This window comes from Streptomyces sp. NPDC111507, assembly GCF_055638955.1.
Genome location: NZ_JBVKBU010000008.1, coordinates 70,016 through 127,686, shown reverse-complemented (window position 1 = coordinate 127,686; position 57,671 = coordinate 70,016). Strand labels below are relative to the sequence as shown.

Here is a 57,671-nt window from a genome sequence, read left to right as displayed (position 1 = left end):
CATTCCCCGAAATGTTCACCTTCATACGGCAGGGGCGTGGCTCCGTCCCTGCTGATCTTCCTGTGCGGACCCTTTACGTGACTGTCATGTCCCTGTAGCTTCCGCGCTGCAAGAACTTTCAGGAAGTTTCCGGCTGGTTTTGCGGGATCCCACAACCACCCGGGATCCGCCCCGTATTGGAGTCGCCATGAGATCTGCACTCCCGCGCCGGTCGCGACGCTCCCTTGTGGCGTTCGTGGCGGCGACCGGGCTGCTCGGGCTGCTGTCCTCAATACCGGTCGCAGCCCCGGCGGTTCCCGTTCAACCGGTGGCCGACACGGCCAACACGGCGACGGTGTTCTACTACACGAAGACCAAGAACTGGCCGTCGACCTATCTGCACTACGCTCCGGACGGCGGCTCCTGGACGACTGTCCCCGGCACGCAGATGGAGAGCGCCTGCGCGGACTGGGTGAAGAAGACCGTCGACCTCGGCTCGGCCACCGGACTCCAGGCCACCTTCAACAACGGCAGCGGCACCTGGGACAACAACGGCGGCAACAACTACGCGCTGGGCACCGGCACGATCACGGTCAAGGACGGCATGATCGCCCACAGCGACCCGTGCGCCGGGACCGGCACGGGCAGCGGCAACCAGGCCACCGTCTACTACTCGACCGCGACCTCGGGCTGGACCACCGCCAACATCCACTACGCGCCCGTCGGCGGCTCCTGGACGACGGTGCCCGGCATCGGTATGGAGGCTGCCTGTACGGGTTGGTGGAAGAAGACCCTCGACATCGGCTCCGCCACCTCTCTGAAAGCCGCCTTCAACAACGGCAACGGCATCTGGGACAACAACAACAGCGCCGACTACGCGATCCCGACGGGCACCACGACCGTGAAGGACAAGGCGGTCACCGCCGACGCCAAGGACCCGTGCGCCGCCGAAGCCCCCGACACCGAGGCCCCGACCGCCCCGACCAAGGTCACCGCGAGCGCCACCAACACCTCGGTCGTGGTGAGCTGGGAGGCAGCGACCGACAACAAGGGCGTGACAAAATACCAGGTCACCCGCACCGGCGGCACCAAGGGAACCGTCGTCACCGACGTCGGTTCAACCGTGTACTCCGACACGGGACTTGAGGAGAAGACCACCTACACCTACACGGTGAAGGCCGTCGACGCGGCCGGGAACACCTCACCCGCCTCCGCCGAGGCCACCGCCACCACCGGCGAGAAGGCCCCTGCCCCGGCCGCCGGCACCCCGCTCGGCACCGACCCCCGCAAGGACCCGATCTACTTCGTCCTCACCGCCCGCTTCTACGACGGCGACAGCTCCAACAACCGCGGCGGCAGCCAGCACACCAAGTCCGGTAACGCAGCCAACAACGACCCCATGTTCCGGGGCGACTTCAAGGGCCTGGTCGAGAAACTCGACTACATCAAGGCGCTCGGCTTCTCGGCGGTCTGGATCACCCCGGTCGTCCTCAACCGCTCGGACTACGACTACCACGGCTACGACTTCTACAAGGTCGACCCGCGCCTGGAGTCGGCCGGTGCCTCCTACCAGGACCTCATCAACGCGGCACACGCCAAGGGCATGAAGATCTACCAGGACGTCGTCTACAACCACAGCTCCCGCTGGGGCGCCAAGGGCCTGTTCACCCCGACCGTCTACGGCGTCCGCGACTCCGAGTGGAGCTGGTACTACGACGAGAAGAACGAGGGCTTCGAGTACGACGGCCTGACCGTCGAGCCCAAGTCCGGGAAGTCGTACTACAACGGAGACCTCTGGTCCACCGCCGAGCCCAGCGGCAACACCTGCGTCAACTGGGGCAAGCCCACCGGCGGCAAGAGCGCCGAGGGCTACACCCTCTACAACTGCCAGTGGCCGAGCCCCACTTCGGGCATGTTCCCGAAGGCGTACTACCACCAGTGCTGGATCGGCAACTGGGAGGGCGAGGACTCGCGCTCCTGCTGGCTGCACGAGGACCTCGCCGACTTCAACACCGAGTCGACGCCCGTGCAGAACTACCTCATCGGCGCCTATGACAAGTACATCGACATGGGCGTGGACGGCTTCCGCCTCGACACGGCCGTCCACATCCCGCGCGTGACGTGGAACCGCCGCTTCCTGCCCGCCATCTACGACCGCGTCACCCAGAAGTTCGGCACCGACGCCGCGCGGAACTTCTTCGTCTTCGGCGAGGTCGGCGCCTTCGTCAACGACAAGTGGAACCGCGGATCGGTCAACCACTCCGCGCAGTTCTACACCTGGAAGGAACGCAAGGAGTACAGCGCCGACGACGAGACGGCAGCCATCGAGCAGTACAACTACGAGGAGCAGCTGGGCACCGGCAACCAGCCCACCTCCACCAACGCCTTCCTGAACGGGAACGGTTACCACACCCCTGACCACAGTCAGTTCTCCGGCATGAACATCATCGACATGCGCATGCACATGAACTTCGGCGACGCGCAGAACGCCTACAACAACGGCAAGGACTCCGACGACAGCGTCAACGACGCCACGTACAACGTCGTCTACGTCGACAGCCATGACTACGGCCCCAACAAGTCGAGCACCCGTTACAGTGGTGGTACTGACGCCTGGGCCGAGAACATGGCGCTGATGTGGACGTTCCGCGGCATCCCGACCCTGTACTACGGCTCGGAGATCGAGTTCCAGAAGGGCAAGCAGATCGACTGCGGTCCGACCTGCCCGCTGGCCTCCACCGGCCGCGCATACTACGGCGACCATCTTCAAGGCACCGTCACAGCGTCCGAGTTCGGCACCACGGACTCGGCGACCGGCGAGGTCGCCACCACCCTGGCGCAGCCGCTCGTGAAGCACCTCCAGCGCCTGAACCAGATTCGCCGTGCCGTCCCGGCCCTGCAGATGGGCCAGTACTCGACCGACGGCATCAGCGGCTCGATGGCGTTCAAGCGCCGCTACACCAGCGGCAGCACCGACAGCTTCGCGCTCGTCACCGTCACCGGCGGCGCGACCTACACCGGCATCCCGAACGGCACCTACCGGGACGCCGTCACCGGCGACGTGAAGACCGTCTCCAACGGCACGCTCTCCGTGGCGGCGCCGGGGAAGGGCAATCTGAGGGTGTATGTGCTGAACGGCCCCGGGAAGATCGGGACCGACGGCCCCTACCTGAAGTGAGCGGTGCGTGGGCCCGGGGGAGCACGAACCCCCGGGCCCACGCGGAATCGCGAGCAGAACAGCGATGAAGACGTGGGCGATGCCGGCGTAGTAGTCGCAGCCGCTGGGTTCGGTCTACCCTTCGGCATTCGAGCTGAGTGACGGTCAGCTGTTTTTTGCAGAGTCTCTCGCCGTGTGCGGGCACCTCGACAGCACCGCGGTTTCCTGACTTGTTCGCCAGCCCTTGGACCTACGCGCCCCCGCTCGGGATTGCCGGTTGGGTCGCTGAACCGACGGGAAGGAAGTCATGTCCAGCAAAGACGCGATTACCCAGGTCGAGCCCGAGGGCTCATAATGTTCTTACCCCGTGTATGCCCAACTGCGGGAGCGAGGTGTGGTCTTCGTCGAAGAGATCGATGCCTCTATGGTGGCGCGGGCGGAGGACGTCGACACGGCCCTGCGTGATGTCGAGACGTTCTCGGCGGGTTCGACGCCCCCACCGACGGTCGTGTAGTGGGGGGCGCCGCCCGACCATCCTCGGCGCAGGAACACCAGATGGTCGTCGTCGAGCAGAACCGCACGAACATTGTGGCGGACCTTCATATGCCTGACGATAGTGCGGCCGTCCCGGCGACGAGGCCCGAACCGAGCAGACTGGAACGGGGAGAAGGTCACATGTGCTCCCTGCGTGCCCGATTACGCAGCACTCACCGGGGAGTAGCGGGAAGCGGGTCTGTAAGGCGATTGGTGTAGCTGGTTTTGGTGTGGTTAGGGCTGGCGTGTGGTGAGGGGGCCGTCGGAGGCCGGGTGGAAGGTGTTCATGGCCCGCTTCCAGTGTATGGTCCAGCGTTTGCGGCCGGTGCCGGTGGGGTTGAGGCTCATGGCGGCCATGTGGACGTACTTGAGGGTGGCCTGTTCCGTGGGGGGAGTGCCTGTGGGGGCGGACAGCCTTGCGGATGCGGGCGTTGACGCTTTCGGTGCTGTTGGTTGTGCATACGGTGCGGCGTATTTCTGCATCACGCTGGGGGAAGGGCGTGAGGTCGGGCCGGCTGGGCTCCCTGAGGCGGGCGTTCGCCGGGTATTTCTTGCCTCAGGTTTCGGCGAATTCCAGGAACCGTGTTGTGGCCGCGTCCTCGGTCGGCGCGGTGCAGACGGGCTTGAGCGCCTTGGCGATCTTGTCCCAGTCCTGCCGGGCCGCGTAACGGAATGATGCCCGTAGCAGGTGAACCACGCACGTGTGCATCACAGTTCGGGGCCAGACTTCGCCGACTGTGTCGGGCAGCTCCTTCAGCCCGTCGCGGACGAGCATGAGGGCATCCTTGACGCCCTTGCTCTTGAGTTCGGAGAGCATTCGAGGCCAGTGTTTCGCATCTTCGCCGCCGTCGCCGGCCCACAGGCTGAGGATGTCGCGATGTCCCTCGGCGGTGACCGCCAGGGCCACGTGGATCGGCCTGTTCGCTCCTTGGTCATCGCGAATCTTGACGTTGATAGCGTCAGTGAGGACGACCGGGTGGACGCGGTCGAGCGGCCGGTTCTGCTATTCCGCCATGCCATCCATCACCTTGTCGGTGATGGTGCTGATGGTCGTCTTGGGCACGTCCGCGCCGTAGGCCTCGGCCGGGTGCGCGGAGATCTCCCCGTGTGTGAGGCCCTTTGCGGACAGCGAGAGCACCATCTCGTCGACGCCGGTCGGCCGGCGCTGCCGCTTCTTGACGATGGCCGGCTCGAAGGAGCCCTCCGGGTCCCGGGGCACGTCGTTCTCGACCTGCCCGATGTCCGTCAGGACTGTCGTGGGCCGGGTGTCGTTAGGGGAGTTGCCGCCGTCCCTTGCCCGCCGGGTCGTGGTTGTCATGGCCGAGATGGCCGGTGATCTCGCCCTTCAGAGCGGACTCCTGAACCGCCTTGGTCAGCTGCTGCAGCAGCCTGCCCTCCCCGGTCAGCTGCAGCCCCTTGCTGGGGGCCTGCTCGACGAGCTGGTCGATCGGTTTCTGCTCGACCGTCGCAGCGTCCGGAAACGGGTCCGCCTGGTCATCGGGAGCCACGAACTCGGGCACGGTGTCAGTCACTTGATGTCTCTTCCATGATCATCAATTGCACCGGTGAGCGTACAGACCCTTGGGCGGATGAGTTTGTCGGCAGGCGCAAGGCTGCCCTTCGCCGTCATGGTGGTGATGGGTTGTTTGTGGAGGTGCGCTTGGTCCGTCACGTTGTCCTCCCCGAAAGGTCTGCCTTGGCCGCTCGCATCGGCAGGCCTGTCTCAGGTTCCAGCCAGTATCACTGGCCGGAGGGGTTGGACTTGAGGAACCGCCATCGGCCCTTGTCGCCGATGCGGAAGTCGAAAGTGCCGAAGGTGAGCCTGAGGTGGTTGAGGTAGTGGTGTAGTGCCTGTTCGATCCTGGGCGGCGGCTCCACCGGGGTGTAGTTCAGTCGGCTGTAGTCGGTGCGCCAGTCGGGGAGGTCGGAGTCGGTGCGCAGGCAGAACGTGCGGGAGGCGATGGCGGTCACGCGTACGTCGGCTGTTTTGCGGATGCGCTGCTGGAACAGGTGCGCCGTGCCGGCCGCGTTCTCGTTGATCTCGTCGGCGGTCACCTCGGCGATCTTGGCGACGGAGGAGACGCCGTCGACTCGGTACACGGGATTGTGGAGCGGCTTGTAGATGACCGGGTTGTGCGGGGGTGGCGGAACCGGCCGATCTGTCTTTTGTTCTTGGTGTGGTGCTGTGGCCGTGTGGTGGGCGTTGGGGGTGGGGGTTTCGTCTGGCGTGGGGTGGGGTGGTGGGGGTTGAATCGGGTCGTCCGGTTGTTGGTGTGGGGGTGGTGGGGGGTTTTGGTCTTGTGAATATACGGACTAGCTGGTTTGGTTTGGGGTGGTTGCAGGGAGCATGTTGTGGTGGGTTGTGGGTTGGTGGCTGGAGGGTTTGTGGTGCGGCAGGAGCGTGCGGTGCGGACGCGGCGTGTGATTTTGGATGCGGCGGCGTCGGTTTTTGATGAGCGTGGGTATGAGGCGGCGACGATTGGTGAGGTGTTGGCGCGGGCGGGGGTGACGAAGGGGGCTTTGTATTTTCATTTTCCGTCGAAGCGGGCGTTGGCGGAGGGGGTGTTGGGGGAGCAGTTTGCGGGGTTTGTGCTGGCGCCGCGGGTGAGTAAGTTGCAGGAGTTGGTGGATATGGGGTTGGCGTTGGCGTATCGGATGCGGTGTCGTCCGGTGGTGTCTGCGTCGGCGCGGTTGTCGTTGGGGCAGGAGATGGGGGCCATTTTCGGTACGTGGACGATCCGGACGTGGCTGGATGCGACGGAGAAGGTGCTGCGGGAGGCGCAGGAGCAGGGGGAGTTGCTGCCGCAGGTGGATGTGGCTGAGAGTGCGTGGGTGTTCTCGGCGGCGTGGACGGGGGTGCAGGTGTATTCGCACACGCTGGCGGGCCGGGAGGATCTGGAGGAGCGGGTGTGTGCGTTGTTCGAGCATCTGCTGCCGAGTGTGGCGGTGCCGGCGGTGCTGGGCAGGCTGGTGATTGATCCGGCCCGGGCTGCTGAGGTGGCTGCGGAGGGTGAGCGGCTGGCTGCGGAGGCGGGGGAGCCGGCGGGTGTGGACGGGGTCGGCGCCCCGGCCTGACCCCGGCCTTCCTTCCCCGGCCCGGCCCGGCCAGCCCGGCCTGCCCGCCCCGCCCTGCCCGCCGGGCCTGCCTGGCCTGGCGGGCCTGCGGGTTCGTCCGGCCTGTTGGTGTGTGGCCGGTCCTGTCCTGGCCGGTCTGTGTTGCCTCCGTGTTGCCTCTGTGTGCCCGGGCCCCGGCCCCTGGCCTGGCCCTGGCCCCGGCCCCGGTGCGGGGGCGGGCCAGGGTCGGGTGGGTGCGGGGTGGGGGTTCTGGCGGGGTGCGAGTGGGTGTCGAGTGGTGGCGTTGATGGTGGGCGGGCGTGTGGGGGTGCCTTTCTTGTGGTGTCGGGTGTCTTTCCCGGCTGTGTCCGGCCTGGTCGGTGTTGTGGTCGGCTGCGTGTAGGGCCGTGGTGTCGGGGTGTGCGGGGTGGCCGGGCGGGGGCGGGTCTCTTCCGGTGGGTGGGGTCCGGTGGTGCGCTCTGGTGGTGTGTCCCGGTAGCGGGGTCCGGTGGCGGGGTGGGGTGGTAGTGGGGTCTGTGGGTGGGGTCCGGTGGTGCGGTGGCCGGGGTGGGGTGTGGGCGGGTTCGTGTGTGTGTTTCTGTGCCGGGTCGGGGGCTGGCCGGGTGGGTGGTCCGGGGTGGGTTGCCGACGGTAAACATACCGCGCGTGCGGTTTGGTAGGGTGGTGTGGTGGTCCCGGTGTGTCCGGGGGTGGTGCTGGTGGTGGTCGGTGGTGGGCCGGGGAGGAGGGGTGGGGGTGGTCAGGCAGGTGCGGGCGGTGCGGACGCGTCGGGCTTTGGTGCGTGCGGCGGCGGAGGTGTTTGCGGAGGACGGGTATGCGCTGGCTTCGCTGCCGGTGATCAGCAGGCGGGCGGGTGTGAGTACGGGGGCGCTGCATTTTCATTTCCCGAGCAAGGATCTGCTGGCGCGTGAGGTGGAGGCGGCGGCGACGGCTGCGGTGCAGCGGCTGGTGGTGCGGGAGGGTGCGGGGGGCGGGGGCGGGCTGCAGTTGCTGGTGGATGTGAGTGGTGATCTGGTGGCGGCTCTGGCGGTGGATCCGGTGCTGCGGGCGGGGTTCGAGCTGGCCGGTGATCCTTCGCGCAAGAGTGCGGAGGGGCCGGGGCGGTGGTGGTGTGAGTGGGTGCATGGGCTGCTGCGTGAGGCGCAGGGGGCGGGGGAGCTGGCGCGGGGGGTGTCCCCGGAGGCGGCCGCGGTGGCGGTGGTCGCCTCGGTCGCCGGGTTCGGCCGGCTCGCCTCCCGTCAGCGGGTGCGCTCCTCTCCTCGTCTGGTGGAGCAGTTCTGGGCCCTGCTGCTGCCCGGCCTCGTGGCTCCCTCGCACCGGCTGCCGGTCCTGCCCGGTCCCCGGGCCGCCGGAACCGACCGCACCCCCAGGTAAACAGACCGCATGGTCCGGCAATGGGGAAGTCAAACCGCTGGCAGAGCGGCCGCAGCAACCGGAATCCCGCCCGATCCAGACACTTATGTGCCAGAAGTCGGATTCTCTCGAGGGGATCTCGAGCATCGGCGGAGAGAAAACAAGACGACCGGTTTGAGATTGACATACCGTCCATGCTGTTTTTTACTCGGTGATGTCGGGTGGATCCCGGCCGGCGGGCGCGGCTCACCCGCCGGCAGTACCGGCAGCCCGGCAGTACTGCCGGTACTGGCAGACAGGGGTCCGGCGGCATCGGGCCTGGCAGCATCGGGGTCCGGCAGTCCGGGGCCCGGCAGTGTTGGGGCCTGGCAGTCCCGGTCCTGGCGGCGTCGGCGCCCTGCGGTCCGGGGCCCTGCGGCATCGGGGCCTGGCGGCGTCGGGGCCCTGCGGTCCGGGGCCTGGTGGTCCGGGGTCTGGTTGTGCTGTTGGTCTGGTGGTCTGGGAGTTCGGGGCCGGGGCTGTGCGGGTTCCGGGTGGGTCCGAGTTCCGGGCTGGGTCCGGGTCTGGGTTTGGGTTTGGGTTTGGGGTTTTGGGGCCTGGGTGTTGGTGGGGTCCGAGGGGTTGGGCAGGGCGCAGTGGACGGACAGGGGAGACGGCGTGGATACCGACATACTCGGCACTCTTGCTGTGCGGGAGAAGGGCGTTTCGATTACTCCGACTGCTCCCAAGCCGCGGCAGGTGCTGGCCCTGCTGGTGCTGCAGGCTGATCAGATGGTGCCGGTGGGCATGCTGAGTGAGGAGTTGTGGGGCAGCAGGCCGCCGCGTAGTGCGCGGCCCACGCTGCAGACGTACATTCTGCAGCTGCGGGAGCTGATCACGGTGGCGCTGGGGCCGGATGCGGCTGATGCCCGTACGGCCAAGGATGTGCTGCTGACCGTGCCGGGCGGTTATCTCCTCAAGAGCGGCGGGGGCGGCAGTGATGTGCGGGAGTTCGAGCGGCTGGCGGGGCTGGGCTACCGGGCGATGGACGCCGCCGACTTCCCCGGGGCCGCCCGGCATCTGCGGGCCGCGCTCGCGCTGTGGTCCGGGCCGCCGCTGGCCGATGTGCATGCCGGGATGCACCTGGTCACCCAGGTCAAACGGCTGGAGGAGAGCCGGCTGTGTGCGCTGGACCAGCGTATCGAGGCCGATCTGCGGCTGGGCCGCCACCGTGAGCTGCTGGCCGAGCTGACCGTGCTGGTCAGCCGCTATCCCACCCACGAGAGCCTGTGCGGGCAGTACATGCTGGCCCTGTACCGTTCCGGGCGCCGGGGCGAGGCCCTGGACGCCTACCAGCGGCTGCGTGCCACCCTGGTGCGCAGTCTGGGCCTGGAACCGTCGGCGGCGCTGAGCAAGCTGCAGCGTTCCATCCTGATGGCCCGTCCGGACGGCTCACCCGCCACCGCCACCGCCACCGCTCCCGGTTCCGCCGGGCCGGGCTCCCCGGGCAGTGGCCCCGCCGGGACCGGCCGCCTCGCCCCGATCGGCTGACCCCCTCTCGCCCCGGCCGGCTCCCCCTCCCCGGCCGGCGGGCCTCCTTCTGGCTCCGCTTCTGTCCCGGTCCCGGTCCCGGTCCGGGTCCCGTCCGCCGGGACCTGGCGCATGCCCCGGTCCCGGTCCCGGTCCGCCCCCGCCCCCTCGCCCCCGGCAGGCTCCCCGCGTACGCCCGGGTCTGCGGTTGCGGCCCGCTGTCCGGCCCCTCACCCCGCCCGCCCGGCCCGTGCCGCCCGTCCGGTTCTCACTCCGCCGCGTCCGGCCTGTGCCGCCCGTCCGGCCCCTCACCCCGCCCGCCCGGCCTGTGTCACCCGGGCTGTACGGGCTGCTGGTGCTGCCCGTTCTGCCCGTTCTGCCTGGGCTGCTCATCTCGCCTGTTCCGTCCGTGCGGTGCGGGCTGTGTGTGGTGTGCGGGCTGCTGGTGCCGGGGGTGTGGGCCGTGGCGGCTGCGGTGGATGGTGTTCGGGTGGTGTGGGCGCTGTCGCCCGGGCGGCGGGGCGGGCGTGCCGGCCGGCCGGCGGGGTGGGGGTCCGGGCGGGCGCGAGGCGGGCTCGAGTGGTCGGGGGCAGGGTGGGGGTGCGCCTGGAGGAGGAGGGGCCGGCATGTCGTCGCGCGTGCACGCCTGTGAGCACACGGTGGGGGTGGCCGCTCCGGCCGGTGTCGTGTACGGGATGCTGGCGGATGCCGCGCGCTGGCCGGTGTTCTTGCCCTCGGTCGTGCATGTCGAGCGTCTCGATTTCGACGGGGTCCAGGAGCGGCTGCGGATGTGGGAGCTGGCCGATGACACCGCCGACGCCGACGCCGACGACACCGGTGCCGACGCCGCCGCCGCCGACGCCGACGGTGCCGGTGCCGGTGCCGGTGCCGGTGCCGCCGGTGCTGCCGGTGCTGCCGGTGCTGCCGGTGCTGCCGGTGCTGCCGGTGTGGGTGGTGTGCTGGGGGGCCGGGTTGGTTCGTGGTATGCCCGGCGGGTGCTGCATCCCGGTGCCCGGGCGGTCGTGTTCGAGCAGGAGGACGCTGCCTGGCCGGGCAGTGGGGTCTCGGGTGTGTGGAGTGTGCGGCCGGCGGGTGAGGCGGAGTGTGTGCTGGGCCTGCGTCAGGAGCGCGGGCTGCCGGTGACGGCTGCGGACGGCGCCCGCCGGGCGGCGGAGGCGGATGTGCACCGCCGGCTCGCGGCGGTACGGCGGGCGGCCGGGCGGTGGGATCAGCTGGACGAGCTGCTGCTGTCGTTCGAGGACCGGGTGCGGATCGCGGGCCCCGCGGAGCTGGTCTACGACTTCCTGTACCGGATCGGCCACTGGCCCGGGCAGCTCCCGCACGTGGAGCGGGCCGGTGTGCGTGAGGACGTGCCGGGGATCCAGGTGGTGTCCCTGGACACCTGCGCTGCGCCGGGCGGGCGGACGGTGAGCACGCGGGCCGTGCGGCTGTGCTTCCCGCATGCCGGGCGGATCGTCTACAAGGAGACGCGCACGCCCGAGCTGATCGCCGCCCACAGCGGTGAGTGGTCGCTGCTGCCGGACGCGTCCGGGGTCACGGCCGTCGCGGCCCATCAGGTGATGCTCCGGCCGGAGGCCGTCGCCCCGGTGCTCGGTGCGGGCACCGGCCTGCTGGAGGCCCGTGACCATGTCCGTGCCTGGCTGTCGCGCGCCAGTACCGAAACGCTGGGCCTGGCCAAGTGGCATGCCGAGAGCACCGTGCGCCGTCTGCGATGAACAGCCGACCAGATGACCAGATGAACAGGAGGCCGGTCATGGCCGTCACCCAGCCCGCCGCGCCCAACACCCCCGCCCCCGCCCCCGCCGCTGCTTCTGCCCTTGCTGTCCCGCCGGCCCGGCCGGCGGCCCCGGCCCCGCCGCCCGGGCCGTCTGGACCGGCGGCGTCGGTGTCCTCGGTGCGGGGGGAGACGGTGCGGGGGGAGACGGGGCGCGGGGGGAGTGGCGGGTGCGGGAGCGCCGTCCGTCCGGCCGGGCCGGTCCCGGGAGCGCTGGCGTACCGGTATGCCGCGCTGGCGCCGCCGCTCGAGGTGGCGCTCGCCGCGCTGCGGCTGGAGGCGCTGCTGGGCGATCCCCGCGATGCGGCCAATCCCTACGGCCTGCCCGCCCTCGCCTCCGCCGCCTCCGCCGGGTCTGCCGGGTCTGCCGGGTCTGCGGGGGCGGGGGAGGGCTGGGCCGGGCGGGCGGTCCCGCTTCTTACGGCGGCCGGTCTGGGGCAGGTACGCGCCGCCGACCAGCGGGTGCGTGCCCTGCGTCCGCTCCTGCGCCGGGATTTGGCGCTGGGACATGCCGCGGGCGCGTTTGGCGGGTCCGGTACGGCGCCTGCCGCGCCTGCCCGGGGACAGGTCGCGGAGTTTTCCCCGGTGCCCGCCGCGCTGCTCGGGCCGGCGGCGCTGGTGGCCGCCGCCGGCAGTGTGCTGCGCCAGGCCGCGCTCACCGTGGCCGGCCGCGGCGGCGGTGAGCCGGCTCTGCGGCAGTGGCAGCCCGTGCTCGCCGCCGCCTTCGCCGACCTGCTGGCCTGCGAGAGCCTGACCTGTGTGGCGCTGCGCCGCCCGGCCGGCCCCACCCCCGGCCCCGGGATGGGGGCGGGGGCGGGGCTGCTGGGTGCGGTGGCCGGCTATGTGGTGCCGACCGTGCTGGCCGACGTACTGGCGCAGCTGGGACTGGTCCTTGCCGAATGCGGCCACGGACCCGCCGGCACCGGGGGCCGGATGCTTGCGAAACTGACCCGCGACCTTCCGCTGGCCGGGGTGGACGCGGCGGGCGCCGCGCACTGGCAGGACCGTCTGGCCGGGGCGTTGCCGGCCCTGGCGGCCGAGGAGCCCCGCGCCGCGTACCGCGGCCCGGTCCCCGCCCCCTTCCGGCTCGCCGACCCGCCCGCCCCCGCCCCCGCCGCCGCTGCCGCTACCGGGGAGCAGGGGGACGGGCACACCCCGGACGGGCACGAGTCCGGCCGCTTTACCCCGGACGGGCACGAGACGGATGGGCATACCCCGGGCGGGCATGAGCCGGGCGGGGCACAGCCGGGCGGGTACGGCCCGGGCGGGGACGGTGTGGTGCTGTCGGGTCTGCTGCGCGCCGGCACCGCCCGCCCGGACGGTGCGGGCGGTGCGGATGCGGGTCGTGCCGCGCTGGGGGCGCTGGCGCGGCGGCTGCTGACCGAGCAGCGCGCGCTGCGCCGGCCGTGCCGTACGGCGGGCGCGGACCCCGGTGCTGTGGCGGCGCGGGCGCTGGCGGACCGGCAGGCCCTGCTGTGGCTGGCCGCCGCCGTGCTCGGGGTCAGGGAGGCCGCCGACGACGGCCGCGGCCTGTTTCTGGGCGGTACGCACTGGGCGCTGCTCGCGTTGTCGGGCATCGCCGGACGGCTGGGCGTGCCGCTGCCCGGACCGGTCCCCGACCCGCGCGCACCCGTCTGGGCGGAACTGGCCGGCCGCGTCCGCCACGGCGTGGACTGCGACGTGTACGCCACCCGGCTGCTGTGGTGAGCGGGCACAGCCCGGCCGACGGCCCGGGCAGCACCACACCCCCCGGGACCACACCCCCCGGGACCACACCCCCCGGGACCACACCCCCCGGGACCACACCCCCCGGGACCACACCCCCCGGGGCCACACTTTCCGGGACCGTGCCTCCCGGGACCGTGCCGGCGGGGGACACATCCCCCGGGGCCGTGCCTCCTGGGACCGTGTCCGCCGGGGCGGGTTCCGGCGGGCCGGGGCGCAACGGGGCGGGGGGCGGCGGGGGAGAACGGGTGCCCGGCCCGCCGCTGCCCGGGCTGCCCTCCAGCCCGCCGTCAGGGGCCTCGGCTGTTGTGCCGCCCGGTCCGTCGGCCGGGCTGCCTTCCGGTCTGCCGTCCGGTGTGCCGCCGGGTCTGGCGGCCGGGCTGCCGGCCGGGTGGGGGGACGGGGGGCTGTCCGGGCTGTCGCCGGGGCGGCCGTTGCACGTGGCGGGGCCGGACGGGCCGTGGGAGCAGGTGCACGACGAGCTCGCCGGGCAGGGTCATGCCCTGGTGCACACCACCTGGGGGCAGTGGCTGACGGCGGCGCTGCTGGATCCCGGGCTGCGGTCGGTGCTCGGCCGTGACTGGCCGCGTTACCGGCAGACGGCCGCCCCGGCGGGCCGGCTGCGGTTCGCCGTCTCCCGGATGGTCCTCAAGCACACCGCGGCCGCCGTGCTCCAGGTCCCCGCGGACGCCCTCGACCTCGCCTACCGGCCGGGCGGCCGCCCGCATCTGCGCGGCCTGGCCGAGGCTGAGGTGAGCCTGGCCCACACCGACGAGCTGATCGTGGTCGGTATCAGCCGCAGCGGGCCGATCGGGGTGGACGCCGAGCCCGTCGCCCGCCGGCCCTCTTTCGAGCTGCTGCACCCCTATGTGTGCACCCCGGAGGAGGCCGCGCAGCTCGCCGCGCTGGGCGAGGACGAGCGGGCGCTGCGGCTGCTGCACCTGTGGACCCTCAAGGAGGCCTACACCAAGGCGCTCGGGCACGGTATGCGGCGCCGTTTCTCGGCGGTCGGGTTTTGCCGCGACGAGCAGGGCCGTACGGTCCTGGCCGGCGAGGGGGACGACGCGGCGCGGTGGATTCTGGCCACCCATCTCGTCCACGGCCGGTATCTGGTCAGCAGTGCCCGCCGTCCGCCGCGGGAAATCGAGAGCGCTTCGCGGCCCGCTCCACACCCGCTTGAGGAAACAGGCCTCCCACCTGCGGCGACGTTAGGCTGGCAGCTGCCGGGCAGCTCCGGCGCACAGCCGACATGACGAGAGGCGGGCGTCGTGAACCACCGTGCAGCCACCCCACCGCACCCGGCCCGGCCCGCCCCCGCCCGGCCCGCCCCCGTGCGGCCTGTCCTCGTGCGGGGCGCCGCCGCCGTAGGACGTCCCGGCGGCAGCTTTCGCCGCCGCCCGGCCCGTCGCGGGCCGGGCGCCGCGGCCCGCGCGCACCGCCCGGCCGGCCCGTCCGCCGTCACCCCGCCCGGTGCCGTCCCGCCCGCACCCGCAGTGGTCGTGCCCGCCGTGCCCGCCGCGCCTGCGGTGCCTGCGGTGCCTGCGGTGCCTGCGGTGCCTGCGGTGCCTGCGGTGCCTGCGGTGCCTGCCGTGCGTGTCCTGCCCACCCCCCTGCCGCCCCTGCCGGTCTTGCCGGCCGGGTAAGGGGTGCGGGGGGCCCCTTAGCCGTGCCGCGGGGGCGGGTCCTGGGGTCCGGGAGGGCGGATGAGCAGCCAGTACGTGCCGCAGGGCGCTGTCCTTGCCGTGGTGTACGAGCCGGTCCCGCTGTCGCCGGGCGGCCCACTGGTCCTGGAACTGCGCGGCCCGCTGGGCCCGGCGGACGCCGAGACGGTCGCCGCCCGGCTCGCGCAGCGCCACCGTGCCTTCGGGGTCGCGCTGGACAGTCACCGGCCCGGCCACCACACGCTGCGCCTGACGTTGCCTGCCGCGGGCGGGTGTGCTGCGCTGCCCGCGGACCTGCTGGCCGACCTGCTGGCCCCGCCCCCGCCGGACGGGGAGATCCTCCCGGTCACCGGACACCAGCAGACCCTGCTGCGCGCCGCCCTCACCCCCGCTCCCGCCGGCACGGGCACCGCCAACGACACCGCCAACGACACCACCAACGACACCACCAACGACAACAACGACGGCGAGGGCGAGGGTGGTGGGGGTGGTCTGGCCGAGCAGCTGTACTGGGACTGGTCCGGGCCTTTTGACGTGGCGCGGTTCGCCGCGGCGTGGCAGTCCGTCGTCGACCGGGAGTGTGTCCTGCGGGCCTGTTTCGACTGGGTCGCCGCGCCGCGTCTGGTGCTGCACGCCCGGGCCGAGGCGGACATCGCCGTGTATTCCCCGGCTGCTGTCACCTGGCCCCAGCTGCTGCGGCGGGACCGGGCGCGGGGGTTCGCGCTGCACCGGCCGGGGCTGCTGCGCCTGACCGTGCTGGAGGCGGGGCCCGGCGGGGGTGCGGGCGCGGCGCCGCGGGTGCTGCTGACCTATCACCCGGCGCTCCTCGACGAGCGGGGTGTGCATCTGCTGCTGCGGGAGTTCTACCGCGCCTACGCCGCCGGCGGTGTCCTGCCCGGCGGGGAACGCCGTCCCGACCTGCGCGACCATGCCCGCTGGCTGGCCGGCCAGGACACCACGGCCGCGCGGCAGTTCTGGGCCCGCGCGGTGCCGCCGCCGCGGGCCGCCACCCGTCCGGGGCGGCCGGGCGGCGCCACCGGGCAGAGCGGGCCCGGTCTGCTGCACACCCGGCTGCGGGCGCCGGAGACCTTCCGGCTGCGTTCCTGGGCCGCGCTGCGCGGCGCCGCCGAGTCCAGCGCGCTGCACCTGGTGTGGGCGCTGCTGCTGTACCGGGCGGCGGGCGCCAAAGGGCCGCTGCCGGTGAGTTTCGGGGTGCAGCTGTCGGGCCGGGACATCGCCCTGCCGGGTGCCGCGGGCATTCCCGGCCTGCTGGACAGCCCGCTGCCGATGACCGTGAGCGTCGATCCGGCCGCCCCGCTGGAGGACCTGCTGCACCAGGTCCGCGACACGCTGCTGGACCTGGCCGCCTATCCGTGGGCCAGCACCGAGACGATCCGCGCGTGGACCCCCTGCCCGCCCGCCGCCCCCGCTGCCGGTCCTGTTGCCGGTCCCGTTGGGGGTCCTGCTGCCGGTTTCGGTCCGCTCTGGGGTGCCGGCGGCACCCTGGTGCGGTTCGACGGCCCGCTCCCGCTGCCGAAGGCCCTGCGCAGCGAACTCGCCGCCCAGGGCGTCCACGCGGACACCCCCCGCAGCGCGGCCGGCAGCGCCGGCGGGCCCGCCACCCTCGCCGCCCGGCACGACAGCGCAGGCGGCCTGGTCCTGGGCCTGCTGTACGACCGGGCGCAGCTGGCGGACGAGGACGCCGCCGCGCTGCACTCCCAGTGCGTACGCCTGCTGCGCGCGCTGCCCGGCTACCGGCAGGCCGGGGCCAGTGCCGGACAGCTGCTGGACCTGCTGGCCCAGAGCGCGGTACCGCGCATGGCCCGCCCGGTGCCGCCCGGGCCGCAGCCCGCCCTGAGCGTGCTGCGGCCCGGGCATCCGCACGCGGACGTGATCTGCCTGGTCGCCGCCCCCGGTGTGCCGGCGGGCAGCTACGACCTGTTCGTCCGCGGCCACCGCGGCCCGGAGAGAATCGTGGCCGTGCACGGTGACGGCGCGCGCGGCGTGCTGCCGGCCGTGCTGCAGCAGGCACCCGGGCCGGGCCGGCGCCTGGTGCTGTGCGGGTGCGGGCCCGGGGGGAGGGCGGCCTACGAACTCGCCCAGCGCACGCCGCATCCTCCCGGCGCCGCGCCGGCCGTGGTCATGACCGGCATCGGCGACGCCGCCGCCTGCGCGTCCGCCCTCGCCCGGGGGGTGAGCTCCGTCCTCACCCCGCCCCCCTGAACCCGCCCCGCCCCGTGGCAGCGCCGGCCCCGCCCAAACCGGACGCACGTCCGCCCGCCGTGTGCACCCGTCACGCCGATGATGACGCTCTCCCGTGCCCCGGCGGGACCGTCCTGCCGTGCCCCGGCGGGCTCTTCGGGTATCCCGCCCGTCCGGCAGGCGGCCCGTCCGGCAGGCGGTCTGCGTGAGGGGTTTTCCGCTCACCCGTACGCCGGCCGGGCGTGCGGCCGGCGCGCAGGGGGCCGTCTTGCGGCCGGTACCGGGAGCCTGGCCGCCCGCGGGGTGCGGAGCGGGCCTGTCTCATCACGGCGTTCGGCTCACCGGGCGTGCCGGCGGTCCTGGCCGCCGGCCGCCCGACGGCGGTGCGCAGGTCCCCGTTCTCGTACCGGTGGAAGAAGCCGGGGCAGCCCGGGCATCGGTTCGCCGGCGGTCGCGGCGGGGCCTGGTCGCGCCGGCCGGAGACGTTCTGTGCCGTCTGCGGCTTTGCGCCGCCCGCGGTGTTCCCGGGCACGCCGGCACACCGTGCTGACGAGCGGGGAGCCCTGGTGGCTGTGTACGCGGGTTGTGCCGTCGTTTCGACATGAGATGGGGAGCCGCGCGTCTGCTCGAACAGGTGCTGTTCGCGAGAAGGGGAGGCACCTGTGCTTCAGCCGGCGGCGTGCGGCTCGTAGCCCTTCTTCCGCAGCTCCGGCCCTCGCCGTCCACGAAGCAGCTGGAGGGGTGCCGGGCGACGCCAGGAGCCCGTGCCCGCTGCGTGGAGTGCGGCAGCGGGCACGGGCACGGGCACGACGGGCTTACCCGGGGGCGAGATGTCTGGCCGGGTGGGTTACAGGGTTGTGCACTGGCCTGTGCGGGTGCCGGTGACGGTGTTGGGGTGTCCGTTGTTGGTGGGGGGCGGGGTGTTGCCCGAGCAGACCAGGGAGCCGCCGATGGTGTTGCCTTCGATCCCGGGGCGGTTGTCTTCGGGGAAGGGGCCGGTGCCGGTGTTGCCGGAGACCAGCAGGTTTGCGCCGATGTGGTTGCCGATGGCCTCCAGGCCGCCGGTGTTGTTGCTCAGCGCTGACGACTGGTTGATCTGGTTGGCGGCGCAGTGGTCGTCGCCGGGATCGCCGATGACGACGAACTTGCTTGCCCCGTCGACGGCGAGAGAACCGGTGACGGTGGTGCCGCACACCCCGACCAGGGTGGAGCCACTGGAGGCGACGCTGCCCTGGACGGTGGAGCCGCCGATGAACAGGGCGGTGCCCGGGCCGGCCGAGACGCGGCCGTGGACGGTGGCGTTGACGATGCAGGTGCTCTCGCCGGTGGCGACGACCGAGGGGAGGGACCCGGTGACGGTGCGCGTGCAGTTGACCGTCTGGGCGGCGCTTTCTGCGGCGGGGGCTGGGTAGGTGGCGTCGCCGCTGTACTGGGCGATCAGGGTGTGGCCGCCGGGCAGCAGGTTCGACCAGGTCAGCTGGGCCTGGGCGCAGTGGTCGCCTCCGCCGGGGGACAGGGGGGCGGTGCCGAGGGTGGCGCCGCCGTCGGTGAAGGTGACGGTGCCGGTCGGGGTCGGGGCGGAGCCGCCGGCAGGGCAGACGGTGTCGGTGAGCGTGACCGGGTGCCCGAAAAGCGACGGGTTCGGCGAGGTCGTGAGCGTGGTCGTCACCGTGGGGCTGGTGTAGCTGATGGTGATACTCGCATCAGCGCTGGTCGGCGTGGGGCCGGTGCCGCCGGCCGGTACGAGGGACGAGCCACCGCCCCCACCGCCTCCACTCCCCGCCGGGGTGACCAGAGGGTTGATGTTGCCTCCGCCGCCTCCGCCGTAGAAGCCGGCGCCGCCTCCGCCGCCCGTGTCCAGGCCGCCGTTGCCGCCGGTGCCGAGCGTCCCGGGCGCACCGGATGGTGTCCCGCCGCCCCCGGCGCCGCCGGCCCCGCCCTGGGTGGCGGTACCCGCCCCGCCGCCCATTCCTCCGCTGCAGGCCCCGTCCGCGCCCGGCTGACCGGCATCCCCGCCCGGGCTTCCCGGGCAGGGGTTTTGAGCGGCTTCACCGGCTCCACCGCCGCCCGCGGCCACGATGAGACGGGAGTCGGCGGTGGTCAGGGGGACGGTGCGGGATTGGGTGCGGATGTCCGAAGCTCCGCCTCCGCCGCCGCCGAAGTGGGTGTTGCCGCCGCCGTTGAAGCCGCCGATGCACAGCGACGACGGGAAACAGGGTCCGTTGCTGGTGGCGTTGCCGCCGACCTCGACGTAGAGCGTCTGTCCGCTGGACAGCCCGGTAAGAGTGCCCGACACCTGAGCGCCACGGCCGCCGCTCACGCCACCGAGCCCCTCCAGGCCGCCGTGGCCGCCGATGGCCGTGACGTCGGCTTGCGTGACGCCGTTGGGGACGGTGAACGTCTGCTCGGCGCCGGTGAAGGCGAACGTGCAGGTGGTGGTGTTACCGGAGGTCGTGCATGTGCCCTGGGCATGAGCGGTCCCGGACAGTGCCACCGGGGTGATGCCGACGGCACAGAGCATGCCGGCCGCAACGGCCAGCGCACGTCCACGGCGGCCCGCCGAACCGGCACGGTACCCGCGCAGGTCTGAGCCTGGCTGACCACCGGCAACCGACAGTGAGAAAGTCACGATCTACTCCCAGAAAGCGGAAAGGGGAATCTCCCGGCAGGGGATTGCCTTCCGCCACCCTGGATCAGGCAGCCCGACCCCCGACCGGCAACCGATCCGACACACCGCCGAATCACCCCGGCGGTCCCCCGCCCACCCGGCATGCGCGCAAGACCGGAGCGCGCCCCCGACCTCTGTCGCCCAGGACCTCACCAGGCCGGGCCCCGCAGGCGGGCGGTGCTGTCGAAACTCGTGAACATCCCGCCGCAGTCTCGGAAGCCTGGTGCCTCCCGAATCGGTGCCGAAGTGCTGCCAAAACTCGTGGACGAAGCCACCCCGGCGCTGAAACCCGTGGCGCCGCGCCCGTACAGGCCCGTGGCGCCGCGCCCGTACAGACCCGTGGCGCCGCGCCCGTGCAGAAGAAGGGGTCCGGCCGGGCCGTTGAGGGTGGGACGGCCGACGCCGCCGGGCAGCCCGGGCGGACCCCGCCCGCCTGCGCGCATCCCCGGCGCCCGCCGCCCGTCCCGCTGTGCCCGCCGTACGCCCTGCCGTACGTCCCCGCTGTGCCTGCGGGGTGTGCCCGTCCGCCGCCGGCCCGTACCCGCCCCGGCCCCGTATGCCGCCGGCCCGCAGCACCCCTTTCGCGCCTGCCCGTTGCCCGCCGCGCCCCGCGGCGGGCAACGGGCAGGGAAAAAGGGGGCTGGGGCGGGGCTGTCAGGCCGTGAACAGGTCGTAGGTGGAGCTGTGGCGTGGGCCTGCGAGAACGTCCAGCTGGGGGTCGACGGTCAGGACGGCCTGGTGGAGGCGTTGCAGCTGGGGGGAGGGTTCCACGCCCAGGTCCTCGATCAGCCGTACCCGCAGCCGGCGGTAGACCTCCAGCGCGGAGGCCTGCCGGCCCGAGCGGTAGAGCGCCACCATGGCCTGGGAGTGCAGTCCCTCGTGCTGGGGGTGACGGGCGGTCAGTTCGATGAGCTCGGCGATGAGTTCGGCGTGCCGGCCCAGCCGCAGGTCGGCGTCGATGCGCCGTTCCACGGTGACCAGCCGGCTCTCCTCCAGCCGCACCACCTCGATCTCCAGGACCGGCCCCAGCCGTACGTCGACCAGGGCGGGGCCCTGCCACAGGCCCAGGGCCGCCTTGAAACGGGCGGCGGAGACCTCGTCGTCGCCGCTCTCGAAGGCGGTCTGGCCCTCCCTGGTCAGCCGGTCGTACTGGTGCACGTCGACGCAGTCGGGCGGGATCTGCAGCAGATAGCCGCCGTGCCGGGTGGCCAGCACCTCCTTGGCGCCGCCCGGCGCACCGGGCCCCATCGCGGTGCCCAGCCGCCGGCGCAGCTGCAGGATGTAGGTCTGCAGCGTGGTCAGCGCGCTCTGCGGCGGCTGTGTCGCCCAGATCTCCTCCATGAGGGTCGGGACGGGCATCACCCGCCCGGGATACAACGCCAGCAGCGACAGGATCTGCCGCGGCTTGCCCGCGCTCGGAACGATGGATCCCCCGTTGACCTCGGCACTCAACGGACCCAGAACCTGAATCCTCACGGTCTCCTCCGTATTCCGCATTCCGTATGTCGTCGAGCTCCTTGTCCCGTTCCACTTTGTTGGCCGGAAATCCGCGCCGCCGCTCACGCTAGCCGCGGCCGTCCCCGTCCAGCGTTTTCCTGGATCCGTTCTCGAGCGGACTTCCAAGTCCGGTGCCGCGTACGGTGTCCGGCGCGCTGGAGAACGTGTGTACGGCCGCTCGAGGAGAACTCCTGATTCCGTTGTCGCCGCACTCCACACGGCTACCGTCGTCCCCTTTTCCGCGCGCCGGCGCGGCCGCCGGCCGGATCCGTAATCACCGCCACCGGCGCAGTCAAGACACCATTTGCCCGGCCCCGCCGGGTACGCGCCGCACCGCGCGCCGCCCGCGCCGCCGCCGCCCCGCCGACCGCCCGCCCGCACGGGCAGCGGCTGGCCGAAGCGTTCCCCCCGCCCCCGGCCCCCCCGTCCTGTGACGCCTCGCGGCACCCCCCCCCGCGCCGCCCCGGCCCGCCGCCCCCGGGTGCGGCGTCCTTCGAGCGCAGTGAGAGCGGTTCTTGAGCCGGGTGGCCGACGGTGTCCCCACGACCGAAGGAGGGGGTATGGGCACGCCGGAGCACCACGAGCCCGTCCTGCGCGTGGAGCGCGGGCAGGCCAGCGACGAGGAACTGGCCGCACTGACCGTGGTGCTGCTCGCGCTGCGCGCGGGCGGCGCGTTCCCCCGCCGGGGCAGGCCGGTCAACGGCTCCCGCTGGTGGCGGCCCCGCACCCAGCGGGCCCCGCGCAGCTGGCAGTGACACCGGCCCCCCCCGCACCCGCCGGGGTCCGGCGCGGCCGGCCGTGCTGCGGAACGCCCCGCCCCAGAAAGGGACCTGACATGGCATTGACATCTCCCCCTGCTGAAGCAGGGGGATTCTTCCCTTGCGGGTTGAGCTTTCTGCTTCTCAGACGGCAGCTGCCCCGAATCAACGGCGGGGGACGTTGGTACGCCCAGCAGTCTTACGCCGGCTCCACAGACCTGACATCCCGCCAGCCCGGCGGTAGGCCCGGCCGGCTTGGTTATCACCGGCCAGGCCTGACAACTCTATTACATCCGCGGGCAGTTGCTGGTGAACGACGGTCCGCCCTGGCGGCGCATCGTCTTGCCTTGCCCTGCTCCGCAGGAGTCCGTTTCCTCCCCAGCCTGAAGGCTGGGGTATCCACGGAGGAATCCAGATGACCACCGCCCCCGCTCCCGTTTCCGTCCAGGGCCCGGCTCCCGCCCAGGACCCGGCCCCCGCCGCGGGCCCCGCCCCGGCCGAGCCGGGGCCGGCCGGCATCCGCGGACGCGTGGCCGAACTGCACGCGATCCGCGAGGCGGCCCGGCTGGGCCCGGGGGAGAAGGCGACCGCCGCCCAGCACGCCAAGGGCAAGCTGACCGCCCGGGAACGCATCGCCCTGCTGCTGGACGACGGCAGCTTCCAGGAGGTCGAGCAGCTGCGCCGGCACCGGGCGACCGGGTTCGGCCTGGAGGCCAAGAAGCCGTACACCGACGGTGTCGTCACCGGCTGGGGCACGGTGGAGGGCCGTACGGTCTTCGTCTACGCGCACGACTTCCGTATCTTCGGCGGCGCGCTGGGCGAGGCGCACGCCACGAAGATCCACAAGATCATGGACATGGCCATCGCGGCCGGCGCGCCGCTGGTCTCCCTCAACGACGGCGCGGGCGCCCGCATCCAGGAGGGTGTGAGCGCGCTCGCCGGCTACGGCGGCATCTTCCAGCGCAACACCAAGGCGTCCGGCGTCATCCCGCAGATCTCGGTGATGCTCGGCCCGTGCGCGGGCGGCGCCGCCTACAGCCCCGCCCTGACGGATTTCGTGTTCATGGTCCGAGAGACCTCGCAGATGTTCATCACCGGCCCCGACGTCGTCAAGACGGTCACCGGCGAGGAGATCACCCAGAACGGGCTCGGCGGCGCCGACGTCCACGCGGAGACCTCCGGCGTGGCGCACTTCGCCTACGACGACGAGGAGACCTGCCTCGCCGAGGTCCGCTACCTCCTGTCGATGCTCCCGCAGAACAACCGCGAGAACCCCCCGCACACCACCCCCCACGACCCGCCCGGACGGCGCGGCGAGAGTCTCCTGGACCTGGTCCCCGCGGACGGCAACCGCCCCTACGACATGGCGAAGGTCATCGAGGAGATCGTCGACGACGGCGACTGCCTGGAGGTCCACGAACGCTGGGCCCGCAACATCATCTGCGCGCTGGCCCGCCTGGACGGCCAGGTGGTGGGCATCGTCGCCAACCAGCCGCAGACCCTGGCCGGCGTGCTGGACATCGAGGCCTCCGAGAAGGCCGCCCGGTTCGTGCAGATGTGCGACGCCTTCAACATCCCGATCGTCACCCTGCTGGACGTGCCCGGATTCCTGCCCGGGGTTGACCAGGAGCACGGCGGGATCATCCGCCACGGCGCCAAGCTGCTGTACGCGTACTGCAACGCGACCGTGCCGCGGATCTCGCTCATCCTGCGCAAGGCCTACGGCGGCGCCTACATCGTCATGGACTCCCAGTCCATCGGCGCCGACCTCACCTACGCCTGGCCCACCAACGAGATCGCCGTGATGGGCGCGGCAGGCGCGGCAGGCGTCATCTTCCGCCGGCAGATCGCCCAGGCCGCCGACCCCGAGGCCATGCGCGCCCGCATGGTCAAGGAGTACAAGGCCGAACTCATGCACCCCTACTACGCCGCCGAACGCGGCCTGGTCGACGACGTCATCGACCCCGCCGCCACCCGCGAGGTCCTCATCCGCTCCCTGGCCATGCTGCACGCCAAACACGCCGACCTGCCCTCCCGCAAACACGGCAACCCCCCGCAGTAACGCCCGCCCCCCGTCCCGCAACACCCCCCGTCCCTTCCCGGACTTCTCCCTCCCGCCCCTTTCCGCCCCTTTTCCGTCCCTTCCCGTGCCGGGAGCAGACCCGGCGGTCTGCTTTGCGGGCCGCCGGCCGCGGCGGGCAGGGCCGGGGCCCGGCCCCGGCCCGGAAGGTGCGGACCGGGGGATTCCGGCACCCTGGCGGCCTGTTCCACGTCTGCCGCCGGTCCGCTGCCGGCCCGTCACCCGATAGAAACAGCATGAACGGTCTAGTATTGACAGACCGGACGTGCTGTTTTGTAATCGTGGGTGCGGCACGGCACACCGACCAGGGGAGACGGCGTGGACATCGACGTACTGGGCGCACTGGCGGTGCGGGAGAACGGGGTGTCCATCACCCCGACCGCGCCGAAACCGCGGCAGGTCCTGGCTCTGCTGGCGCTCCACGCCGACCAGGTGGTGCCGGTCGCGGCCCTCACCGAGGAGCTGTGGGGCGCGGCCCCGCCGCGCAGTGCCCGCACCACGCTGCAGACGTACGTGCTGCAGCTGCGCGAACTCATCGCGCAGGCGCTGGGGGACGACCGGGCCGCCGCCAAGGACGTCCTGATGACCCTGCCGGGCGGCTATCTGCTGGCCTCCGGCGGCGGCAGCAGCGACGTGCGCGACTTCGAGCGGCTCGCGGGGGAGGGCTACCGGGCCATGGACCAGGGCGCCTTCGCCGAGGCGGCCCGCACCCTGGGCCGGGCGCTGGCGCTGTGGACGGGGACCGCGTTCGCCGACGTCCAGGCGGGGGCGCAGCTGGCGATGGAGACCCGGCGGCTGGAGGAGAGCCGGCTGTGCGCGCTGGACCAGCGCATCGAGGCCGATCTGCGGCTGGGCCGCCACCGCGAACTGCTGCCCGAACTGACCGTGCTGACCAGCCGTTACCGCACCCACGAGAATCTGCACGCGCAGTTCATGCTGGCCCTGCACCGCTCGGGGCGGCGCAGCGAGTCGCTCAGCGTCTACCACCAGCTGCGCGCCACCCTCGACACGGACCTGGGCCTGGAGCCCTCGCCGCGGCTGCGGCGGCTGCAGCACTCGATCCAGACCGCGGCGCCGGAGGCGGCACCGGCGCCCGCCCCCGCCGACGGCGCGGGCCCGCCCGCACCCGCGCGGGTCCGCTGACACGGCGCGGACCCGCGCGGGCCGGCACGGCAGAGCAGTGCAGCAGGGCAGTGCGGCAGAGCAGTGCAGCAGGGCAGTGCGGCAGAGCAGTACGGCGGGGCGGTGCGGCAGGGCAGCTTTCGCGGGGCGGTGCGCGCAGTGACGCATGGGGGTGATGCGCGGGGGATGCGGTGACGGCGCCGGCGGGCGGCTCATTCTTTGGGCGGAGGGCCGCGGCGGCGGCTGGTTCCCGGGAGCCAGTCACTGCCGGCGGGGATCACCACGGCCGGGGATGTGGCGGGGTGCCGGCGGCGCCCACAATGCCACAACGGCCACCCGGGATACGACCCTTGGAGACGCCCACCATGACATCCGTCCCTCAGCCGCCCGCCCTCTCGCCGACGCCCGTGGCCGACGTGCTCGCGGAGCTCACCGCGGTGCTGGCGGGCATGATGCGTATCGAGCCGCAGACGCTCGACGCGCAGGAGCCCTTCCGGCTGCTGGGCCTGGACTCGATGCTGTCGGTCGAGTTCGTCGCGGCGCTCAACGCCCGCTACGGCACCCGGATCGCGGCCACCGCACTGTATGAGCACCCGACGCCCCAGGCCCTGGCCCGGCACGTGGCGGCCGAACTCGCCGCTCCCCGCCCCGCCACACCCACGGAGGCAGATGCGGATGTGGACGCGGATGCGGATGCGGATGTGTCTGACGTGGCTGTGGAGGCGGTCTCGGACACGCTGCGGGAGCTGCTCGCCGGGATCCTGCACTGCGGGCCGGGGGACATCGACGTGAGCGCGCCGTTCGCGGCGCTGGGGCTGGACTCGATCCTGGCCGCGGAGTTCTTGGCCGGCATCAACCGCGCCTACGGCCTCAGCGAGCAGGCCGACCTGCTCTACGACCAGCCCGACCTCGGGGCCATGGCGGCGTACGTCAGCGCGCGGGCGGCGCACCGCACGCACCGCCCGCCCGTGTCCGGCCGCCTGGGCGCGGCTTCCGGCGTCCCGGCCGGGCAGGCGGGGCCGTTCCCGGCGGGCCCGGCGCCGGGCGGCGCCCAGGTTCCGCCGGCGCCGGGGGTCGATCTGGACGCGCTGCTCGACGCGGTACGTGACGAGGTGCTCAGCATCGACGAGGCGGCCGCCCTGCTGGCGGCCCGCTCCGCCTGACGGACCGTCCGAGACGAGGGGCGCACGGTGATGGACACCCGGGAGATCCTGACGCGGTTCAAGGGCGGCACCCTGCGGCGTGAGCACGCCGTGGCCCTGCTGGCCGGCACTTCACCGGCCGTGGCCCCGCCGGTCGTGGCCCTGCCGGTCGTGGCCCTGCCGGTGGCGGCGGACCGTGAGCCGCTGCCCGGCCCTGGCCCCGCCCCCGGCCCCGGCCCGGTTCCCGGTGTGGGTGACGGGGCCGGGAGCGGTGCGGGCATGCCGTGTGCGGTCGTGGGGATCCAGGGCCGTTTCCCGCAGGCGGAGGATCTGGAGGCGTTCTGGCGCAACGGGCTGCAGGGGCGCATCGCCGCGGCCGCGCTCCCGGACGGCCGGCGGTCGGCGTGTGCGGGCTGGCGGGGGCATTTCCTGGACGGTGTGGAGGAGTTCGACCCGGACCTGTTCGGGCTCGACGCCCGCCAGGCGGCGGGTCTGGACCTGCGCGAGCGGCTGCTGGCGCAGAGCGCGTGGCAGACGCTGGAGAGCGCCGGATACGCCGGAGCGCGCCTGGAACGGCTCACCGCCCCCGACGGCACGGCACGCAGCGTGGGCGTGTATGCCGCTCTCGGCCCGGCCGGCGGTGCGCTGCCGGGCACCGGGCACCGGCACACCGGCCCTCCGCCTTCCCGGCCCGGGGCGGCCGCGCGGCTGTCGCACCTGCTCGACCTGCGCGGGCCCAGCCTGAGCGTCGACACCGGCGACTCCTCCTTCCTGACCGCGCTGCACCTCGCGCTCGGTGCGCTGCGCGCGGGCGAGTGCGCCGCGGCGCTGGTCGGCGCGGTCGAGCTGCGCCTGCATCCGGCGTGCCAGCGGCCCGGCGCCGGTGAGGGGGTGGCGGCCGTACTGCTCAAGCCGCTGGCCGCGGCCCGCGCCGACGGCGACCGCGTGCACGCCGTGATCCGCTCCAGCGCGGTCGGCCACCCGGGCCGCGCCGCCCTGGGCCCGCAGCACGGCCGGCTGGTCGGCCGGGCGCTGGCCGCGGCCGGCCTGCGGCCCCCGGACGCCGGCCCGCAGTCGGAGGTGCCAGGCGCCGGCCTGGAGGCTGTGGGGGTCGGTCTGGAGGAGAGCTCCCAGACGGTGGCGGCGCTGGTGGGCGATGCCGGGGCGGCGGGCGGGGCGGCGGCCCTGGTCCGCGCCGTGGGGCAGCTGCGCCACGCCGTGCTGCTGGCCGGCCCGGACCGCCCCGCGCCCGCCGCCTGGGAGCCGGTCCGCCGCGACGACGGCACCGTGCTGCCCCGCAGGGCGCTGGTCAGCGTGCCCGGACCCGCAGCCCCCGCAGGCCCCACGGATGCCGTAGACGCAGTGGACGCTGTGGACGGCACGGAAGACACGGACGGCGTGGAGGGTGTGGGTGCGGTGCTGGTCGTGGAGGAGGCGCCTGCCGTCCCCCGCGCCCCGGCCCGCACGAACCCGCCGCCGGGTACGCGTCCCGCGGAACTGGTGCTGCTGTCCGCCGCGACGCCCGCGCACCTGGCGGCCACCGCCGGCCGGCTCGCGGCCCGCCTGTCCGACGGCGGCACCGGCCACGACGGCGGCCCGGCGGGCCCGGATCTTGCCGCGGTCGCGCACGAACTGCGCCTGGGGCGGGCGGTGTTGCGCTGCCGTCTGGCGGTGAGCGTCCGCACGGTCGCCGAACTGGCCGACGCGCTGGCCGGCTTTGCCGCGCACCCCGGCCCGGGCACCGGCCCGGCGGGTGTGCGCAGCGCCGATCTGCGTACCGCCGCGGGCCCGCCGCCGCTGATCGAGGGACTCGAGGAGACCCGCGCCTACGTGGCCGCCCTGTGGCAGGGCGGCCGCCTGGAGCAGCTGACACGGCTGTGGCTGGCCGGGGTCGACGTCTGCGCCGTGCTGCCCGCGCATCCCGGCCCGGCCGCCGTCGAACTGCCCGCCACCGTGCTGCGGCCCCGCCCGCTTCAGCCCGGTCCCGGCACGGACGGAGCACCGCAGTGACCACCCGCCCCGCACCCCCGGCCACCCCCGCCCCCGAACCCGGGGCCGCCCCCGCTCCTGCTCCGGGTGCGGGGGGCGGGGAGCCGGTCAAGCTGTGGCTGTGCCCCAACGACGGCCTGCCGCCGGAGGTCGCGCTCCTGCTCGCCACGCACTGGCTGGACGCGCAGGAGCAGAAGACCGCGAGCCGTTTCCTGTTCGAACGCGACCGGCGCCAGTACCTCCTGGCCCACACCCTGGTGCGGCGCGCGCTGGCGCTGGAGGCGGGCCTGGCCGAGGCGGAGCTGGTCATCTGGCGTTCCGCGCGGGGACGGCCCTTCCTGCGGCCCGCCGCCGCGGGAGGGCCGCGCGGCGGGTCCCAGCTGGACTTCAACCTCTCCCACGCGGGCGGCTACAGCCTGCTGGGCATCGTGCGCCGGCACCGCATCGGCGTGGACGTGGAACGGCTGGAGGACCGGGACGAGCGGGCCATCACCACCATCGTGCGGACCTTCGCCGCCCCGGAGCGGGACTGGGTCGCACAGGCCCCCGACGGGCCGGCCCGCGACCGGCGCGCGCTGCGCGTGTGGACCCTCAAGGAGGCCTACTCCAAGGCCCGGGGCCTGGGTCTCGGGCTGCCTTTCGACGCGTTCGTCTTCACGCTGGACGACGAACGCGGCGTACGGGCCTTTACCCCGCCGGCCGACGACACGGCCCGCCCGTGGCGGTTCGTCGAACTGGAGCCGGTGCCCGACGTGCTGGTCGCCGTCGCCGTCCCCGCCGACGAGGCCCAGGACCCGGTCCTGCACCTCGGCTACGGCTTCCCCTGGAGCCGCGCGGCACTGCGCAGCTTCCCCCTGCCCCGCCCGGTGGGCGGACACCCCTCGGCGCTCCCCGCATAAGACATGAGGCGGCACGCATCCCACACACCTCACCCACACCTCACACGCGCCCCACGTCGCCCCACGCGCGGCGCGTGCGGGGCGGCGGCCCGCACGCGCCGGCGACGGCCCGCCGCACCCGCCGGCGCCGGCGCCGGGAAACGGCGGCGAAACCCTGTGCCGGGCGTCTTCGGCCCGCCGAGGATGGCCGTATGACGATCACTTCGCAGGCCCGTTCCTTCGACCAGGCTGCTGCCGGCTATGCCGCGAACCGTCCTTCCTATCCGCCCGCCCTGTTCCATGCGGTCGAGGAACTCGCCGACCGTCCCTTAAAAGGCGCCCGGGTCGCGGACGTCGGCGCCGGCACCGGACTGGCGACCGCCCTCCTGCACGCCCGCGGCGCGCACGTCATCGCGGTCGAGCCCGGCCTCGCGATGGCCTCGCAGTTGCGCCTGCGGCTGCCTGACGTCCCTCTCGTGCGCGGGGACGGCAACCACCTGCCGCTGGCCTCCGGATCCGTCGACATCCTCACCTATGCCCAGGCCTGGCACTGGACCGATCCGGGCAAGTCCGTCCCGGAAGCCGTCCGGGTGCTGCGCCCCGGCGGCGCACTCGCCCTCTGGTGGAACGACTCGGACAGCACGGTCCCCTGGATCGCCGGCCAGGACGCCCGCCTGCGCCGCCTCTTCGGTGCCGACCCCGAAGAGCCCGACCCGATGGCCCGGTTCGGTGGCCTGCCGCCCCAACTCGGCTTCGTCCACCGGCAGATGTCGTGGACCAGGAGCGTCCCGCTCGACACCCATCTCGCGAACCTCGCCAGCTACTCCGACTTCCTCGTCCGCGGCCAGGACGCCACCCGGGCGTTTTTGGCCGCGGAGCGCGGCCTCCTGACGGACGTCTTCCCGGACGGGACGGTCGAGGAGCGCTACGTGGTCAGTCTGGCCGTTGCCGTCCCCTGACACCGCGGAGCGGGTTTCGCCCCGCCCGCCCTGTCCGCCCCGCCCGCCTCGTCCGTACGGGCTGAGGCGCGGTGCGAGGGCGCGGCACGCCGGTCTCCAGCGGGTTTCGAAGGGGTCTCGAGCCCGGGCGCCGACCGTGGGGCATCCGGACATCCGCTGTTCCTGCGTTCCTGTGTTCCTGCTGTCTGCCGCCGGGAGGTCGTGCCGTGCCCATCCTCAGGTATCTGGAGAGCCCGCTGGACGACCTGCTGCGGCGGGCCGCGGCCCGTGACGCGCACGCCTTGGCCGTCACCGTGGCCGGGAGTGAGGCCGGGGTGACGTTCGCGGCCCTGGACCGGGAGGCGGACCGGGTCGCCCACTACGTGCGGCGCGCCGCGGGCCGGGCCGGCGCGGTCGTCGCCGCGGCCGCCACCCTCGATGCGGTCTTTCCCGCCGTGTACTACGGCACCGTCCGCAGCGGCCACCCGCTCGCCCTGCTCGACCCGCTGATGGGGCCGGCCGCCCTGTACGAGGTGTGCTCGGCGGCCGGGGCCGAGATCGCCTTCGTACCCGCCGCGCTGGCCGGGCTGCTCGCCGCCCTCGGTGACCGGCTGCCCCTGCTGCACACCGTCGTCCTCACGGACACCCCGGCGGACGCGGCAGCAGACCGGCCGTCGGGCGGGGCAGCGGGTGCGGGCGGGGGTGTGCCGCTGGCGCGGGCGCTGGCACCGGTGCCAGCCGGCGTGCCCGCGCGGACCCCGGCGCCGGGGGTGGACGCGGTGGCGTGCCTGCAGTTCGCCCCGGACGGTGCGGGACGGCTGAACGGGGTGCGGCTGACGCACCGCAACCTTCTCGCGGGCGCCGCCCAGACCGCCCTTGCCCACCGCCTGGGCCCCTCCTCCGTCGTCCTCAACCACCTGCCGCAGTACCACGCCGTGCACCTCAACTCGGCCGTGCACGCCGGGGCCCGGCAGGTGCTGTGCCCCGGCCCGGATCCCTTCGGGGCGCTGGAAGCAGCCGCGCGGGCGGGGGCCACCCACTTCTACGCCCCGCCCGCCCGGCTGCACCGCCTCGCCGGCGACCCCCGGCTGGGCGGGGCCGGTGCCCGGGCGGGCGCCCGCCGGCTGAGCGCCCTGCACGTCAGCGGCGGCGCGCTGGAGCCCGGCCGCGCCCGCCGGCTGCGCGACGCGCTGCGCGTGCCGGTCCTGCAGGGCTACGGCCTCACCGAGGTGTGTGCCCTCTCCCACTGCCAGCCGCCCGGCTCGCGGCCCGGTCTCGGCGCGGTCGGGGTGCCGCTGCCGGGCACCGAGTGCCGGGTCGTCCTGCCGGGCGGCGCCCGGCCCGCGCCGGTGTGGTCGACCGGCCAGGTGCAGATCCGCGGACCGCAGCTGAGCCCCGGCTTGCCGGCCGGCCAGGCCGGGGTGCCGGCGGACGCGGACGGCTGGCTGTCCACCGGCGACGCGGGCTATCTCGACGCGGACGGCGGACTGCACCTGGTTGATGCGCCCCGGCCCGCGTTCGCCTGATTCTCGCGCGGACGCCCCGGCGTTCAGCCCCCGGCGCCGTCCCTCACCGGGCGGCCGGGCGGGCGGGTGGCGGCGGGGGACGGCTGTGAACTGCGCCGCCGGCTGCACGCCCGGACCGCCACGCAGGACTCCTTCCCCCTCACCCCGGCGCGGAGCGAGGGGGAATAGCGGACGGGTCGTGGCCCGCTGGAGCGCACCGGACACGGCCGCGCCCGCCGCCTACGGTGAGCAGGGCGGGACATCCCAGGACCCGGCGGGACATCCAAGGACCGGCGGGACATCCCGGGAGACAGGGAGGAGACCGCCATGGACGAGCGGCACGCCGCACTCCGCGTGCTCCCCGCACCGGCCCCCGGCCCCGGTGAGGCGGCCGGCCCGGCCCCGGCCCCCCGCCCGGGTGCGCCGGCCGCCGTGCGCGTGCACGTGATCGGCGAGGACCCGCTCGCCCGCCGCGGCATCACCGCCCTCCTCGAGGGCCACCCCGGCATCCGCGTCACCGGCGAGAGCGAACCGGGACCGCCGCTGCTGCGCGCGCTGGCCGCCCGGCCCCCGCACGTCCTGGTCGCCCACGGCGCACCCGGCGGCGGACAGCTTGCCGCGCCGGCCTTCGGCGGCGGGGACCTGCCGCTGCTGACCCTCGGCGGCCCGGGCCGCACCGACGCCGCAGGCCGGGCGGCCGGCGGTCATCTGCCGGCCACCGCCACCGCCGGGCAGCTGGCCTCCGCGGTCGTCCTGGCCGCCGCCGGATACACCCTGGTGCACGGCCCCACCCCGCCCGGGCGGGGTGGGGCCGCCGGGCCGCCGGCGCCCATCTCGCCCGTCAGCCCCGACCGGCTCACCGACCGCGAGTGCCAGGTCCTGGACCTGCTGGCCCGCGGCCTGTCCAACGGCGAGATAGCCCGGGCGCTGACCCTGTCCGAGCACACCGTGAAGACCCACGTGCAGAACCTGCTGCACAAGCTGCGGCTGCGCAACCGCGTCCACGCCGCGATCTACGCCTTCGAATCCGGCCTGCGCGCCCCGGCCGCCCCCCTGCGCCCGGCCGCCGCCGCGGCCGACGCCCCCTCCGGCTGACCGCCCGCCCACCGCAGCAGCGGCAGCCTCCCGCACCCGCCCGCCTCCGGCCCCGGCGCGCCGCCGTCCTGATCCGTCGCATCCGCACCTGCCACCGGGCCCCAGGAGGGCGGGGCGGGGGGCTCCGCCCGGCCCGGCGGCGCGGGTACGCGCACGGCTGCACAGGGGTGCACAGGGATGCACAGAGATACAGGGCAGCCAGGTCTACGGGGTTACGGGGTTACGGGGTCCACGGGGGTTACGGGCCGGGCAGGGCGCACCGTCTGGGCCAGCCGATGTCCTCGTCGGACGGCGTGTCCGGCGCCGCAGGGGCGGGACGGGTGGTGTCCGCCGCCGGGGAGGGGCCGCTGCCGTGTCCCGCGGTGGCCGTCCACGCCGCCCGCCGTGGTGCGCACACCGATGGCCTCATCGTCGACTCCCGGGCGTTGACCTGCACAAGGACTCCGCGCCCGGCCGGGTGCGCCGGCCGGGTCCTGCCGAGCGTGCCCCGCCGCGCTGGAGGAACGCTGGAGGAGTCCACGAGAGGCGCGTGAGAGCGGCACGAGATTCCCGGCGGGGGCCTGGCAAAGGTTTGCCCGCGTGTTGCCCGGCGCCCTACGCTCGGGGCGGCTCCCGGTGAAACTTTCTTGCCCGCTCACCCCAGGGGATTCGGTCATGCTGCGACAGCCCGCGTTCGGACACCGCCTGAAAAAGCTCCGGACGGCCCAGGGGCTGTCACAGACGGCGCTGGCCGGCGAGGGCATGTCCACCGGTTATCTCTCCCGTCTGGAATCGGGGGCGCGCCAGCCCACCGACCGGGCCGTGGGCTATCTGGCGGGCCGGCTGGGCCTGGACGTCGCCGACTTCGAGGAGCCGGTCACCGGTTCCCTGGCGCACGCGCTGACGCTGGCGTCCTCCACCGGTTCCGCGGACGCCATCGGGGCGCTGCGCGCGGCGCTGGCCGCCGAGGGCCACGAGAGCGCGGTGCTGCGCTGGCAGGCGCTGTGGCTGCTGGCGAGGGCCGCCCGGCTGCAGGGCGACCACGCCGCCGAGCGCGCGGACCTCGGCCGGCTGGTGGCGCTCGGCGACGAGGTGGGATCGGCCGAGCTGCGGGTGCGCGGCCTGACCCGGCTGGCCCGCTGCCTGCGCTCGCTCGGTGAGATCACCCCCGCCCTGGACGCGGCCGTCGCCGCCCACCGGCTCGCCCTGGGCGAGGACCTGGGCGTGGAGGACCGGGCCGCCGCGCTGCTGGCGCTGGTGTCGGTGCAGGCGGAGGCCGGGCAGGTGCCGGAGGCGCGGGTGCACGCCGACGAACTGGCCGCGCTGGTCGCCGGCCGCACCGACGCGCTGTGGGCCGAGGCCATGTGGACGGCCGCCGCCGTCCGGGTGCGCCAGGGCGACCACACCGGGGCGCAGGCCTTCTTGGATGCGGCCCTGGAGCGTTTCAGCAGTCAGGAGGACCTGGTGCTGTGGCTCAGGCTGCGGCTGGCCGCGGGCCGGCTGCACCTGCAGACCCTGCCCCCCGACCCCGCGCGGGCCGAGGCCTGCGCCGCTCAGGCCGAGGCCGCCCTCGCCTTCGTCGGCACGCCCGCCCTGCGCCAGGACCTGACCGCGCTGAAGGCCGATCTGGCGTTCGCCACCGGCCGCTACGACGATGCCCGCGCCCTGCTGGGCGACCTGGCCGGGGACGAGCCGAGGATGACCTACCGCGACCGGGTGCGGCTGGAGATCCTGCGCCAGCGGCTGCTGATCCTGGGCGGCGACGCCTCCGGCGTGGAGGGGCTGCGCACCCTGGCGCAGCAGGCCCAGGCGGACGCCAACATCGACCTCGCCGCGGAGATCTGGCGGACCCTCGCGGACGCCCTCGCCCAGTCCCGGCCCGCCCCGGCCGAACCGGCGTGACCCGCCGCCCGCGCCCGGCCAGACCGCCGCGGGGAAAGGACAGGGGCGGAGAAGGGCAGGGGCGGGGGAGGGGAGTGGGGGGAATCCGGGCGGGCGGGCGGCGCGCCGATTCCCGCCGGCCGCGGGGGAGTGCGGTGTGCGGAATGCGTATTTCTTTTGCCGGATTTCTCGAGGGCGCCTCGCATTCCGGTGGACGCGGCGCGATGTGCCTTGACGCGCGGTGCGGCCCTTCGTGAATCTCAGTACGGTATTGGCCGCTCACGCCCGAAGGGACACCACCGTGGTCAGCAAGAAGAAGAATCCCGCAGGAAACGAGCCGGAGCTCAGCCCCGCATTCGGCAGTGAGATCGCCGACGGCCCGGACGAGGACACCGAGACGTCCGTCCTGGGCAGCATCGCCCTGCAGTAATCGCCCTGCGGCAGGGGCCGCCGCGGACGGGAAGCGGGAAGCGGGAACAAGGAAGCGGGAGGCGGGAAGGGGTGGGGCAGAAAGACCCGCGGGTCTTTCTGCCCCACCCCTCGCCCGTCTGCGCGGCGGCGGCCTTCCGCGGTGTCAGGACGCCACGAGTGCCACGCACATCGCGCCCAGCGCCACCGCCTGCAGCACGACCCGGGCGTTGATGACGCTGTCCCAGGTGCGCTGCAGGCCCCGCGCGTCGGGCGCGGTGCGGCAGTCGAGGGCCGCGTCGGTCAGCTCCTTGTTCACCGGCGCGCTCACCTTGTTGTAGACGGCCAGCCACACCACCAGGGCCGCCGCCGCGACGGCGGCCGCGACGGCCGCCGTCACGCGGCCGCCGAACCCGGCCGCGACGGCCGTGGCCACCGTGGCGAGCAGGCCGAAGACGCCCGGGACGGGCATCCGGCGGTCCCCGAAACGGTGGATCTGCCCCATGGTGCTGGTCAGCACCGCGTCGTCGACGTGCGCGAGGGCCGGCCGCTGGACGATCGCGGAGAAGACGTCGGTGCCGTAGACCACCGCGTTGGCCATCGTGGCCACCACGGCCAGGGTCTGTACGAGGGTTTCCATCACAACCACCCTTGTCCGTCTGCCGGTTGCCACATGGCCTGCCGCCACGTGGATTTGTCAACGCTAGATGTGCTGCCGACACTATCAAGTTCAGTGCTTCGAATGCTAGCGTTGACAACTCCAGTGGTCCGCAGGGGATTCCGCAAGGACGAGGGAGCACCCCGGGCCGCAGCGGAGTGCCGTCCCCGCCCTACGGGGACATCCGCCCGGACAGCCACGAGGAGACAGACCCATGGCCCTTGGACGTGCCCGTCGCGTACTCATCGCCGGCGGAGGGATCGGCGGCCTGGCCGCGGCCCTCGCGCTCCAGCGCGCCGGTCTTGAGCCCGTCGTCTTCGAACGGGCCGAGGCACTGCGCGACGGCGGCGCGGGCCTGCACATCTGGACCAACGGCGTGCTCGCGCTGGACTGCCTGGGCGTGGCCGGGCAGGTCCTGCGCACGGCCCCGGCCCAGCAGGTCGCGCACTTCAGCACCCACCGCGGCGAGGTGCTGGGCGCCTGGCCGGTCGGCGACTTCGTCGAGCGCTACGGCGCGCCCACGATCGCCGTCGAGCGCTCCGTCCTGCACGGCGTGCTGCGCGAGGCCCTGCACGGCTCCCCGGTGCGCACCGGGGCCCACGTGACCGGCTTCGAGCAGGACGAGGACGGGGTCACCGTACGGTTCGCGGACGGCGGCAGCGAACGGGGCGACCTGCTGATCGGCGCCGACGGCATCCACGGCACGGTCCGCGACGCCCTCTTCGGCCCCGCCCGCAACCGCTACAGCGGCTACATCGCCTGGCGCGGCCGCTCCCCCCTGCAGCACCCGGACATCCCGCCGGGCACCTTCAACGCGATGTTCGGGCCCGGCACCCGCTTCACCTACTACGACGTCGCACCCGGCCTGGTCCACTGGATGAGCGTGGCCAACGGGCCCGCGGGCGGCCGGGACGCGCCCGGCGTGCGGGAGATGCTGCTGCGCCGCCACCGCGGCTGGGGCGGCCCGGTGGCCGACATCCTCGCCGCCACCCCCGAGGACGGCATCATCCGCGGCGACGTCGAGGGCCGCAGCCCCGAACGCCGGTGGGGCCAGGGCCGCGTCACCCTGCTCGGCGACGCCGCGCACCCCATCACCTTCAACATCGGCCAGGGCGCCTGCCAGGCCCTGGAGGACGCCCTGGTCCTCGCCGAGCACCTGGAGCACGCCGACGACCCCATCGCCGCGCTGCGCCGCTACGAGCGCGAACGCCGCGCCCGTACCGCGCCGCTGCAGCGCATCGCCTGGCGGATCGGGCGGATGGGCGCGGTACGCAATCCGCTGCTGATCCGGGCGCGCGAGGCGTTCATGCGCAAGAACTGGAACACGAAGGCCTTCGCCGCCGCGGAGAAGGGCCAGGTCGCCTACGGCACCCGCTGGGCCCCGGCCCGCCGCCCGGCCGCCACCCCGGCCCCCGCCCCGGCCGCCACCGTGGACTGACGCCCGCCCCGGAACCCCCCCGTTCCAGGCCCGGTTGCGGGCCCCGGCCCCGGCCGTCGTACCCGTGGGCCGGAGCCCCGCGCACGGACTGGTCCCACGGCCCCTGAGCCACGGGCCACGGGCGGACCGGGACCCGGTCCCGGAGATCCAGCCCCGGCTGTCCTCCCCGCAGCCCCCGGCTCACGGACCGCGGGCGGTCCGGGTTCCGGGTCCGGCCGACCGGCCCCGGTCCCGGCGCCGTACCCGCCGCCTCTGACTCACGGGCCACGGGGTTACGAGCCACGGGGTTACGAGCCACGGCTCACGGGGCATGAGCACGGACCGCGGGCCTGGGCCTCGGCCCTGGGCTCGGCGTCCCGGCCGCACCCCGCTGCCCCAGCCCGGATCCGGCCCCTCGGTTTTCGGCCCAGTCCAACCCGGTCCAGCCCGGCCGCGTACCGCCCCACCGGTCCCGCCCGGCCGTCAGCCGGGCGCCGGCCGCCGCTGCAGGGCGCCCGGCTGCCGCGCCCCGGCCCGCGCCGCCGGATACAGCCCGTCCCAGAGCGGGTCCTCGGGCGGAAACCCCAGGCAGACCAGGACGTTGACCAGCATCCCGTACGCCATGAACGTGGTGGTCTGGCCGGTGTCCGCGCCGAGCGGCCGGTGGACGGTGTCCCACAGCCGCCGCCACTCGGCCCGCACCGCCTCCCCGAACGCCGCGTCACCGTCCGCCTCGCCCGCCGCCACCGCGACATACACCTGCATCTGCATCAGCAGCCGCTCCGGCTCCTTGACGATGACGCGGGTGTAGGCGTTGGCCATGGCGCGCAGTGCCTCCTCGCCCGCCAGGCCCTCGGTGGCCTCGGTGAACAGCCGGGCGGTGTCGGCCAGGCAGCACCGCGCCGCCGCGAGGAAGAGCGCCCGCTTGCCCGCGAAGAGCCGGAAGAGGTACGGCTGCGACACCCCCGCACGCCGGGCGATGGCCTCGGTGGACGTGCCGTCGTACCCGCCCCGGGCGAATTCGCTCACAGCCGCGCGGATGACGCTCCGGCGCCGCTCGTCTGCACTCATCCTCACCATGCCAGCACGTTAGTGGCTGATTGCCGGGCGCCGTAGTGCCGGTCCAGACGCATTCAAGGAATGCGCCAGAACCCCGTGGCAGATTCACAGAATCAAGTACCGCCCGCCGACCGCCCGATGACCTTTCTCCGGCTCTGGAAACAGCTCTCCCGGACCGCTCTCCCGGACCGTTCAGCGGACCGTTCTTCCAGGTCTTCGGACAGCTCTTCCGGCAGTTCTTCCGGTAGTTCTTCCGCAGTTTTCCGACGGTTCTTCCGACAACTCAGTGAGGCAGGAACGGGGATGATCGACAATCTCTTCACGATGTTTCCCGGGCAGGGCTCGCAGCGCGCGGGCATGGCCGGGCATCTGCTGCGTGAACACCCCCGCACCGCCGGGCGCGTCCTGGCCCGCGCCGAGGACGCGACCGGCCTGCCGCTGACCGCGCTGTGCAGCACCGCGCCGGAGGAGGAGCTGGCCCCGACCGAGATCGCCCAGCCCGCCATCGTCGCCACCAGCCTCGCGGTCCTTGAGGTACTGCGCGATCAGGCGGGTTTCGTGCCCGCCGTGGTGGCCGGGCACAGCCTGGGGGAGTACCCCGCGCTGGTGGCCGCCGGGGTGCTGGAGGCCGAGGCGGCGCTGCGGCTGGTGCGCCGCCGGGGCGAGCTGATGGCGGGGGTCTCCCGGCAGGTCGGCGGCGCGATGACGGCCGTACTGGGCCTTGCCGCCGCCCGGATCGAGGAGATCTGCGCGGACTGCGCCCCCCTGGGCGTGGTGGAGGTCGCCAACTACAACGAGCCGGGCCAGACCGTGATCTCCGGACAGCGCCCCGCGGTCGAGGAGGCCGCCCGCCGGGCACTGGCCGCGGGCGCCGAGCGGGCGGTGGCGCTGAAGGTCTCGGCGCCCTTCCACTGCTCGCTGATGCGGGCGATCGAGGACGAGTTCGCCGCCGAACTGGAGCACGTGCGCTTCAGCGCGCCCCAGCTGCCCGTGATCAGCTCGGTGACCGGCACCCTGGTGCGCGACGGCGGCCACGCCCGCGATCTGCTGCGCCGTCAGCTGGCCGGGCCGGTGCGGTGGGCGGACGTGCTGGGCGCGGTGGCCGCGCACGCCGTCGACGGCTGCCTGGAGGTCGGTCCCGGCCGGGTGCTCAGCGGCTTCGCCAACCGCACCGGCGTCCACTCCGTGGTGCGCAGCACCCACGACGCGCGCCGGATCTCCGCAACTCTGCGCGAGCTCGGGCAGGAGCCCGCCCCTGGCGCCGCCGCCTGACCCGGCGCGCGGACCGGCCCCCGGCCCGCCCCCACCGTCCCCGCCACCCGTTCCCTCCGCCTCTCTCCCTCTCCCTCCGCCCCTTCTCTTCCCTTCTCTTCCTCTTCTTTTTCCTCTCCCGTCCGTCCGGTGCGGGCCCCCGGGCCCGTACCGGCGGAACGACCCATCCGAAAGGCAGCCAACGGTGTCCGAAACCCTGACCCCCACCTCGACCGACTACTTCTGCGCGGTCCAGGCCGCCATCGCCGACGCCCTGGGCATCGACGAGGCCGAGGCCGTGCCCGAGGCGACCCTGCTCGGGCAGCTGGGTGCCGAGTCGATCGACCTGCTCGACATCCTCTTCCGTATCGAGCGCGCCACCAAGGTGAAGATCACCGTGGCCGACATCGCCGCCCTGCTGCAGGGCGGCATCCCCGACGAGGAGTTCGGCGACGAGAACGAGGTCGTCAACGACACCGGCCTCACCCACCTGGAGAAGGTCCTGCCGCAGTTCGACCGCAGCCAGCTCAGCGAGCCGCTGACCGCCGAGGGCGTGCTGGGCCTGTTCACCGTGCAGAACCTCACCGACCTGCTGACCGAGCGGGCCGCGGCCCAGCACGCCGCCTGAACCCGGACCCCTCCCCCCGGGGCCGGTGGCGGTGCGGGCCAACGGCGTCCCGCACCCCCGCCGCCCCTGGCGCCCGCGCGGGCCCCGGCCGGCCACCGCCCCCTCGTAGCAGAAACGGGAAGAGACAGTTGGCATCTCCCCCAGCTGAAGCAGGGGGATTCTTCCCTCGCGGGTTGAGCTTTCTGCTTCTCAGACAGCAGCTGCCCCGAATCAACGGCGGGGGACGTTGGTACGCCCAGCAGTCTTACGCCAGCTCCACAGACCTGACATCCCGCCAGCCCGGCGGTAGGCCCGGCCGGCTTGGCTATCACCGACTGGGCCTGGCAACGCTACTGCATCCGCGGGCAGTTGCCGGTGAACGACGATCCCCTGGCGGCGCATCGTCTTGCCCTGCCCTGCCCCGCAGGAGTCCGTTTCCTCCCCAGCCCGAAGGCTGGGGTATCCACGGAGGAATCCAGATGAAGCTGAAGGACCGCACCGCCCTGGTCACCGGTGCCTCACGCGGCATCGGCCGGGCCATCGCCCTGGCCCTGGCCGAGCAGGGGGCGGCCGTCGCCGTCAACTACCGCTCCCGCCAGGAGGACGCCGCCGCGGTCGTCAAGGAGATCGAGACGGCGGGCGGCCGGGCCGCGGCCATCGCCGCCGACGTCGCCGACCCGCAGCAGGCCGCCCGCCTGGTACAGGAGGCCACCCGCCTCCTGGGCCCCCTCGACATCCTCGTCAACAACGCGGGCACCAGCGACGACGGCCTCATCTACGACGCACCGCCGGACGCCTGGCTGAACGTCATGAAGACCAACTTCGGCGGCGCCTGGCACTGCACCCACGCCGTCCTGGAACAGTTCATGGCCCGCGGCGACGCCACCATCGTCAACATCTCCTCCGCGATGGGCGAACGCGGCTGGATCGGCCAGGCCAACTACTCGGCCTCCAAGGGCGCGCTGAACTCCTTCACCCGCTGCGCCGCCGTCGAACTCGCCCGTTTCGGCATCCGGGTCAACGCGGTCCTGGCCGGGTTCACCCCGACCGAACTCGTGGACGGCGTGCTGCAGCGCGACGGCGGCAAGAGCATCAAGCGGCAGATCCCGCTGCGCCGGTTCGCCACCGCCGGCCAGGTCGCCGCGGCCGCGGTGTTCCTGGCCGGCCCCGACTCCGGCTACACCACCGGCGAACTGCTCTGCGTGGACGGCGGGTTCTCCGCCCAGCTCGGCATCGGCCGCCCGTAACGGACGCGTGAGGGAACGGAAGAAGAGACGACGATGCGATTCCATCTGATCGACCGGATCGAGAGCTGCGCGCCCCGCGAGCACATCACCGCGCGCAAGGTCACCTCCGCCGAGGAGACCTACTGGCAGGACACCGGCGACGGACCCGCGCTGCCCTTCGGGCTGGCCCTGGAGGCCCTGTGCCAGTCCGCCACCTGGCTGATCATGCTCTCCACCGACCACCGGCTGCGCGCCGCGCTGCTGGCGGTCGGCGAGGCCACCGCGCACCGCGCGGTGCGCCCCGGCGAGGTGCTGCGCCTGCACGCCACCGTCGAGTCGATGAGCGAGGAGGCCGCCCTGCTGGACGGCACCGTCACCGTGGACGGCGAGAACGTCCTCGAGGCGAGCGGCATCCTGTGCGCGCTCATCGACGCCGAACGCCTCGACGACCCGGCCGCCACCCGGCGCATGGCGCACCAGCTGCAGGGCGGGGGGCCGGTGCGATGACCCGCGTAGCCATCACCGGCGTCGGCGCCGTCACCCCGCTGGGCAACGACGCCGGCACCACCTGGCAGGGCCTGGCCGCCGGCCGCAGCGGCGTCGGGCCGCTGACCACCTTCGACGCGGCCGGCTTCCCGGTGCGTATCGCCGCCCAGGTCAAGGACTTCGACCCGGCCACGGCGATCCCGGCCCGCATCGGACGCAAACACCTCTCCCGGGTGGGCCTGTTCGGTGTCGCGGCCGCCTGGGAGGCGCTGCGCTCCGCGCGGGCCGAGGACCTGGGGGAGGAGGTGTACGACTTCGGCGAGCGCGGGGTGGCGATGGGCGCGAGCGTCGGCCGCCCCGAGCTGCAGGCCCTCCTGGACGTCGGCCACCTGCGCGCCACCACCGGCCGCGCGGACGCGTTCTTGTGCCACCCGCCGGCCGTCACCCTCACCGACGACCAGAACGTGCCGCTCAGCGCGATGGCCCGGATGATGTCCGCGACCGGGCCGATGATCGGGATCTCCACCGCCTGCTCCGGCTCCGGGCACGCCATCGGGGAGGCCTACCGCGCCATCCAGGAGGGCGACGCCCGGCTGATGGTCGCCGGCGGCTACGACTCCCTGACCACCTGGCTCGACCTGCTCGGCTTCAGCCTGCTGGGCGCGCTGACCGACCGTCACAACGACGATCCCGCACGCGCCTCGCGGCCCTTCGACGCCGACCGCTCCGGCTTCGTGATCGGCGAGGGCGCCGTCGCCGTCGTCCTGGAGGACCTCGACGCCGCCCGCGAGCGCGGCGCGCCCGTTCTGGGCGAGGTCCTCGGCTACGGCTCCACCCTCAACGCCTGGCGCATCACCGACTCCCCGCCGGACGGCTCCGGCGCCGTCCAGGCCATGGAGGCGGCGATCGGCGAATCCGGGCTGGGCACCGCCGGCATCGACTACGTCGTCGCGCACGGCACCAGCACCCACGGCAACGACCAGTCCGAGACGGTCGCCATCAAGAAGGTCTTCGCCGACGACGCCCGCCGTCTGGTGGTCAGCGCCCCCAAGTCGATGGCCGGCCACCTCACCTCCGCCAGCCTGGGCCTGGGCGTGCTGGCCGCGCTCGGCGCGATCCGCCACTCCCTGGTCCCGCCCACCGTCAACCTCGAGAGGCCCGACCGCGGCCTGGACCTCGACTACGTGCCGCACACCGCCCGCCCGATGCCGGTGGCGGCGGCCCTGATCAACGCGTTCGCGTTCGGCGGCAGCAACACCAGCCTCGTCGTCGGCGCCCCGCGGGAGGACACATGACCACCACCGTCCCCACCGCGGGACCCGCCCCCGTCCCCGCTGCGGGATCCACGGCCGTCACGACCGGCCCCGCCCCCGGCGCGGGATCCCAGGCCGCCGCCGTGCCCGGCGGCGGCCTGGGCGGGTTCGACCGGCTGCTGGAGGTTGTCGTCGGCGAGCGGGCGGCGGCCGTGCGCAACGTGCCCGCCACCCTGACCTGCTTCACCGACCACTTCCCGCGCCACCCCGTGCTGCCCGGCGTGCTGCTGCTGGAGAGCATGGCCGCGCTCGCCCGTACCGCCGCGGGCCCCGGCACCTGGCGCCTGGCCGCCGTGCGCGGCGTGCGCTTCAAGCACTTCGTCGGCCCCGGCGACCAGGTCCACCTCACCGTCGAGGTGACTGCTCACGGCCCGCACCGCACCGAGTGCCGGGCCACCGCCCGGGCCGGCGGCCGGGTGGTCGCCACCGCCCGTGTCCTGGCCCTGGTCAGCGACGAGACGACCCGGGAGGGCACAGCATGAGCGAGCAGCGCCGCCGCGTGATGGTCACCGGCATCGGCCTGATGACCGCGATCGGCCAGAGCGCCGCCGAGACCTGGCACAGCCTGCTGGAGGGCCGCTGCGGCATCGGACCGCTGCGCGCCTACGACCCCGCCCCGCTGCGCACCGGCATCGGCGCCGAGATCCCCTCCTTCACCCCCGCCCAGTGGGCCTCGCGGCGCACCCTGCGCATGCTGTGCCGCGGCGACCAGCTCGCCCTGGCCGGCGCCACCCTCGCCCTGCGGGACGCGGGCCTGGACGACGGGAGCGACCTGGGACAGCGCGCGGGCCTGTTCCTGGGCAGCAACAAGGAAATGCCCCGCATGGACGAGCTCATCGCCCAGCTGCAGGCCGTGCGCGCCGACGACGGCACCCCCGACCTGCACCGGCTGGGGCAGAGCGCCTCCTCGGTGATCGCCCCGCTGTTCTTCGTCGAGGGACTGCAGCCCGCCGCCGCCTTCCACATCTCCGAGAAGTACGGCATCCGCGGCGCCAACGCCTACTTCGCCGGCACCGCCGACTCCGGCGCGATGGCGATCGGCCGGGGCATGCGCACCGTACGCCGCGGCGAGGCCGACCTCGTGCTCGCGGGCGGCTACGACGACGCCACCGGCTGGTGGGCGATGTCCAAGATGGACGGCCTGGGCGTCCTGAGCACCCGCACCGACCTGGGCACCGAGGCCTTCCGGCCCTTCGACCGCGACCGCTCCGGCTCGGTCTTCGGCGAGGGAGCGGCCCTCCTGGTCCTGGAGGAACGCGAACACGCCCTGGCCCGCGGCGCCCGCTGCTACGCCGAGATCACCGGCTTCGGCGCCGGCAACGACTGCGTCCGCCCGCCCAGCCCCCAGCCCCGCGCCCGCGGCCTGGCCCGCGCCATCAACCGCGCCCTCGCCGATGCCCAGCGGCCCTTCCCCGACGGCAGCTACATCGCCGCGCACGGCTGCGCCACCCTGCAGGGCGACGCCAGCGAGACCGTCGCCCTGCACGACGCCCTGGGCACGGCCGCCAAGTCCGCCCAGATCAGCAGCGTCAAACCGCAGACCGGGCACCTCGTCGGCGGCGCCGGCGCACTGAACGCGGCCGTCGCCGCCCTCGCCCTGGACAGCGGCACCGTGCCCGCCACCCTCAACCTCCACCACCCCGCCGCCGAGTGCGACCTCGACTACGTCCCCCTCACCCCCCGCCACACCCGGCCCGACAGCGCCCTGGCCCTGGCCCGCGGCCTGGAGGGCCAGGCCGTCGCCGTCGCCCTGGGACGGACCTCATGACCGACACACCCGCAACACCCGCCATATCCGAAAGGAGTGCGGCCATGACCGACGTCCACGACCGCGCCGTACGGCCGGACACCGCGGCCCGGCCCCGGACCGTGGTGGTCTGCGGTGTCGGCGCCGTGACCGCCCAGGGCGAGGGCGCCGCCGCGCTGTGGGAGGGCATCCGGGCCGGGCATTCGGCCATCGGCCCGGTCACCGGCATGCCGATGGACGGCTACGGCACGGCCATCGGCGGCGAAGTGCCCCCCCTGTCCCGGCCCGCCTACGACTACCTGGCCGCCTTCGGCGGCAGCGAGCGGGAACCGGCCGTCGACTTCGCGCTGACCGCCGCCGCCGAAGCCCTCCAGCAGGCGGGCCTTGCGGGCCTGCCCGCCGAACGCTGGGGGGTGGCGTTCGGCTCCTGCAACGGCGGCCTGCGCAGCGCCGAGAAACTCGCCCGCCGCAGCCGCGAGGGCACCACCCTGCAGGGCGACGCCCTGCACTACCTGCTGGTCCCGCCGCAGGCCATCGCCGAGGCACTCAGCGGCGCCTTCGCTCTCAAGGGGCCGGCCCTGTCCGTCAACACCGCCTGCGCCTCGGGCGCGCACGCCATCGCGCACGCCGCCGAGGCGATCGCCGCGGGCCGCGCGGACGCGATGCTCGCCGGCGGCAGCGACGCCTTCACCGAGACCGCGTTCGCCGGCTTCACCAGCCTCCAGTCACTGTCGGAGAAACCCGCCGCCCCCTACTCCAAGGACCGCGACGGGCTGTCCCTGGGCGAAGGCGCGGGCATGCTGGTGCTGGCCGAGGAGTCGGTGGCCCGCGCCGCGGGCGCCCCCGTCCTGGCGGAGGTCCTCGGCTACGGCCTGTCCGCCGACGGCTACCACGCCACCGCCCCGCACCCCGAGGGCGAGGGCGCCGCCCGCGCCATCCGCGGCGCCCTGAAGGCCGCCGGCATCACCCCGGGGGACGTCGGCTACATCAACGGCCACGGCACCGGCACCCCCAAGAACGACTCCGCCGAGTCCAACGCGGTGCGTGCCGCGTTCGGCGAGGCCGCCCAGAAGACCGCCCTGAGCAGCTCCAAGTCGATGATCGGCCACCTGCTGGGCGCGGCCGGCGCGGTCGAGGCCATCGTCACCGTCAAGGCCCTGGTCGAACAGATCGCCCCGCCGACCGCCAACTTCACCGGCACCGACCCCAAGTGCGGGCTGGACGCGGTCCCCGACACCGGCCGCGAACTGGCCATGAACGCCGCCCTGTCCAACAACTTCGCCTTCGCCGGCGCCAACGCCTGCGTCGCCTTCGGCTGGCCCTCCGGACGGCGCTTCACCGTCCCCGCCCCGCCCGCCGCCGAGAAGGTCGTCATCACCGGGGGCGCCGCCCTCACCCCCGCCGGCGAAGGCCTCGAGGCGCTGTGGGAGGCCTGGCGGCAGGGGCGGCGGCTGGGCGCCGACGAGGACGGCCTGCGCGTGGCCCGCGCCGTCTTCGACGCGGGCGCCCACATCGGCGCCCGCGACCGGCGCCGCATGGACCGCCTCTCCCAGCTCGCCGTCGCCTCCTGCCGCGCCGCCCTCGCCCACGCCGGCCTTCAGGCCGACGAGCACACCGGGGTCGTCCTGGGCACCGGACTGGGCCCGATGCGCAGCATCGAGGACTTCCTGCTGCCGGTGCTGGGCGGCTGCCCCGCCCACGGCAGCCCCGCCGTCTTCCCCAACACCGTCTTCAACGCCGCCGCCGGCCAGGTCGCCATGCACGTCGGCGCCAAGGGCCCCACCTCCACCGTCACCACCGGACACGCCGCCGGCGCCTCCGCCCTGACCGTCGCCCACGACCTGCTGCTGCAGCACCGCGCCGAGGCGGTGCTGTGCCCGGCGGTCGAGGACCTCTCCCCGGGCGTGCTGGCCGCCTACCGCCAGCTGCCGCTGTTCGACGACGCCGGCTACACCCTGGCCGAGGCCGGCATCGCCCTCGTCCTGGAACGCGAATCCAGCGCCCGCGCCCGCGGCGCCCGCATCCTGGCCGAGTTCGCCGGCCACGGCGCCGCCGGCGACGCGGCCGGCATCGGCCGCTGGAATGCCGACGGCGAGGGCGTCGAGCGCGCCATGCGCGCCGCCCTCACCCACGCCGGCCTCACCCCCGGCGAGCTGACCGGCATCTGGGCCAACGCCGCCGGCCTCACCCGCGCGGACACTCCCGAGGCCCTCGCCACCGGCCGGCTGGCCGCCGAGGCCCACTGCCCGGTGCACACCCCCAAACAGACCCTGGGCGAACCGGTCGGCGCGGGCGCCCAGCTCGCCGCCCTCCTCGCCCTCACCGCCTGGACCACCCCGGCAAGCGGGGTGGCGGCGGGGCCGGTGCTCATCAACAGCTCCTCGCTCGGCGGCACCCACATCAGCCTCGTCCTGCGTCCCGCAACGGAGAACTGACCATGCCCCACACCCCCACCGCCCCGCCCGCCGAACCCCGCGCCCGCCATGTCTCGGTCCTGGCCACCGGCGCCCACCTGCCGGGCGAGGCCCTCGACAACGACGCCCTGGCCCGCATCACGGGCCCGCTGCCCGCCGACGTCCTGGACGGCATCCAGGTCAAGCGCCGGCACTGGATGATCGACCCGGCCACCGGCGCCCACACCACCAGCACCTCGCAGATGGCCACCGCCGCCGCCCGCCAGGCCCTCGAGCGGGCCGGCGTCCAGGCGGACGAGATCGACCTGATCGTCCTGTCCACCGCCAGCCCCGACTACCTCCTGCCCGTCGCCGCCACCTACGTCCAGCAGCAGCTCGGCCTCAAGGACTGCGCGGTCATCGAGGTCCGCGCCGGCTGCGTGGGCGCCGTCCAGGCCCACGACATCGCCCGCCGCCTGCTCGCCGACGGCACCTACACCACCGCCCTGGTCATCGGCGCCGAGGCCGTCTCCCCGCTGCTGGCCCCCGTCTTTTTGGGCCGCGACCCCGAACGCGTACGGATGCGCGACCGGCTGACCGTCTACACCTTCGGCGACGGCGCCGGCGCCCTGGTGCTGCGCGCCGGCGAGGAGGGCTCCGCCCACGGCCGCCACCGCCCCGTCTTCGCCACCCGCTCCCTGGGCGGCGCCCGCAAACCCGGCATGCTCATCGTCGGCGGCGGCACCGACGCCCCCCTCGCCGAACAGCAGCGCCGCCCCCGCCTGATGGACATCCGCCTCGACATCCCCGGCACCGCCCAGTTCGGCCCCCGCGTCTTCGTCGAGGGCATCCACGACCTGCTCACCCGCTCCGGCCTGACCCTGGCCGACCTCGACGCGTGCGTGCTGCCCGAGGGCAACGCCGAGTACTTCGCGAGCGAGTACGCCGCCGCCGGACTGCCGCCCGCCGACCAGGCCACCCTGAGCAAGACCATCGTGGAGAACCTCACCGACGTCGGCGCCACCGGCTCCGCCGCCGTCCCCCTGGCCCTCGACGCCGGCTGGCGCGAGGGCCGCATCCGCCCCGGCGACACGGTCCTGCTGCTGGCCATCGAGGCCAGCCGCTACCTGTACGCGGGCCTCACCCTCACCTGGGACGCCCCCTTCCCCGGCCGCTGACCCGCCCCGGACACCCGCCCGCCGCCCCTGTGACCTGCGCCCCCGCACCCGCGGGACGCCGAGACCGAAGGACGAGAGAACGTGTCGATACACGAGACGGAGCGCACCGCCCGCAGCGTGGAGGAACGCAACAAGCAGACCATCCGCCGGGTCTTCGACGCCTTCGTCAACCAGGGCGACTTCTCCGTCGTCGACGAGATCTACAGCCCCCGCATGATCGACCACCAGCCGCTGCCCGGCGCCCCCGAAGGCCTCGAAGGCGTCCGCTACACCATCGCCGGCCTGCGCGAGGGCTTCCCCGACCTGCACGTGACCATCGAGGACATGAGCGCCCACGGCGACCACGTCGTCATCCACAACACCTGGCGCGGCACCCACCTCGGCGACTTCCTCGGCGCGCCGCCCACCGGACAGGCCATCGAGTTCACCGGCGTCGTGGTGTGGCGGCTGCTGGCCGACGGCCTGATCGCCGAACGCTGGGGCATCGGCGTGGAGTCCAACATGCTGGCCGTGCTCGGCCTGCGCCGGCTCGCCCCCGCCGCCCGCACCGCGGCCCGCCGCACCGTCACGAGCGCCGGCGCCCTGCTGCCGCTGCCGCCCGGCGCCGCCGGCGCCTGGCACGCCCTGCAGGCCGAGCTCGCCGGAAAGCAACTGCGCGCCTACGAGGCCTCCCGGCGCCGCGCGGGCATCCTCCAGGAGTCCTTCGCCCTCCAGCCCCTGGGCGGCCAGGACGTCCTGGTCCACCGGATCGAGGCCCGCGACCCGCAGGGCGCCGCCCGCCGGCTGGCGGCCTCCGCCGACCCCTTCGACTCCTGGCTGCGCCGGGAAGCGGCCGCGGTGCTGGGCACCGACCCGTGGACCCACCTGGCCGCCAACGCCGCCCAGGCCGGCCACACCTGGATGTCCGTCACCAGCGAACTGGCCACCACAGGCTGACCACCGCCGGCCGACCGCCGTCCGAGCACCGGGGGACCGGCACCCCACCACTTCTCTAGCAAAGACACCGACACTGTCACTGCTAGACGGTCACTGCTAGACGACAACTGCCCCGTGCACGGCTCAGGAAGGAACCGATGATGCGGCAACGAAAACTCGGCAGCCAGGGGCTGGAGGTCTCCGAGCAGGGACTCGGCTGCATGGGCATGACCTTCGCCTACGGGCCCGCCGACGACCAGGAAGCCCTGCGCACCGCGCACCGCGCCCTGGAACTGGGCGTGAACCTCCTGGACACCGCGGACTTCTACGGCCCGCACAGCAACGAGGAGTTCGTCGCCCGCGTCATCGCCGGCCGCCGCGACAGCATCACCGTCTCCTCCAAGGTCGGCAACGAGGTCACCGCCGACGGCACCATCACCGGCCGCCTCAACGGCCGCCCCGACTACATCCGCACCTCCATCGACGCCACCCTGCGCCGGCTGGGCACCGACCGCCTCGACCTGTACTACCTGCACCGCGTCGACCCCGCCGTCCCCGTCGAGGAATCCACCGGCGCACTCGCCGACCTCGTCACCGCCGGCAAGGTCCGCCACCTCGGCATCTGCGAGGCGTCCGCCGCCACCATCCGCCGCGCCCACGCCGTGCACCCGCTCACCGCCGTACAGACCGAGTACTCCCTGTCCACCCGCGACGTCGAGGCCAACGGCGTCCTTGCGGCCGTCCGCGAGCTGGGCATCGGCTTCGTCGGCTACAGCCCGCTGGGCCGCGGCCTGCTCACCGGAGCCATCCGCAGCCTCGACGCCCTCGCCGAACACGACTTCCGCCGCGTCGTGCCCCGCTTCCAGCAGGGCAACCTCGAGACGAACCTGCACGTCGTGGAGCGGCTGCAGGCACTGGCCGCCGCCAAGAAGATCACCGCCGGACAGCTCGCCCTCGCCTGGGTCCTCGCCCAGGGCGACGACGTCGTCGCCATCCCCGGCACCAAACGCGTCACCTACCTGGAGGAGAACCTCGCCGCCTGCGCCGTCGAGCTGAGCGCGGCCGACCTCGCCGCCCTCGACGAGATCGCCCCCCACGGCTCCACGGCGGGCGACCGCTACCCCGTCGGTGCCATGGCCACCCTCGAGGGCTGACCCCCGACCCCGGCCCGCGGGCCTTCGAAGGCGAAGTGAGTGCGATAACCATGGCGAACATCACGATCATCGGCGGCGGACTGGCCGGCCTGACCGCGGCGATCTCCGCCGCCGAACAGGGCGCCCGCGTCACCGTCCACGAGGCCCACTCCCACACCGGCGGCCGCGCCCGCTCGGCCGCCGGCCCCTACGTCACCAACGACGGGCCGCACACCTTCTTCGACAACGGCGACGCCTGGCACTGGCTGCTGCAGCGCGGACTGGCCGGCCGCTACGTGCGGCTGTCCTTCCACGAGTGGACCCGGATGCGCTTTCGCCACCAGGGCCGGCTGCGGATGACCCTGCCGTCCGGCTACATGAAGATGACCTGGCGCCACCGCGGCATCGAGGTCCCCGTCGACCGCTCCTTCCAGGACTGGGCCAGTGAACGCTTCGCCCAGCAGACCGTGAACGAGGCCCTCGGCTTCCTCGGCCCGATCCTCTTCGACGGCGACCCCGGACGGCTGTCGGCGGCCTTCGTGTGGGAGCGGCTGCTGCGCGTGGGCACCCCCCGCTTCCCGCTGCCCAGCCGCTACTTCATCGGCGGCTGGGGCGCGCTGATCGCCCGCATGGAACGCGTCGCCCGCGCCCGCGGCGTCATCATCGAGACCGGCTCACGGCTGAGCGAACTGCCCGCCGGCGGACCGGTGATCGTGGCGACCTCGCTGGCCTCCGCGCGCAGCCTGCTCGGCGACCCCGGCCTTGAATGGCCCAGCGGCACCGCCGCCCTGCTGGACATGGCCGTCACCCACTCCAAGAAGGACGGCAACGTCTCCTTCGACATGGACGAGGGCGGCTTCACCTCCCAGTACTCCGACCACGACCCCTCCCTCGCCCCCAACGGCCAGGCCCTCTTCCAGGGACAGATGCCGCTGCGGCCCGGCGAGTCGAAGGCCGACGCCCTGGCCCGGCTGGAGAAACTCTTCGACCTGACCACCCCCGGCTGGCGCACCCGCCTCCTGTGGCGCCGCGAAGGCGTCTCCCGCGGCCGCACCGGCGCCCTGGACCTGCCCGGCCTCAGCTGGCGCGACCGGCCCGCCGTCGACCGCGGGGACGGCGTGTTCCTGGCCGGCGACAGCGTCGCCGCCCCCGGCATCCTCGCCGAGACCTCCATCAACAGCGCCCTGCGGGCCGCCCAACTCGCCCTGAACGCCCGGCCGGCGGCGCACCGTCCCGCGGTACTCGGGCGATGAGTCCCCCTTCGCGTCCCACCCCACCCTGTTAGGGAGCGCAGCACATGAGAATCACCCTGTCCGAGCGCGGCACCCCGGACTGGCAGACCGCCGCGGACCTCGCCCGGCTGGTGTTCGCCAAGCAGTACCAGGCGAGCATCTCGCCCGACCCGGACGGCTTCCTCGCCTTCTTCGAGACCGCCGCCGACGGCCAGGAGGAAGTCCTCGCCTGCGCGGGCCTGTCCTTCCCCGAGGAAGAGAGCATCCTGCTCGAGCGCTACCTCGACGCCCCCGTCGAAGACGTCATCACCCGGGCCGTGGGCGCCCCCGTCAAACGCTCCCAGGTCCTGCAGATCGGCTCCATCGCCTCGGTACGGGCCGCCGCCGGCGCCGAGATCATCAAGGCGATCCCGCTGATCATGGCCTGCCTGGGCCGCCCGTACGCGGTGATGACCATGACCGGCCGGCTCGCCGCCCTCATGCAGCGCCTGGGCTGCGTCTTCCACCCCCTCGCCGACGCCAGCGCGGAACGCCTGCCCGAAGGCGAACGGGCCGCATGGGGCTCCTACTACGACACCCGGCCCGTCGTCGGCTACGCCGAGGCCGCCGAGCAGTCCACCCTGCTGCTGGCCGCCATCGGCCGCTACTGCTTCACCTCGGTCGACATGCGGCTGCTGAGCAACCGCCCGCAGCAGGGGGTGCTCACCCGTGCCGCCTGACACCCCCGCCCGCCTCTCCCTCGCCCAGGGACTCCTCAAGCGGGCCGGCAGCGACGCCGTCATGGTCCGCGTGCTGGCCGCCGACGGCTCGGCGCCCGCCGCCTTCAGCTACCGCGACCTGACCGGCGCCGCCCTCACCCTGGCCGCCCGGCTCCAGGAACAGGCCCAGGCGCTGGGCCGGCCGGCCCGGGTGGGACTGCTCGCGGAGAACTCGCCCGAATGGGTCGTAGCCGACCTGGCCGCCCTGTTCGCCGGCGCCGTCGAGATCCCCGTCCCGACCGCCTTCACCGCACAGCAGGCCGCCTCCCTCCTGGAAAGCGCCGACCTGTGCCTCACCGACACCGCAGGCGAAGCCGCCCTGGCCCGCTGGCGCGCCGGCAACCCCCAGCCCGTCCTGCCCGACGGCTGCCGCGTCCTTCCCCTCGACCTGCCCGCCCTGGCCCGCGCACCCCGCCCCGCCGCGCCCCCGCAGATTCCCGGACACGACGAGATCATCAAGGTCATCCACACCTCCGGCACCACCTCCGCCCCCAAGGGCGTACAGATCCGCCGGCACGGCCTGGACGAACTCCTCACCTCCCTGCGCGCCCGCACCCGCCCGGAGATCTTCGAGCGCTATCTGTCCATCGTCCCGCTCAGCCTCCTCATCGAGCAGGTCGCCGGCCTCTACATGCCCTTCCTGGCAGGCGGTTCGGTGTCCTTCCTGCCGCCGGGCACCGCCCTGGTCGGCACCGCCGCCGACGCCGCCCCCCGCATGCTCACCCTGCTGCGAGCGGCCCGCCCCACCGCCCTGGTCGTGCCGCCCACCGTCGCCGGCCTCTTCCTCGCCCTGTGCGACCAGCAGCCCGCCGAGAGCATCCCCGAGCGCCACCGGCGGATCTTCGGACACGACGGGCCGGTCTTCATCGCCTGCGGCGGCGCCCCCGTCCCCCCGGAGATCCTCCAGCGCCTCGACGCCTACGGACTGACCGTCCACGAGGGCTACGGGCTGAGCGAGAACTCCTCCGTGGTGTCCTGGAACTTCCCCGGCGCCGTCCGCTTCGGCACCGTCGGCCGCCCCCTGGACCACGTGCAGGCCGAACTCGCCGACGACGGCGAACTCCTCATCCGCAGCACCTCCCTGTTCGCCGGCTACACCCGCGAGGACCCCTCCAGCGTCGTCGTCGACGACCAGGGCCGCCTGCACACCGGCGACCTCGCCGAGATCGACGCCGACGGCTATCTGCGGATCACCGGACGCAAGAAGAACCTCGTCATCACCGCGGGCGGCCGCAACGTGGCCCCCGAATGGGTCGAGGCCCGCTACCGCGAACTCGGCTTCGTCCGCGAGGCCGCCGTCGTCGCCGACGGCCTCGACCAGGTCCACGGCCTGTTCGTCATCGACGCCGGCCTCGACCACGACACCGCCCGCCGCGAGATCACCGACTTCGGCCGGCAAAAACTCTCCGGCATCGAACGCGCCGCCGTCGTCCACCTCATGTCCGAGGACGACCCCGCCTACGCCACCTGCTTCACCGTCACCGGACGCCCCCGCCGCGACGTCGTGCGCGCGCACGTCCTCGACCAGCCCCACACCCCCGCCGCGGCCGCGGCCCCCGAGACCCAGGAGAAGGCATGAGCACGGCTGTGAAGACCACCCCCTACGGCACCGGCAGCGGCCTGCTGGTCGAGGCCGCAGGCCCCGGCGGCCTCGACGGCGTCGACCCCAAGGAACTGCGCGACCTGCTCTCCCAGGCCGGCTTCCTGCTGCTGCGCGGCTTCGGCGCGGACATGGACGCCTTCACCGCCCTGGTGCAGCACACCTCCACCTCCACCACCCTCGACCCCGCCCGCGACTTCTACTCCGAGGTCGCCCAGAAGGTCGACGCCGGCTTCGACGAGGTGGGCCTGCACACCGAGAACGGCAACAGCCCCTTCCGCTCCCACCTCGCCTGGTTCTTCTGCGAGAAGGCCGCCTCCTCCGGCTCCCAGACCACCGTCTGCGACGGCTACCGCGTCTGGGACGCCCTCAGCCCCCAGGCCCGTACGGCATTCGCGGCCCAGGACATCGTCTACAGCCGCTACGTCGCCGAGCCGCAGTGGCGGGCGATGGCCCACCACCTGCTGGGCCGCACCAAGCCCGCCGACCAGATCGGCGTCGAAGAACTCCTCGCACTGGCAGGCCAGTTGCCGGGCACCGAGATCGTGCCGCAGGACGACGGCGGGGTGCGCTACTCCTTCACCACCCCCGCCGCCGGCACCACCGTGTTCGGGCCGCGCCCCTCCTTCGCCAACAGCATCCTGGGCCCCTCCTTCAACTACGAGAAGCCCACCATCACCTTCGCCGACGGCACCGCCCTGTCCCCGCAGCTGCTGGCCGAGGTCGAAGAGGTGACCGCCCGCCTCACCGAGAACCTCGACTGGCAGGACGGCGACGCCGCCGTCATCGACAACACCCGCGTCATGCACGGCCGGCGCGCCATCACCGACCCCGACCGCACCATCTACAACGCCCTCAGCTACATCGAGGCACCCGCCGCCTGACCGGGCCGCCCCTCCCGCCCCCACCCCCCACCGGACGAAGAAAGGGGAGAGGGGCAGAGGGGCGGGAGGCAGCTTCATCCGAGAGGGAGCCATGACCACCGACCACACCGCCGCCCGCACGACGGACACCGCACCCGCCGGCGCCGCAGCGGACCCCCGCCGCTGGCGCCTGCTCGTCTTCGTCGCCCTCGCCCAGTTCATGGTGCTCCTCGACACCACCGTGGTGAACCTCGCCCTGCCCGCCATCCAGGCCGACCTCAAGGCCGGCGCCACCGCCGTCGAATGGGTGCTGACCGCCTACATCCTGTGCTTCGGCGGCCTCATGCTGCTCGGCGGCCGCACCGCCGACCGCTGGGGCAGGCGGCGCACCTTCCTGCTCGGCGCCCTGCTGTTCACCGCCGCCTCCCTGCTGTGCGGACTCGCCCAGGGCGCCGGCCTGCTGATCGCCGCCCGCGCCCTGCAGGGCTGCGGCGCCGCGTTCCTCTCACCGGCCGCGATGTCCCTGGTCACCACCACCTTCCCCAAGGGCCGCGAACGCACCACCGCGCTCGCCGTGTGGGCCGCGCTGGCCGGCCTCGGCGGCACCCTCGGCGTCATCGCCGGCGGCCTGATCACCGACAGCCTCAGCTGGCGCTGGATCTTCTACATCAACCTGCCCTTCGGGATCGTCGCCGTCGCCGGCGTCCTGCTGCTGTCCCGGGGCCGCCCCGAGACCCGTATCCGCGGCTCGCGCCCCGACATCGCCGGCGCCGTCACCGTCACCGCGGGCCTGGCCGCCCTCGTCTACGCCATCGTCAACATCCAGGACCACGGCGCCGCCTCCGCGCCCTACGTCCTGGCCCCGGCCGCCGCCTCCCTCGCCCTGCTCGCCGCGTTCGTCCTGATCGAACGCCGCACCCCGGACCCGCTGATGCCGCTGCACCTGTTCGCCACCCGCTCCCTGGCCACCGCGGGCCTGGGCCGCGTCCTGACCAGCGGCGTGCAGGCGTCCGTGCTCTTCCTGTGCAGCTACTACCTGCAGCGCACCCTGGGCTACTCCACCCTCAAGTCCGGGTTCGCGTTCCTGCCTCTGGGCGTCGTCGCCATCCTCGTCACCGCCCCCGCCACCCGCATCATGCACAAGGCCGGCCCCCGCCCCGTCTACCTCGCCGGCGCCGCCGGCTCCGTGCTCGGCCTCCTCCTGCTCACCCAGGCCCCGGCCGACGGCACCTACCTGCTGCACCTGCTGCCCGCCCTGCTCATCCTCGGCGCGTCCATGCAGTGCTGCGGCATCCCCGTCAACGTGCACGGCGTCTCCGACATCCCCGCCCGCCAGCAGGGCATCGCCTCCGGCGTCCTGGTCGCCGCCTTCCAGGTCGGCGCCTCCCTCGGCGTGGCCACCGTCGCCACCAGCGCCCTGACCCGCACCACCCACGAACTCACCCACCACACCGCCCCCGCCCTGGCCTGGCTGGACGGCCTCCACCTCGGCTTCTGGATCGCCACCGGCATCGGCGTCCTCAACCTGCTCACCGCCTACTTCGGACTGCCCCGCCACCGCCGCGCCCCCGCCCCGGCCGGCCCCCGCACCGCCTGACCACCCCCCAACCCCCCCAGCCCCCCAACAAACACGGAGAGGCCCATGGCACGCCCCGGAGACACCCTCCACCTCGGCAAGGACAAGCTCACCTTCCTGACCACCGCCGCCGAAACCGACGGCGCCTTCGTCGAAGTCGAAGTCGAGTACGCCCCCGCCGTCATCAAACCGCCCCAGCACTACCACCCCCGCCAGACCGAACACATGCGCCTCGAAAGCGGCCGCCTCAGCCTCCAACTCGACGGCGTCCTGCACGAGTACGAACAAGGCGCCGACTTCTACATCCCGCCGGGCGCCGTCCACTCCATGTGGAACCCCGGCCCCGAACCCACCCGGGTCATCTGGCGCACCACCCCCGCCTACCAGACCGAAACCGTCTTCGAGACCCTCTGGGGCCTGACCAACGAAGGCCGGCTGCGCCCCGATGGCACCCCCCGCCTGCAGATGCCGCTGCTCGCCCTCGCCTTCCGCGACGAGTACCGCGTCGTCACCGGCCGCCCCTACCCCCTCGACACGGCCCTGTGCCTGCTGCTGTCCCCGCTCTCCCTGGCCTGCGGCTACCGCCCCACCTACCGCCCGCCCCAGAACACCACGACCCTCCAGCCCACCGCCTGAACACACCGGCAGCGGCACGCAGTTCGAGCCGGACCCAAGGGCGCAGCGAGCCGTGCGCCCTAGCGTCGGCCCCAACCGAAGACGGCCGATGCGTGGAGGAATGGTCATGGCCACCGAAGCACACGAATTCACCCTGCCCGGCGCGGATCTCCCGCAGCCCGACGCCGAACTGCGCAAGAAGCGCGAGGCGGTCGTCCTGCAGCACACGGTCGCCGAGATCGCCTGGGACATCGACGGCGTGCTGGCCACCTTCCCGCGCGGCGGCGTCTACCGCATCCAGGCCTTCGAAGAGGGCCCGCTGATCGGCGAAGAAGCCATCAAGAAGGGCTACTTCGCCGACCTCAAGGCCGCCTTCCCCGACCTCGAGCACGAACTGCACCACGTGCACCACACGCCCACCGCCGTGATCCTCGAGGCACAGGCCCGCGGCAGGCAGCAGGCCGACTGGCGCGGCATCCCCAACCGCGGCAAGTCCATCGACGCCCCCGTCGCCGTCTTCTTCCACTTCGACGGCGACGTCCTGATCGACGAGACCCTCTACTTCGACATCGCCACCTTCCAGCGCCAGCTCGCCTGACCCCCCCCTTCCACGGGCGCGGCGCGGGGGGGGGTTAGAGGGGGAGGGGGGGGGAGGGCAGGAAGAAAATAGGGGAGGGGGGAGCAGGGCGGGGTAAGAGGGAGGGGGGAGGAGCT

The 57,671-nt window shown here is 73.8% G+C and carries 43 protein-coding genes and 1 pseudogene; 38 read left to right on the top strand and 6 right to left on the bottom strand.

Going from position 1 to position 57,671, the window contains the following annotated elements:
* Positions 1–187: 187 nt before the first annotated feature.
* Positions 188–3,157: a carbohydrate binding domain-containing protein gene (locus ACZ7M2_RS29940; protein ID WP_471597919.1), complete on the top strand. Its 2,970-nt coding sequence runs from the start codon at positions 188–190 to the stop codon at positions 3,155–3,157.
* 747 nt (positions 3,158–3,904) lie between these two features.
* On the opposite strand, the pseudogene ACZ7M2_RS29935 reads toward ACZ7M2_RS29940, so the two are convergent.
* Positions 3,905–5,190: pseudogene (locus ACZ7M2_RS29935) on the bottom strand (IS256 family transposase).
* Positions 5,191–5,410: 220 nt separating this feature from the next.
* Positions 5,411–5,770, bottom strand: a complete 360-nt coding sequence (locus ACZ7M2_RS29930; RefSeq protein ID WP_471597918.1) for an MvdC/MvdD family ATP grasp protein — start codon at positions 5,768–5,770, stop codon at positions 5,411–5,413.
* A gap of 306 nt (positions 5,771–6,076) precedes the next feature.
* On the opposite strand from ACZ7M2_RS29930, the gene ACZ7M2_RS29925 reads away from it, so the two are divergent.
* The 7 genes from ACZ7M2_RS29925 (at position 6,077) to ACZ7M2_RS29895 (ending at position 17,011) form a co-directional block, all read left to right on the top strand.
* Entirely contained in the window at positions 6,077–6,745 is a 669-nt protein-coding gene (locus tag ACZ7M2_RS29925; protein WP_471597917.1) for a ScbR family autoregulator-binding transcription factor, read from the top strand.
* Positions 6,746–7,480: 735 nt separating this feature from the next.
* Positions 7,481–8,119, top strand: a complete 639-nt coding sequence (locus tag ACZ7M2_RS29920) for a ScbR family autoregulator-binding transcription factor (RefSeq protein ID WP_471597916.1) — start codon at positions 7,481–7,483, stop codon at positions 8,117–8,119.
* 636 nt (positions 8,120–8,755) lie between these two features.
* Positions 8,756–9,628, top strand: coding sequence for an AfsR/SARP family transcriptional regulator (locus ACZ7M2_RS29915; RefSeq protein ID WP_471597915.1), 873 nt, complete (start codon positions 8,756–8,758; stop codon positions 9,626–9,628).
* A gap of 605 nt (positions 9,629–10,233) precedes the next feature.
* The gene (locus ACZ7M2_RS29910) at positions 10,234–11,343 is read left to right on the top strand and encodes an SRPBCC family protein (protein ID WP_471597914.1); all 1,110 of its coding nucleotides are present in this window, start codon (positions 10,234–10,236) and stop codon (positions 11,341–11,343) included.
* A 38-nt stretch (positions 11,344–11,381) separates the two neighbouring features.
* Entirely contained in the window at positions 11,382–13,109 is a 1,728-nt protein-coding gene (locus ACZ7M2_RS29905; RefSeq protein WP_471597913.1) for a hypothetical protein, read from the top strand.
* Positions 13,110–13,375: 266 nt separating this feature from the next.
* On the top strand, positions 13,376–14,380 hold the full coding sequence (locus ACZ7M2_RS29900) for a 4'-phosphopantetheinyl transferase family protein (RefSeq protein WP_471597912.1): 1,005 nt from the start codon (positions 13,376–13,378) through the stop codon (positions 14,378–14,380).
* A 450-nt stretch (positions 14,381–14,830) separates the two neighbouring features.
* Positions 14,831–17,011, top strand: coding sequence for a condensation domain-containing protein (locus tag ACZ7M2_RS29895; RefSeq protein WP_471597911.1), 2,181 nt, complete (start codon positions 14,831–14,833; stop codon positions 17,009–17,011).
* Between the two features lie 826 nt (positions 17,012–17,837).
* Here the strand turns inward: ACZ7M2_RS29895 and ACZ7M2_RS29890 are convergent.
* Both ACZ7M2_RS29890 and ACZ7M2_RS29885 read right to left on the bottom strand, forming a co-directional pair.
* Entirely contained in the window at positions 17,838–19,619 is a 1,782-nt protein-coding gene (locus tag ACZ7M2_RS29890) for an Ig-like domain-containing protein (protein WP_471597910.1), read from the bottom strand.
* Between the two features lie 693 nt (positions 19,620–20,312).
* Positions 20,313–21,134: an AfsR/SARP family transcriptional regulator gene (locus ACZ7M2_RS29885; protein ID WP_097228482.1), complete on the bottom strand. Its 822-nt coding sequence runs from the start codon at positions 21,132–21,134 to the stop codon at positions 20,313–20,315.
* 581 nt (positions 21,135–21,715) lie between these two features.
* Here ACZ7M2_RS29885 and ACZ7M2_RS29880 point away from each other — a divergent pair.
* The 11 genes from ACZ7M2_RS29880 (at position 21,716) to ACZ7M2_RS29830 (ending at position 34,952) form a co-directional block, all read left to right on the top strand.
* Positions 21,716–21,910, top strand: a complete 195-nt coding sequence (locus ACZ7M2_RS29880; RefSeq protein WP_471597909.1) for an acyl-CoA carboxylase subunit epsilon — start codon at positions 21,716–21,718, stop codon at positions 21,908–21,910.
* Between the two features lie 418 nt (positions 21,911–22,328).
* The gene (locus ACZ7M2_RS29875) at positions 22,329–23,975 is read left to right on the top strand and encodes an acyl-CoA carboxylase subunit beta (protein ID WP_471597908.1); all 1,647 of its coding nucleotides are present in this window, start codon (positions 22,329–22,331) and stop codon (positions 23,973–23,975) included.
* Positions 23,976–24,311: 336 nt separating this feature from the next.
* Positions 24,312–25,136, top strand: a complete 825-nt coding sequence (locus ACZ7M2_RS29870) for an AfsR/SARP family transcriptional regulator (RefSeq protein ID WP_471597907.1) — start codon at positions 24,312–24,314, stop codon at positions 25,134–25,136.
* 344 nt (positions 25,137–25,480) lie between these two features.
* Positions 25,481–26,278: a phosphopantetheine-binding protein gene (locus tag ACZ7M2_RS29865; protein ID WP_471597906.1), complete on the top strand. Its 798-nt coding sequence runs from the start codon at positions 25,481–25,483 to the stop codon at positions 26,276–26,278.
* Between the two features lie 30 nt (positions 26,279–26,308).
* Positions 26,309–28,267, top strand: a complete 1,959-nt coding sequence (locus ACZ7M2_RS29860; RefSeq protein WP_471597905.1) for a beta-ketoacyl synthase N-terminal-like domain-containing protein — start codon at positions 26,309–26,311, stop codon at positions 28,265–28,267.
* Positions 28,264–29,145 carry a 4'-phosphopantetheinyl transferase family protein gene (locus tag ACZ7M2_RS29855; RefSeq protein WP_471597904.1) on the top strand — a complete coding sequence of 294 codons (882 nt, stop codon included), beginning with the start codon at positions 28,264–28,266 and terminating at the stop codon, positions 29,143–29,145. The genes ACZ7M2_RS29860 and ACZ7M2_RS29855 overlap by 4 nt, the downstream gene beginning before the upstream one ends.
* 191 nt (positions 29,146–29,336) lie before the next feature.
* Entirely contained in the window at positions 29,337–30,083 is a 747-nt protein-coding gene (locus ACZ7M2_RS29850; protein ID WP_471597903.1) for a class I SAM-dependent methyltransferase, read from the top strand.
* Between the two features lie 206 nt (positions 30,084–30,289).
* Entirely contained in the window at positions 30,290–31,588 is a 1,299-nt protein-coding gene (locus ACZ7M2_RS29845; RefSeq protein ID WP_471597902.1) for an AMP-binding protein, read from the top strand.
* A 306-nt stretch (positions 31,589–31,894) separates the two neighbouring features.
* Positions 31,895–32,662 (top strand): response regulator transcription factor, encoded by a 768-nt coding sequence (locus ACZ7M2_RS29840; RefSeq protein ID WP_471597901.1) that lies wholly within the window; start codon positions 31,895–31,897, stop codon positions 32,660–32,662.
* A 654-nt stretch (positions 32,663–33,316) separates the two neighbouring features.
* Positions 33,317–34,543 carry a helix-turn-helix transcriptional regulator gene (locus tag ACZ7M2_RS29835; RefSeq protein WP_352053979.1) on the top strand — a complete coding sequence of 409 codons (1,227 nt, stop codon included), beginning with the start codon at positions 33,317–33,319 and terminating at the stop codon, positions 34,541–34,543.
* Between the two features lie 280 nt (positions 34,544–34,823).
* A complete protein-coding gene (locus tag ACZ7M2_RS29830) occupies positions 34,824–34,952 on the top strand; it encodes a hypothetical protein (RefSeq protein ID WP_256259265.1) in 129 nt (42 codons plus the stop codon).
* A gap of 144 nt (positions 34,953–35,096) precedes the next feature.
* Here ACZ7M2_RS29830 and ACZ7M2_RS29825 read toward each other — a convergent pair whose 3' ends face one another.
* Positions 35,097–35,570, bottom strand: coding sequence for a DUF1772 domain-containing protein (locus tag ACZ7M2_RS29825; RefSeq protein ID WP_067383503.1), 474 nt, complete (start codon positions 35,568–35,570; stop codon positions 35,097–35,099).
* Positions 35,571–35,802: 232 nt separating this feature from the next.
* On the opposite strand from ACZ7M2_RS29825, the gene ACZ7M2_RS29820 reads away from it, so the two are divergent.
* On the top strand, positions 35,803–37,026 hold the full coding sequence (locus tag ACZ7M2_RS29820; RefSeq protein WP_471597900.1) for an FAD-dependent monooxygenase: 1,224 nt from the start codon (positions 35,803–35,805) through the stop codon (positions 37,024–37,026).
* A 462-nt stretch (positions 37,027–37,488) separates the two neighbouring features.
* Here ACZ7M2_RS29820 and ACZ7M2_RS29815 read toward each other — a convergent pair whose 3' ends face one another.
* Positions 37,489–38,085: a TetR/AcrR family transcriptional regulator gene (locus tag ACZ7M2_RS29815; RefSeq protein ID WP_180292654.1), complete on the bottom strand. Its 597-nt coding sequence runs from the start codon at positions 38,083–38,085 to the stop codon at positions 37,489–37,491.
* Positions 38,086–38,367: 282 nt separating this feature from the next.
* Between ACZ7M2_RS29815 and fabD the strand changes: the two genes are divergently transcribed.
* From fabD to ACZ7M2_RS29725, 18 genes are all read left to right on the top strand, one after another.
* The gene (gene fabD / locus ACZ7M2_RS29810; protein ID WP_471597899.1) at positions 38,368–39,336 is read left to right on the top strand and encodes an ACP S-malonyltransferase; all 969 of its coding nucleotides are present in this window, start codon (positions 38,368–38,370) and stop codon (positions 39,334–39,336) included.
* A 184-nt stretch (positions 39,337–39,520) separates the two neighbouring features.
* A complete protein-coding gene (locus ACZ7M2_RS29805; protein ID WP_257016084.1) occupies positions 39,521–39,943 on the top strand; it encodes an acyl carrier protein in 423 nt (140 codons plus the stop codon).
* A 458-nt stretch (positions 39,944–40,401) separates the two neighbouring features.
* Positions 40,402–41,169 carry an SDR family NAD(P)-dependent oxidoreductase gene (locus ACZ7M2_RS29800; RefSeq protein ID WP_471597898.1) on the top strand — a complete coding sequence of 256 codons (768 nt, stop codon included), beginning with the start codon at positions 40,402–40,404 and terminating at the stop codon, positions 41,167–41,169.
* A 33-nt stretch (positions 41,170–41,202) separates the two neighbouring features.
* Positions 41,203–41,655, top strand: a complete 453-nt coding sequence (locus ACZ7M2_RS29795) for a hotdog family protein (RefSeq protein ID WP_471597897.1) — start codon at positions 41,203–41,205, stop codon at positions 41,653–41,655.
* A complete protein-coding gene (locus ACZ7M2_RS29790) occupies positions 41,652–42,929 on the top strand; it encodes a beta-ketoacyl-[acyl-carrier-protein] synthase family protein (protein WP_352053012.1) in 1,278 nt (425 codons plus the stop codon). Before ACZ7M2_RS29795 ends, ACZ7M2_RS29790 begins: the two co-directional genes overlap by 4 nt.
* On the top strand, positions 42,926–43,429 hold the full coding sequence (locus tag ACZ7M2_RS29785) for a 3-hydroxyacyl-ACP dehydratase FabZ family protein (protein WP_471597896.1): 504 nt from the start codon (positions 42,926–42,928) through the stop codon (positions 43,427–43,429). Before ACZ7M2_RS29790 ends, ACZ7M2_RS29785 begins: the two co-directional genes overlap by 4 nt.
* A complete protein-coding gene (locus ACZ7M2_RS29780) occupies positions 43,426–44,715 on the top strand; it encodes a beta-ketoacyl-[acyl-carrier-protein] synthase family protein (protein ID WP_471597895.1) in 1,290 nt (429 codons plus the stop codon). Before ACZ7M2_RS29785 ends, ACZ7M2_RS29780 begins: the two co-directional genes overlap by 4 nt.
* Before the next feature lie 44 nt (positions 44,716–44,759).
* Entirely contained in the window at positions 44,760–47,129 is a 2,370-nt protein-coding gene (locus tag ACZ7M2_RS29775) for a beta-ketoacyl synthase N-terminal-like domain-containing protein (protein WP_471597894.1), read from the top strand.
* Positions 47,130–47,131: 2 nt separating this feature from the next.
* Positions 47,132–48,265, top strand: coding sequence for a 3-oxoacyl-ACP synthase III family protein (locus tag ACZ7M2_RS29770; protein WP_471597893.1), 1,134 nt, complete (start codon positions 47,132–47,134; stop codon positions 48,263–48,265).
* Between the two features lie 81 nt (positions 48,266–48,346).
* The gene (locus tag ACZ7M2_RS29765) at positions 48,347–49,201 is read left to right on the top strand and encodes an ester cyclase (protein WP_471597892.1); all 855 of its coding nucleotides are present in this window, start codon (positions 48,347–48,349) and stop codon (positions 49,199–49,201) included.
* Between the two features lie 140 nt (positions 49,202–49,341).
* The gene (locus tag ACZ7M2_RS29760) at positions 49,342–50,334 is read left to right on the top strand and encodes an aldo/keto reductase (protein WP_471598160.1); all 993 of its coding nucleotides are present in this window, start codon (positions 49,342–49,344) and stop codon (positions 50,332–50,334) included.
* A gap of 35 nt (positions 50,335–50,369) precedes the next feature.
* Positions 50,370–51,566 (top strand): FAD-dependent oxidoreductase, encoded by a 1,197-nt coding sequence (locus ACZ7M2_RS29755; RefSeq protein ID WP_471597891.1) that lies wholly within the window; start codon positions 50,370–50,372, stop codon positions 51,564–51,566.
* 44 nt (positions 51,567–51,610) lie between these two features.
* Positions 51,611–52,264, top strand: a complete 654-nt coding sequence (locus tag ACZ7M2_RS29750) for a thermostable hemolysin (RefSeq protein ID WP_075032267.1) — start codon at positions 51,611–51,613, stop codon at positions 52,262–52,264.
* On the top strand, positions 52,254–53,882 hold the full coding sequence (locus ACZ7M2_RS29745) for an AMP-binding protein (protein ID WP_471597890.1): 1,629 nt from the start codon (positions 52,254–52,256) through the stop codon (positions 53,880–53,882). The genes ACZ7M2_RS29750 and ACZ7M2_RS29745 overlap by 11 nt, the downstream gene beginning before the upstream one ends.
* Positions 53,879–54,787: a TauD/TfdA family dioxygenase gene (locus tag ACZ7M2_RS29740; protein WP_352053021.1), complete on the top strand. Its 909-nt coding sequence runs from the start codon at positions 53,879–53,881 to the stop codon at positions 54,785–54,787. The genes ACZ7M2_RS29745 and ACZ7M2_RS29740 overlap by 4 nt, the downstream gene beginning before the upstream one ends.
* Before the next feature lie 91 nt (positions 54,788–54,878).
* Positions 54,879–56,363, top strand: a complete 1,485-nt coding sequence (locus ACZ7M2_RS29735; protein ID WP_471597889.1) for an MFS transporter — start codon at positions 54,879–54,881, stop codon at positions 56,361–56,363.
* 45 nt (positions 56,364–56,408) lie between these two features.
* Positions 56,409–56,978, top strand: coding sequence for a cupin domain-containing protein (locus ACZ7M2_RS29730; protein WP_471597888.1), 570 nt, complete (start codon positions 56,409–56,411; stop codon positions 56,976–56,978).
* 106 nt (positions 56,979–57,084) lie between these two features.
* Entirely contained in the window at positions 57,085–57,555 is a 471-nt protein-coding gene (locus tag ACZ7M2_RS29725; RefSeq protein WP_054231420.1) for an ester cyclase, read from the top strand.
* Positions 57,556–57,671 lie beyond the last annotated feature (116 nt).

What these genes read in the sequence shown, in the direction of transcription:
- ACZ7M2_RS29940 (WP_471597919.1), top strand. Translation starts at nt 188, where the DNA reads ATGAGATCTGCACTCCCGCGCCGGTCGCGACGCTCCCTTGTGGCGTTC.
- ACZ7M2_RS29910 (WP_471597914.1), top strand. Translation starts at nt 10,234, where the DNA reads ATGTCGTCGCGCGTGCACGCCTGTGAGCACACGGTGGGGGTGGCCGCT.
- ACZ7M2_RS29905 (WP_471597913.1), top strand. Translation starts at nt 11,382, where the DNA reads ATGGCCGTCACCCAGCCCGCCGCGCCCAACACCCCCGCCCCCGCCCCC.
- ACZ7M2_RS29895 (WP_471597911.1), top strand. Translation starts at nt 14,831, where the DNA reads ATGAGCAGCCAGTACGTGCCGCAGGGCGCTGTCCTTGCCGTGGTGTAC.
- ACZ7M2_RS29880 (WP_471597909.1), top strand. Translation starts at nt 21,716, where the DNA reads ATGGGCACGCCGGAGCACCACGAGCCCGTCCTGCGCGTGGAGCGCGGG.
- ACZ7M2_RS29875 (WP_471597908.1), top strand. Translation starts at nt 22,329, where the DNA reads ATGACCACCGCCCCCGCTCCCGTTTCCGTCCAGGGCCCGGCTCCCGCC.
- ACZ7M2_RS29865 (WP_471597906.1), top strand. Translation starts at nt 25,481, where the DNA reads ATGACATCCGTCCCTCAGCCGCCCGCCCTCTCGCCGACGCCCGTGGCC.
- ACZ7M2_RS29860 (WP_471597905.1), top strand. Translation starts at nt 26,309, where the DNA reads ATGGACACCCGGGAGATCCTGACGCGGTTCAAGGGCGGCACCCTGCGG.
- ACZ7M2_RS29850 (WP_471597903.1), top strand. Translation starts at nt 29,337, where the DNA reads ATGACGATCACTTCGCAGGCCCGTTCCTTCGACCAGGCTGCTGCCGGC.
- ACZ7M2_RS29840 (WP_471597901.1), top strand. Translation starts at nt 31,895, where the DNA reads ATGGACGAGCGGCACGCCGCACTCCGCGTGCTCCCCGCACCGGCCCCC.
- ACZ7M2_RS29835 (WP_352053979.1), top strand. Translation starts at nt 33,317, where the DNA reads ATGCTGCGACAGCCCGCGTTCGGACACCGCCTGAAAAAGCTCCGGACG.
- ACZ7M2_RS29825 (WP_067383503.1), bottom strand. Translation starts at nt 35,570, where the DNA reads ATGGAAACCCTCGTACAGACCCTGGCCGTGGTGGCCACGATGGCCAAC.
- ACZ7M2_RS29820 (WP_471597900.1), top strand. Translation starts at nt 35,803, where the DNA reads ATGGCCCTTGGACGTGCCCGTCGCGTACTCATCGCCGGCGGAGGGATC.
- ACZ7M2_RS29815 (WP_180292654.1), bottom strand. Translation starts at nt 38,085, where the DNA reads ATGGTGAGGATGAGTGCAGACGAGCGGCGCCGGAGCGTCATCCGCGCG.
- fabD (WP_471597899.1), top strand. Translation starts at nt 38,368, where the DNA reads ATGATCGACAATCTCTTCACGATGTTTCCCGGGCAGGGCTCGCAGCGC.
- ACZ7M2_RS29800 (WP_471597898.1), top strand. Translation starts at nt 40,402, where the DNA reads ATGAAGCTGAAGGACCGCACCGCCCTGGTCACCGGTGCCTCACGCGGC.
- ACZ7M2_RS29795 (WP_471597897.1), top strand. Translation starts at nt 41,203, where the DNA reads ATGCGATTCCATCTGATCGACCGGATCGAGAGCTGCGCGCCCCGCGAG.
- ACZ7M2_RS29790 (WP_352053012.1), top strand. Translation starts at nt 41,652, where the DNA reads ATGACCCGCGTAGCCATCACCGGCGTCGGCGCCGTCACCCCGCTGGGC.
- ACZ7M2_RS29785 (WP_471597896.1), top strand. Translation starts at nt 42,926, where the DNA reads ATGACCACCACCGTCCCCACCGCGGGACCCGCCCCCGTCCCCGCTGCG.
- ACZ7M2_RS29780 (WP_471597895.1), top strand. Translation starts at nt 43,426, where the DNA reads ATGAGCGAGCAGCGCCGCCGCGTGATGGTCACCGGCATCGGCCTGATG.
- ACZ7M2_RS29775 (WP_471597894.1), top strand. Translation starts at nt 44,760, where the DNA reads ATGACCGACGTCCACGACCGCGCCGTACGGCCGGACACCGCGGCCCGG.
- ACZ7M2_RS29770 (WP_471597893.1), top strand. Translation starts at nt 47,132, where the DNA reads ATGCCCCACACCCCCACCGCCCCGCCCGCCGAACCCCGCGCCCGCCAT.
- ACZ7M2_RS29760 (WP_471598160.1), top strand. Translation starts at nt 49,342, where the DNA reads ATGCGGCAACGAAAACTCGGCAGCCAGGGGCTGGAGGTCTCCGAGCAG.
- ACZ7M2_RS29750 (WP_075032267.1), top strand. Translation starts at nt 51,611, where the DNA reads ATGAGAATCACCCTGTCCGAGCGCGGCACCCCGGACTGGCAGACCGCC.
- ACZ7M2_RS29740 (WP_352053021.1), top strand. Translation starts at nt 53,879, where the DNA reads ATGAGCACGGCTGTGAAGACCACCCCCTACGGCACCGGCAGCGGCCTG.
- ACZ7M2_RS29735 (WP_471597889.1), top strand. Translation starts at nt 54,879, where the DNA reads ATGACCACCGACCACACCGCCGCCCGCACGACGGACACCGCACCCGCC.
- ACZ7M2_RS29730 (WP_471597888.1), top strand. Translation starts at nt 56,409, where the DNA reads ATGGCACGCCCCGGAGACACCCTCCACCTCGGCAAGGACAAGCTCACC.
- ACZ7M2_RS29725 (WP_054231420.1), top strand. Translation starts at nt 57,085, where the DNA reads ATGGCCACCGAAGCACACGAATTCACCCTGCCCGGCGCGGATCTCCCG.